This window comes from Neobacillus sp. SuZ13 (genome assembly GCF_030123365.1).
Classification (GTDB): Bacteria; Bacillota; Bacilli; order Bacillales; family Cytobacillaceae; genus Neobacillus.
Map to the genome: position 1 here is coordinate 991,887 of NZ_CP126107.1, position 57,671 is coordinate 1,049,557.

A 57,671-nucleotide genomic window follows, 5' to 3' on the forward strand; every position below is an offset into this window, starting at 1 on the left:
AAGAATTTCTAAATGAAATTGGTGAAAGCTTTAATCGTATGTATGGAGAAGAACGCCTCGTGCTTGATTGTGATTTTAAGTTAATTGACGATTGGCACCGCGACACCGACCGGATGACAAGTCGCTTTCAGTTGGAAACTGTTAATATCCTTCTGCGCAGAACCCCTTCACAATTTTTACTAAAAAGCGCTGGGAAGTTGTTTGGGGCAATATCCCAAAATAAAGCGATGCTTTTTAATAAGTATAAAGCATTTGTGGAAAATGAGGATTATTCAGAAGCGATCTCTGTAGTGAATCAACAGTTTTTCCAGCAATTTGAACTGTTTGAAAAGTCGCTTGAGCGGGATGTAACCCTGTTTTTCAAGAGTCCATTGCAGCTGTTAAATCTTTCTGCGGAAGAGGCGCAAGCTGGAATACAGGCGAACCAAGAAATGCTTACGAATATGAATACCAATCCAGAGATGTTCCGGGATCCATTAACACTGTTTGAGGTTAGATTGCGTCAGTTTGAGTGGATGACCGTGGCTGGTAAGGGAATGCAGACCATTTATTAATAAGGTTGAAGAAGGAAGATGTCCAAGGGCATCTTCCTTTATTTATTTGACTGAGTTAAAGATTAATGTTGATTTTGGCACTCTGTTGTTCTTCGTTACAGGCACGAAGACTCCTGCGGGAGTACGGGGCCGAGGAGGCTCCCCGGCACGCCCGCGGAAAGCGAAGTGTCTGGAACGGAAATCAACAGACAAGTTTAACACAGCCATTTATTTAGAAAAAAATGTCGTATGAAAATCGGTTGCCCGAATGCCCATAAGATGGTAGCCTATTGGTAATCTGCGTTAAAGGAGGGAAAACAAGTGATTAAGGTAACGGGTACACAAACAGAAGCAAAGGTATTTTCAAACTATCCTCAAGAAACAGCCCTTGAGCAAATCCAAGAACTTTGTAATCAAGCATTTTTAAAGGATACAAAGATTAGTATCATGCCAGATTATCATGCGGGAAAAGGCTGTGTAATTGGTACGACCATTCAGTTAAAGGATAAGGTTGTCCCGAATCTAGTTGGTGTGGATGTCGGATGCGGCGTGCTAACCGTCAAGCTTCAGGATAAAAAGGTTGATTTTAATCAATTAGATCAAGTAATCCGTACGTATGTCCCGAGTGGGCAGGAAGTGCATAGTGATGAGACAGTCAGATTTATTAACACGAGTTTTCCCGCTATTCAAGAATTCCAAGCAGAGCATATCTTAAGTGAAAATCGAAGCCGTTATAGCTTAGGGACACTAGGGGGCGGCAATCATTTTATAGAAGTTTCTGTTGATGCCGATGGTTACCACTATTTAACGATTCATACTGGAAGCCGATATGTAGGAGCGAAGATTGCCACCTACTATCAAAAGGTAGCTATCTCAAAACTTCACAAGCAGGATTTATCGGTAGTGATTGACCAATTAAAGGCGGAAGGACGCCAAAAAGAGATCCAAGCCATGATCCAGAGTTATAAAGAAAAGAATCCAGTTATTCCTAATGATCTAGCGTATTTGGAAGGTGAGGATTTTCATAATTATATGCATGATATGAAACTTGCACAGGCATTTGCAAAGGCAAACCGGGAAGAGATTGCTAGAGCGATTACGGCAAACATGGGATTTGAAGAGCAGGACCGCTTCGATACGGTGCACAATTATATTGATACCGAGAACTTAATTTTACGAAAAGGGGCAGTTTCTGCACAAAAAGGGGAGCGTCTTATCATTCCAATTAATATGAGAGACGGGTCGATTTTGGCAGTCGGTAAAGGGAACGATGACTGGAATCGCTCGGCCCCCCATGGAGCAGGCCGTGTTCTGAGCAGGACGAAAGCGATAAAAACTCTTAATATGGATGATTTTCATAAAACCATGGAAGGCGTCTGGACGACGTCTGTTTCAGAAGAAACCTTAGATGAGGCGCCAATGGCCTATAAGTCGAAGAATGAAATTTTAGAAAAGGTTGAAGAAACCGTTGATATTACTGGGTTTATTAAACCCGTATATAACTTTAAAGCCAGTGAAAAGTACACACCTGGAAAATATAAAAAATAATTAAACAAGAAAGGGTGCCTCAAGGTTGAGGCACCCCTTCTTGTTTAAATGGATAATGCAGGCTAAAAATCATTACATGTTAATAACCTTTCGAAAAATCTACCAGATTAATTGGTGGAACATTACCAGAAATATAAGCTTTTAGGTTAGGAATTAGAATATTTTCAACTACCCGCTGATTATAATGTTCCGTTGAGCCAGATGTGTGAGGAGTGACGATCACATTTTCCATCTCCCATAATAGGCTTTCATTACTTAACGGTTCCTTCTCAAACACATCAAGGCCAGCTCCAGATATCGTTCCTTCTGTTAGAGCCTGGATAAGGTCAGCTTCCACTACAATCTCACCCCGGCCAATATTAATAAAAAATGCAGAAGCCTTCATTTGTTTAAATTGTTCCGTACCAAACATTTGATAAGTATCCTTTGTGAGCGGTGATGTAACCACCACATAATCACAGGCAGGAAGCAATTCGCCTAATTGACTTGGAGTATACATTTCATCAACATTGTGAGCAGGCATTCCCGAGTGCCTGACACCAAGAACTTTCATGCCAAAGGCTTTCGCTATTTTAGCTGTTTCTCCCCCAATCGTTCCTACTCCAATGATCCCGATTGTTTTTCCATGGATTTCTTGTCCCATATGGGCATGATGCCAAGTTTTTTTCTGTTGATTCTTGACGTATGTATGGATTTTGCGTGTTAACCCCAGCATCAATGCAAATATCGTCTCGGAGATGGGATAGGCGTGAACGCCATTGGCACTAGTTAAGAAAAAATCTCTAGAATTTAATTCTGCAAGAGGTAAAGAATCAACACCAGCACTCCATGTTTGCAGCCACTTAAGTTTGGATTGTGGGTCGAGACAGTATTCCTTTAACCCCTTACTCCAGCCAGCGATAATTTCCGCATCCTTTACATGCTCCTGCCAAATTTGCTTATCCTTGCCAACAATCAATTCCCAATCAGGAATGATATCTTTGATTTGTGAAATGTGATCTTGATCAATATTACGAGTGATAACCATTTTTTTCATCAATGAGGATTCCTCCGTTTAGACAATATTTCCTTAGTTAATGATAACGGAAATCAAAATAAATGATAAGATTTTTGTTGCAATGTTTTTCCAGAATGCTGATATTCTTTTTCCAATATCTGTGCTATTATTTAGTGATACGAAGTAAATTTAGATAAGTGAATTGACTTGTTAAACAATTTTTAACGAAGTGAAGGGAGGGGACGGTTTGAAAGAGCGATTGTGGACGAAGTCGTTTATCATGCTTATGGTGGGAAATCTTTTTGTATTTTTGTCATTTCAAATGCTCATTCCTACTCTGCCGCCATATATAAAATCAATTGGAGCTTCAGGACTGGAGATAGGCTTAGTGACAGGATTATTTTCGATTGGCGCGGTGATCAGCCGTCCATTTATCGGCTTTTTGCTTGAGTATAAGCCAAGAAAGTCACTTGTTATAATAGGAGCATTGATGCTCTTCCTAGTTACGATTCTTTATCCCATTTCGCAAATTGTCGTGATTTTTCTGTTATTCCGCTTCGCCCATGGTCTTGCATGGGGGTGGTCAACCACAGTGAATGGCACTGCAGCGGTAGATGCAATCCCTAATTCGCGGCTGGGGGAAGGGATGGGTTACTTCGGACTCTCCATGACCATCGCGTACATTGTTGCTCCTAGTCTAGGAATCTTCATTTACAATCTGACTACTTTTGCAAATCTTATTTTTATTTCGGCGATCTTAGGGGCTATTTCAATTATTCTGCTTACAGCAGTACGCTATCAAACTCCTCAAGCAGTGATCAATACACGTAAAGAAGATTTGAAGTTTTCTTATATAGGATCTTCGATTGAAAAATCAAGTTGGTTTCCAGCCTTTATCACCATTATTATCAATCTAGGATATGGCTCAGTTGTAACCTTTATTGTTATTTTTGGTGAAGAGCGCGGCATTGAACAAATCTTTTTGTTTTATATTTTCAACGCAATACTGGCAACATTGGGAAGACCTTTTGCCGGAAGATGGTTTGATGAAAAAGGTCCGATTGGTCTTGTTTTGTTCTGCACGTTCTCTACGTTTGTTGGGATGTGGGTCCTTTCTTTTGCCCATTCCAACTTGCTGATTGCCATTTCAGGTGCCTTATTTGGTTTAGGATTTGGCTGTTTGATACCTACACTGCAATCTTGGGCATTACTCATGACACCATCTCATCGGCGAGGTGTGGCGAACGGGATGATCTTCTCGTCCATTGATTTAGGCCTGGGTTTAAGCGGGATAATATTTGGTGTCGCCGCCCAATTTGTTAGCACGGCATCCATTTTCCGTATTGCAAGTCTTTTCCTCTTAGCGGCAATTATCATGGTTTTAATCATGGAAAGAAAAAAGCGATCTGGATTACGAGAAGACGTTGTGGCAAAGAAAAAGGTCAGAACCTCAGTTTAACTGAGGCCTGACCTTTTTTATCATTTATATATTCTCTCTTCTTTTACGGTTTTGCATTTTCATGACAATCAATCCGGCCAAAATTAAGCCAAGACCAGTAGCCATATATTGTACATTGGAGATGCCGTGTCCGGCAGCTGATTTCCAGATTCTGCAGCTGAGTTGTCAGTTGCAGGGCTGTCGGTATCCACTGGAGCGGGATCCGAATCGTTATCTGTATCCACTGGAGCAGGGGCAGGGGTGTTACCAGTATCTTCAGGTGTTGGATCTGGAGTGTTTCCTGTATCCCCAGGCGCAGGATCTGGGTCCGGATTATTACCAGGATCACCTGGTGTCGGATCAGGGGTGTTGCCAGGATCGCCTGTATTAGGTGTAGGATCATCAGCTTTTATGTTTTCAATCTTTATAGATTTAACCGCTCTGGCACCTTTGCTATCTCTGACATAAACCGTGTAGGTTCCATTCTCAGTTACTTCAAACTTGTTGTCAGTAATATTTGTCCCTACATCGACTGAGGCGAAATCCTCAATTGTTTTTTCACCTGCAAGCCATTGAATCGCATATGCCTTTTTTGCAGTAGTCGAAACAGTAATGGTCACAGGATCCTTTGTTTGTTCAGTGGTTGACGGGGTTAGATCAATCGTAATATCAGCTGGAGCTTGTGCAGCTAATAGAGTGGTTGAAAGGCTAGCTAACACTTGCTGACCTGTTTCATTTGGATGAACATCTTCGCCTGGGAAAATATATTCCGCCTGATGGTTTTTAAAGGCTGAATAGGCATCAGCTAATAGTGATTTGGATTGAGCAGCTGCCCCCAGGAATCCTTGCTTAACAGTTGGAAGGAAAAGCTCACCAATTGGATATAGGTTGGCTAATGTATCGGTAAATGGATTGTAAATGTTGTAAATAATAAGCTGAGCATCAGGATTTACCGTCTTAACTGTCCCGATAATCGTACTTAAGTTAGTAAATAGTTTACCAGAAATCTGCTGAATGACACCGTTAAAAAGGACAGGATCAATTGGTGTTGTTGGATTAGCCCTTAGTGCCTGGATATTTGGATCTTGTAAAAAATCATTACTGCCAATATCAAGAGTAATGACATCCGCATTTTTAATCACTTCGAGGTTTTCGGGTTTGTTCATTTCCGTTAACAATTGTGCAGAGGTCCAGCCTCCACCACTAATGTTTTTCGCAACTTCGTATTTCCCATTTCCAATCAAGTAGGGAAATGCCTTTAACGATTGATGAGAGTTGTCTCCTTCTAAATTCCAACCATATGTCCTTTTTTCGAATATTCAATATATATCATTCTACAAAATATGCAAATAGACCTATGAAATGAGATTCAGAGGATTCTTTCTATAAATAGTAGTAACATGTACAGGATTTGAACACTCTGCTGGCTTTTCTGTCCAAACAATAAACACTTTTGGGTTTAACTTCTGTGCATGTATCTAGAGACCTTTTTGGCACTATACTTGCAAGATAATAAAGTATCATTCTTGTTTAGGAGGTTAAAAGATGCAAATAAATACTTGTCGGGCAGTTGTAACAGGAGGCGCTTCAGGGCTAGGAGAAGCGACAGTTCGAAAGATTATTCAAAATGGTGGAAGGGCAGTTATTTTTGATCAATCTGAAGAAAAAGGTTTGCAGCTCCAAACAGAATTAGGGGAAGCCGTATTTTTTATAAAGGCTGATGTCACGAAAGAAGAGGACATTCAAGAGGGGGTTCATCAAGCAGCGGATTATATGGGCAGTATAAATACTGTTGTGAACTGTGCAGGAATTGGTATTGCCGAGAAGGTGATTGGCAGAAATGGTGCACATAATCTTTCACTTTTTTCAAAAGTCATTCATGTAAATTTAATTGGTTCGTTCAATGTGATTCGGATTGCTGCGGCAGTAATGACAGGCAATGAAGTGAATGAACAAGGTGAAAGAGGTGTGATTATTAATACTGCTTCAGTTGCCGCCTTTGACGGGCAAATTGGCCAGGCTGCTTACAGTGCTTCTAAAGGGGGAATTGTTGGAATGACCCTGCCAATCGCAAGAGAGCTGGCCCGCTACGGGATTCGCGTCATGACGATTGCACCTGGACTATTCCACACACCGATGTTTGATACACTCCCGCAAGAGGCAAAAGATTCGCTCGGAAAAATGGTTCCATTTCCATCAAGGCTCGGATATCCAAATGAATACGCGCAACTCGTTCAAAGTATCATCGAAAATCCGATGTTAAATGGAGAAACAATCCGGCTGGATGGGGCGATTAGAATGCAGCCGAAATAAACTTTGGAAACAAGGGGGAATTCCAATAGGAATCCCCCTTAATCCATCACCCTCCAAAGAATAGGTCGATGATATTTGAAGCAGTGGATGTTTTTTTATTATAAAACTCTGAGTATCCACAGTTCTTGCAGAAGACAACCGTAAACGTATTGTGTTGAAGATCAAACATCTTTGATAGACCTGTCCCTGTCATGGCTACATCTTTTGTTCCTGTATCTCTGCTGCCACATTTAATACAGCCTTTTTGGCTCATAATCTCACTCCTCGAATAAATTCCTCTTTTTTAATTACGACTAATGAGGCTAAAAGTTCCCATGAAAAATAGATATTATTAAAATATTCAAAAATATGCCTAGCTTTTGTTACAATAAAAATATGAAGAAAGGGGGACAACATGGTCCAATTTAACGAGTTGATTACGCCAGTCGACTGCATAGTTACTGAGGATACAACACTATCTGAGGCTGTCCGTTTAATGAATAACAAGAAGTGGAACTTGCTGCCAGTCATAGACACAAATGGAAAACTAGCGGGCGTTTTTACGCGAAGCGGGTTATGTCAAATGGTCCTGGAAGAGGAGCCGCTATCCACCCCTATCAAAACTTATATAAAAGAACAAGTTGAAACTCTTCCAATTGACACCCCCTATGAGAGTATCGAAAAAATTGTAAAAAAAAGCCAGGTAGGTACCGGTGTAGTTATCAATCATCAAAACCATGTGGTAGGAATCCTCACGAAAACAGATATGGTCATGTCCCTGCTGAAAACCTCACAAGAATTAAATAAAGTAAAAACCTTAAAAAGGACCTTAGAAACTGCTTTAGATCATGCTTACGACGGAATTGTCATGACGGATGAAAAGAAGAACATCCAGATGGTCAGCCCTCCTCTACTCGAATTATTTAATCTTAAACTTGAATCCGTTCTCTACAAACCAGTTGCCAAAGTATTGCCGGCACTTCATCTCGACAATGTCTATCAGACAGAAACAGCCGAGGTCAGTGGTTTTCTAGAGATTAATGGCATTAAATATATGGTCCACCGAATTCCAATCTTAGAGGATGGGAAAGTCATCGGAGCGATTGGAAAAATAGTGTTCAGACAATTAAACGAGGTCAGTGAATTATTTAAAAAGCTGCAGAAAGCCGAGAATAAGGCGAGCTTTTATCATCAGCAATTTCAAAAGTCGGAGTCTGCTAGATTTACTTGGGAGCACCTATTAACAGTTGATTCCTACATGGAAAAACTGAAGAAAAGTGCAGCCAAAGCAGCCAAGGGCCGGTCCACCATTCTTATTCGCGGAGAAAGCGGCACGGGTAAAGAGTTGTTTGCCCAGGCAATTCATAATAGTAGTGCAAGAAGTACAGGGAAGTTTATTGTCGTAAATTGTGCGGCGATTCCAGAGGATTTGTTAGAATCTGAGTTTTTTGGTTATGACGAAGGTGCATTTACGGGTGCAAGGCAAAAAGGCAAACTTGGAAAGTTTGATTTGGCTAATGGCGGAACCCTTTTCCTCGATGAAATTGGGGATATGTCCCTCTCATTACAGGCCAAACTGCTCCGTGTGCTTCAAGAGCGAGAATTCTATCGGGTTGGTGGAACGGTAAGAATTCAAGTAGATGTCCGAATCATTGCAGCCACCAATCGGAACTTGGAAGAAATGGTCAAAGAGGGCCTGTTTCGAGAGGATTTATATTATCGTCTTAATGTCATTTCATTGTACGTCCCACCGCTTCGCGATCGACTGTATGATACAGATCATTTAATTGAGCGGTTTATGATTGAATTGAATCAAATATTAGGAACCAGCATTACGGGAATGGATTACAGGGCAAGAGAAGCGATGCTAAGTTATTCTTGGCCTGGAAATGTTCGCGAACTGCGGAATGTGATGGAACGGGGTATGACCTTTGCAGAAAATGGGAAAATCATGCTTGAGGATCTCCCCGATTATTTAGTAAAGCAGGTTTCTAAGATCGAGGCTTCTCCAAATATATCATTAGTTGAAAATGCTGAACTAGAAGCGATTAAAAAGGCACTCGTCCAAGTCCAAGGAAATAAGGTTCAAGCCGCTAAATTACTAGGAATCAGCCGATCAGGTTTATATGAAAAAATCAAAAAATATAAACTGCCTACATAGGAGAAGGGTGTCCAGAAAATGGACACTATATTGTCCACTATGTTTGGATGTTACACATCTCGTCATTGAAACTTGCGTTTTTTCAGGACTGTAGAACTACAACATGATTTCTAGTATATTGGCATAAAAATTGCATAAATACTAGAGTAGTCTTTTTTTAAAAGGGGGATTCAATTATGAATATCGGAAGCTTACTAGCACAAACTGCCCGCAAGTTCCCTGAATTACTAGCGATCGAATGTGAGGGGCGAAGCTATACATATCGCCGATTTAATGAGGAAGTAAACCGACTTGCTAACGGTTTGTTGATGCAGGGCGTCAATAAAGGTGACAAGCTTGCATTGATGATGAAGAATTCGGATCACTTTGTCTTGACCTTCTTTGCTGTTGCAAAAATTGGTGCAGTTGCCGTCCCGATTAACTTCCGCCTCACTGCTTCAGAGGTTCACTACATTTTAGACCAATCCGATACGTCTTTGGTTGTGTGTGATAAGGAGTTCGAATCCATCATTGCCGCGGCTAAACAAGGCACGGATGTCCGGTTGGTAATTACAGTCGAGGAACCAGAAACCACGGGTTACTATTCTTATCAAGGAGTTTTATCAGAGAACAAGACTGAACCAGATGTGCTGGTTTCTGAGCAGGATGATTTAGAAATCCTGTATACTTCAGGGACAACAGGACGTCCGAAGGGTGCCTTGTTTGATCATAGTCAAATTTTTAAAGTAGGAATTGCTGTCGTTATTAACATGGGGATCCGGCAGCATGAACGCATTCTCCATCTCGCACCGCTGTTTCACTCGGCCCAATTAAACCTGTTTCTTATCTCAGGTGTAGCACTTGGTGCCACGCATATTATCCATCGCGATTTTCACCCAGTAAAAACACTCCAAGCGATTCAAGAACACAAAATCACCCACCTTTTTGCCGTTCCAGCTATGTATAATTTTCTTCTCCAGGTTCCTAATGCAGCAGATTATGATTTATCTTCTATACAGAGAGTCGGCTACGGGGCCGCGCCCATGGCACCAGAACTGGTCAAAAAAACCATTCAACTCTTTAAAACCGATCAATTTTATAACCTTTGCGGCTTGACAGAAGCTGGTCCAGGCGGAATTCTCCTTGACCCGGAAGGTCACAAACACCATCTTGGCAAAGGCGGGAAACCCATTTTCTTAACAGAAACAAGGGTTGTCAATGAAGAGGGTAAGGATGTATTACCTGGGGCCATTGGTGAATTTATTGTTCGCAGCGACATGGTGATGAAGGAATATTATAGAAAACCGGAAGAAACGAAGAGTACCTTGAAAAATGGCTGGCTCTATACAGGTGACTTAGCAACAATTGATGAAGAAGGGTATATCACGTTAGTGGATCGTAAAAAAGACATGATTATCTCCGGCGGTGAAAATGTATACTCTGTTGAAGTGGAATCGGTTCTATTTGAACATCCAGATGTCCTCGACGCAGCCATTATAGGTTTGCCTGATGAGGTTTGGGGAGAAGCGGTCTGTGCAATCATTGTACCGAAGGAAGGTACATTAATTGATGAGCAGGAATTAAAGAGTTTCTGCCGCCAAAAATTAGCAGGCTATAAGGTTCCTCGGCGAATTTTTATAGAAGAGCAGCTACCGCGGAACGCTTCAGGGAAAGTACTTAAATATCAACTGCGTGAGAGGATGAGAGGTATAAACATAATGAAAAACCATTAGTTATGGATTATATTTCCAATAATTGAATAAAAACATCTGAGATTTGTATAAAAAGCCCAAACTTATGTAAAAAAACACTGGATTTGTAAAAATAACGGCCAAATTTGTAATAAGGCCTTTACTGAACATTAAAATTGTAAGCGTTAACCCTAAGGAAAAGAGGTTTTTTAATGAAACACCCCTACTTAAATGAAGAACATGAAATTTTCCGCAAATCCTTGCGAAAGTTTTTGGACAAAGAAGCATATCCCTTTTATGAGAAGTGGGAAGAGGACCGGATGATTCCGCGCTCCTTCTGGAAGAAGATGGGCGAGCAGGGATTTCTTTGCCCTGATATCGATGAGAAGTATGGAGGCAGTGAGGTCGACTGGGGATTCGCGGTGGTCATTAATGAAGAGCTGGAACGAGTCGGCTCAGGGTTAGTTGGAATTGGCCTTCATAATGATATTGTCGTTCCTTACATCACTGCCTATGGGACAGAAGAACAAAAGCAGCGCTGGCTGCCAAAATGTGTGACAGGTGAAATCATTACCGCGATTGCGATGACGGAACCAGGTACAGGCTCTGACCTCGCAAACATTAAAACAACGGCAAAACTTGATGGTGACCATTATATTGTTAATGGCCAAAAGACGTTCATTACCAATGGAATTCAATCCGACCTCATTGTTGTCGCCGTTAAAACGGACTTAAATGCTGTGCCAAAGCATAAAGGAGTCAGCCTCCTCGTCATTGAGAGAGGGGCACCTGGATTTTCACGGGGGAGAAAGTTGAACAAAGTCGGTCTCCATTCCCAAGATACAGCGGAATTGATCTTCGAAGAGTGTCGTGTCCCGAAGGAGAACCTGCTCGGAGAGGAAGGCAAAGGCTTTCTTTATTTAATGGAAAAACTCCAACAGGAACGTCTGCTTGTTGCAATTGGGGCGCAAACTGCTTCGGAAGTGATGCTGAAAATGACGATCGACTATGTAAAAAGCAGAGAAGCGTTCGGAAGACCAGTCAGCCAGTTCCAAAATACCCAGTTTAAGATTGTAGAAATGGCTACAGAAATTGAAATGGGAAGAGCCTTTTTGGACCAATTAAATGCTGAACATATTGAAGGGAAAAACATAGTAACGAAGGTTTCAATGGCTAAATGGAAACTAACCGACATTGCTAAAACGGTTGCTGCAGAATGTATGCAACTCCATGGTGGCTATGGTTATATGGAAGAATACGAGATTGCGAGAAGATTCCGTGATATTCCTGTTTCCTCCATTTACGCCGGTACCAACGAAATAATGAAAACAATCATTGCGAAAAATCTAGGATTATAGAGAGGGAGATTAAGATGCGTGAAGTAGTAATTGTGGAAGGTGTACGTACACCAGTCGGAAGAAGAAATGGGGTGCTAAAAGATATCCGTCCGGATGATTTATCAGCGTTGACTTTAAAGGAACTAGTCAATCGAGCGGGGATCGATCCGGCGCTTGTGGACGATGTAATTTGGGGGTGCGTAACCCAAGCGGGTGAGCAAGCAGGCGATATTGCTAGAGTGGCTGCGCTCATCGCGGGTTTCCCAATTGAAGTCCCGGGGACAACCATAGACCGTCAATGCGGTTCAAGCCAACAAGCGGTCCATTTTGCTGCACAAGCAATCTTGGCCGGTGACATGGACGTGGTGATAGCTGGCGGTGTGGAAAGCATGTCGCGTGTTCCGATGGGATCCAACTACAAAGGGGCTGAGGAACCTTTTAGCCCTAATTTAAGGTCGAAGTATGAAATGATCCATCAGGGCTTATCAGCCGAGCGAATTGCAGAAAAATATGGTTTTACCCGTGAGGTACTTGATCAATTTTCACTTGAAAGCCATCAAAAGGCACTTAAGGCGCAAGAAGAGGGGTATTTTTCGAGAGAGATTTTCCCAATCGAGGTAAAACTTCCGGATGGAACAACCGCTGTTATCAAGGATGATTCTGGTCCGAGGAAAGGAACATCTTTAGAGGTATTGGCTGGTCTCCGTACCTCCTTTAAAGAGGATGGAGTGATTCATGCAGGTAACTCCAGCCAAATAAGTGACGGGGCAGCAGCGGTACTGCTCATGTCTCGTGAGAAAGCAGAAGAACTTGGTTTGAAACCGCGATTCCGTGTTCATACACGCGTGGTGGTCGGCTCAGATCCTACATTGATGCTGACAGGACCGATTCCAGCTACACAAAAGGCTTTAGAAAAGTCCGGTTTATCCATCGATGAAATAGATGTGTTTGAAGTTAATGAAGCTTTCGCCCCTGTCACACTTGCTTGGCTGAAAGAAACGGGGGCAGATCCTGTGAAATTAAATCCAAATGGCGGTGCGATTGCCCTCGGTCATCCGCTCGGCGGCAGCGGTGCTCGTCTAATGGTAACCATGATGCATGAATTGGAGCGAACTGGCGGGCGCTACGGATTGCAAACTATGTGTGAAGGTCATGGGATGGCAAATGCTACGATTATTGAGCGCTTGGCGTAAGAGCATATAGATTCGCCGATAGATTATGAAAATTCGCTGATTGGCCGGAGAAATTCGCTGATTGGCCGGAGGAATTCGCTGATTGGCCAGAGAAATTCGCTGATTGGCCAGTGAAATTCGCTGATTGACCGGAGAAATTCGCTGATTGGCCGGAGAAATTCGCTGATTGACCGGAGAAATTCGCTGATTGACCGGAGAAATTCGCTGATTGGCCAGAGAAATTCGCTGATTGACGATTGAAATTCGCTGATTGGCCAGGAAAATTCGCTGATTGACCAGAAGAAATAGCCGATAGACCAATATAAATTCGGTAACGGAGGCGTTCCAATGACGACAACGATTGGTAAAATCTTTGATTTGACGGTGAAAAAATATCCGAACAAACAAGCCATTTACGATGTCAGAAAAAATGTCCGCTATACGTATAAGGAATGGAGCGAGCAGGTAAATCGACTCGCAGATGCCCTCCTAAAAGAAGGGGTGCAAAAAGGCGACCGTGTCTCTACCTTCATGTTTAATACCGAAGAATTAGGGACTGCATTTTTTGCCTGTGCAAAAATCGGTGCTATCTTCAATCCAATTAATTTCCGCTTAACGTCAGAAGAAGTTGCCTATATTCTATCAGATGCTGCTCCAAAGGTCGTTCTTTTTGAAAAGGCCTTAGAGCCTGTCATCTCAGCGATTGTGAGTCGTTTCGAGAAAACCTCTTTTTGGTTTATCGATGAAGAAACGCCTGCGTATGCGTCAAGTTACCAGGAAAAGCTGGCCGCCTCTTCATCCGAAGACATTCATGCGGACGTGAAAGAAACCGATCTTTATGCCTTTATTTATACCAGCGGGACAACGGGAAGGCCAAAAGGAGTCATGCATACCCACCGCAATATGGTCGACCAAAGTGTATTCTGTATTGCATCATGCAAACTAAGAGCAGAAGATGTAGGTCTCGTCACAGCACCGATGTTCCATTGTGCTGAACTCCATTGCGCCTTTCTGCCAAGGATTCATGCAGGAGCAAGTAATGTCATTTTGCATCAATTCAATCCAAAAGCGATTCTCCAGTTAATTGAACAAGAAAAGATCTCAAAATTCTTTGCAGCGCCAACAATGTGGAATATGCTCCTTCAAGAGGACCTTAGCAAGTATGACTTGTCTAGTTTAAAGCTTGGTTTATACGGTGCGGCCCCAATGGCGCCAGCACTTGTTCATGCTCTCCATGACAAACTAGGAATCCAGCTGATTCAAGCCTATGGAATGACTGAAATGGGTCCAGCTATTACCTTCTTATCAGAGACGGATCAATTGAGGAAAGCAGGTTCTGCTGGTCAAGCAGCCCTTAGCCATGACATTCGGGTGGTTCGTACGAGAGAAGATGGCCCATCAGATCCTGATGATATTGTACCAGTCGGTGAGACCGGTGAGATTATTGTGCAAGGGCCATGTATGATGGCAGGTTATTTCAACCGAGAAGAAGCGACGGAAAAAGCCTTGTATAAGGGTTGGTACCATTCCGGAGATATCGGTTATCTTGATGATGAGGGATATCTGTATGTCAATGACCGTGTCGATGACATGATCATTAGCGGCGGTGAAAATATTTATCCAAGGGAAGTGGAAGATGTCTTACATGCCCACAATGGTGTCCTGGATGTGGCAATAGTTGGCCAGCCGAATGACCGCTGGGGAGAGACCGTTACGGCGTTTGTTGTCAAAAAAGATCCAAAGGTCACGGAGCAGGAACTGGATGAATTCTGCAAAAACTCAGACCAGCTCGCTAATTATAAACGTCCGCGACAGTATGTCTTCTGTGAGGCATTGCCGCGAAATGCCAGTGGTAAGATAATGAAATTTGTTTTAAGAAAACAATTGGAGGAGCTTTTTACTCCAGGCACTACAAATTCGTAAAAGAGGGTCCTAAATATGTTAAAAGGTATTAAAGTTATTGATTTTACGAACTACTTGCCAGGTCCTTTCGCCACATTACGTCTTGCTGAATTGGGGGCGGAAATCATAAAAGTTGAGCCGCCTGAAGGGGACCCTGCCCGGCATATGGGACTTTCCAAACAAGGGAATGGTCTGGTTTTTCTTGCTAACAACCGTCAGAAAAAAAGCATTATCCTTAACTTAAAGGAGAAGGATGGATACGATACCGCACTTAAATTAATTGCTCATGCAGATGTCGTCCTCGAAAGCTTTAGACCAGGGGTAATGGAAAAGCTTGGTTTAGGATATGAGGCGGTTCAAAAGGTAAAGCCAGATATTGTCTACTGCTCGATATCTGGCTATGGACAGAAAGGGCTGTTAAGTAAGCTTGGTAACCATGACCTCAATTATATGGCGTTAAGTGGAGTATTGGCCCAGTTCAAAACCAAAGCGGGCAAACCTGTCCATCCTTCGATTACTTTGGGAGATTATATAGGCGGATTTGCGGCCAATGAGCGAATCTTAGCCGGGCTTGTTTCGAGGACCTTAACAGGAAACGGAAGTTATCATTCTATTTCCATTACCGACCAGCTAGTATCATTATTAGGGAACCATGTCCTGGTTGAACAAGAAACCGGAGCAGGAAATGGCATTGATGTACTTAGCGGAAGCATTGTTTCTTATGCTTTATATGAAACAAGCGACGGGAGGTTTATGAGCTTTGGCGCGCTCGAACCAAAGTTTTGGGCAAATTTTTGCCAGGCTCATGGTCGTGAAGAATGGATTCAAGCCCATTATTCCACAACAACTGAATCTAACCCTGTTTATCTGGAACTCATGGCTCTTTTTAAAAGCAAAACTTTCTATGAGTGGATTGAATTTGCCCATAAGGTTGATTGTTGTATGGCCCCCGTACTTGAAATTGGGGAATTGGTCACTAATCCCTACTTTCGAGAAAAAGAGCTCGTCTTTGCTTCAACCTGGGGAGATTATCAGGTAAAAATGCACAGTGACCTAAAGCAGGAATCAATTGCCCCGCCACCCCAAAAAAACGAGCATAATGCAGAAATTTTAAATAACATCTTGATTTAAAAAGATAGACTGCCAAGGATACATTGGCAGTCTATTCTTGTTAACAATTGTAGCGCTTTTACGTTTAAATAATTTGCTTAAAGCTAAAATCACCAAAAGATTCGGAGCGAATCGTTTTTTCGTGGAAGGTTAAAAATGATGTAACCTGATTCGGAATCACGATACATTTCATTCCAGCTTCGATTGCAGCCATGGCTCCATTAAGGGAATCTTCAATTGCCAGGGCCTCATGCGGCTCCACTTGCATTTCCTCTAAAGCCTTTAGATATAGCGCAGGATCGGGTTTAACTTTAACTACGTCCTCTCTGGTTTTAACAACAGAGAAATATTCCCAAAGATTAAACTGCCTTAGGAATCCTTCTACCCATTCTCTCGAGGAACTAGAGGCGAGACCAATTCGGTAACCAAGCTCCTTTGCTTCCTCTAATTTTTCAACAACACCTTCACGCACTTCTAAAATTCCCCTTTTTTCTAAAAAACGTTCCCTCGCTAATTGATTTATTTCCTTCTCATCAATCTTCATCCCTGTCTGTGCTTCAATGTATTGAAAAAAAGCTTCATCTGTCGTTCCGATACTTTTCGCAAACTCCTCTAACGGCAAATCAATATTGAATATCTCTTTTAACAATTCCTCAAATACCTGAAACCAAATTGTCTCCGTATCAATAATTGTTCCATCAAAATCAAAAATCACAGCTTTAATGGCCATGGTCTCCTCCATTCTAGTGATTCACAAAGTTATTTAGTAGTTTGATTATAAATAAATTTCCTATTTTTGTCGCAAATTTAGCAAAGATTTACTTATTTTTATAGCATAAATGCTTTTTGAAAATCGAATGACTAGCAGTATAATAGAGTAAGATGAAAAAAATGAAAGGAGGAAAAAATGTTGTTTGAAAAAGCATTGCCATTACTAGAGTCACACTTCGGATATAGCTCCTTTAGGACCGGCCAAGAGCAGGCCATTCGCTCCGTGTTAACCGGCAAAAATACAATCACTGTCATGCCAACGGGTGGTGGGAAATCCATCTGTTATCAGATTCCTGCACTTGTCTTACCGGGTACCACGATTGTTATTTCCCCACTAATTTCATTAATGAAGGACCAGGTCGATGCCCTCATTCAAGTCGGTATTCCCGCTACATTTATTAATAGTTCGTTAAGTTACGGAGAAGCTAATAAGCGCATGCAAGAAGCCGTTTCAGGAAAATACAAGCTTTTATATCTTGCACCTGAACGATTGGAATCACAAGATTTCCTTGAAGACTTATACAGCATGGACATTCCGTTAGTTGCTGTGGACGAGGCACACTGTATCTCGCAATGGGGCCATGATTTTCGACCAAGCTACCGTCATATTCAAGAGTTAATTAATAGCCTTCCTCAAAGACCCATGGTATTAGCTCTTACTGCTACAGCAACACCAAAGGTTCGGGAAGATATTTGCGATTTATTAGGAATTGATGAAGAGAATACAATTATTACTGGATTTGAGCGGGAAAATTTATCCTTTACGGTCATCAAGGGTCAGGACCGGGACAAGTTTATTAAAGACTATCTAAAAAGGAATGATAAAGAAGCAGGCATTATCTATGCAGCAACCCGCAAGAATGTCGATCAACTCTATGAACGACTTATTAAAGCTAATATAAAGGCTGCACGCTATCATGCTGGGATGGGTGATGTGGAGCGGAACCGGGAGCAGGAACGATTTTTAGCAGATGATGCAACGGTAATGATTGCGACCTCAGCGTTTGGGATGGGGATAGATAAATCCAATATCCGCTATGTAATTCACTTCCAGCAGCCTAAAAATATGGAGAGTTATTATCAGGAAGCTGGACGTGCCGGCAGGGATGGTCTGAAGAGTGAGTGTATTCTGCTCCATTCCTCACAGGATGTCCAAATACAACGTTTTTTGATTGATCAGTCCAGCGATCGAAGCCGAATGACTCAGGAATTAGAAAAGCTCCAGCTAATGGTTGATTATTGCCATACAGAAAACTGCCTGCAGGAATTTATTTTAAAGTACTTTGGCGAAACGGAGACAGAGCCTTGCGGCAGATGCGGCAATTGCCTAGATACCAGGACGAGCATCGATGTAACGAAAGAAGCACAAATGGTGATGTCCTGCGTGATTCGAATGGGGCAGCGGTTCGGAAAAACGATTACGGCCCAAGTGTTAACAGGATCGAAGAATAAAAAAGTAACCGAAATGGGCTTTGACAGGCTCCCTACCTATGGAATTATGAAGGATAGAAGCTCAAAGGATGTCAGTGACTTCATTGAATTTTTGATATCACAGGAGTTAATAGCAATCGAACAAGGGCAATTTCCAACCCTGTTTGTCTCATCAAAAGGAAAGGATATCCTTTTAGGTAAGCAGCAGGTCCATCGACGTGAAACTGTACAGGTGAAGCAGGTTGCCAAGGATGACCCATTATTTGAAGTATTAAGAGAAGTACGAAAGCAAATTGCTGACTCAGAAAAAGTTCCGCCGTTTGTGATTTTTTCGGATGCTTCCCTAAAAGATATGTGTGCCAAACTGCCTAAGACAACGGAAGAATTTTTACAGGTGAGCGGCGTGGGGGAACTAAAGTTAAAAAAATATGGTCTAGAATTTATTCAAGCAATTAGGACATTCTGCGAAACCAATTCAGACTATAAGAGTGAGTTGGTACCTGTTGAGAAAGCCCCAAAGAAGCCTGCCAAGAAAACAGGGGTAACTGATTCACATTTGGAGACATTAAAATTGCATCAGGAAAATTTATCAATTGAGGAAATTGCCGAACAGCGGGATTTGGCGGTAAGCACGGTAGAAAATCACCTGCTTCAAAGTGCACAACATGGTTTAGAGGTTGATTTTACGAAGTATATTCCTGCTGAATATATGCCGCTTTTGGAAAATGCCTTAGCGGAAGCCGGCCGGGAGCGGTTAAAACCGATCAAGGACCTGCTTCCAGAGGAAGTAAGCTATTTTATGATTAAAGCCTATGTTTATTTTATTAGCAAAAAGAAATAAGAAAAGGCACACATCAGTGAATTTCACCTGATGTATGCCTTTTTTAAATCAATCTTAACATGTGCTTTAGAAGTAATACTTGAGATGAAAGATTATAATTGTTTTTATTTTTAGAATATTCATAATAGTTGTCGATTACCCTCTGATCTTGTTGATATTTCCCCGGGAATTTGTCGATATCGCACTTTATATTAAAAGAACAGGGCATATTGATGCTTAGCTGCCCTGTTCTTTGTCGTATTCATCTAAAAATGGCTTGTTTGCATAATAGTACATCATGGCCATAAATACAGCACCGCCAATCATATTTCCAATCGTGACAGGTACTAAATTGTGGATGACACCGCCCCAAGAAATGGACCCAGGATGATTTAAAACTAAGGCAATCGCAAACGTACACATATTAGCAATGCTGTGTTCATAGCCGGAGATAAAGAAACAAAAGACAAACAGCATCATGGTAAACATCTTCGGTCCATCCCCTTTCAAGCCCATTGGAAGAAAGAAGGCCATACAGACAAGCCAATTACAGAGAATTGCCCGGAAAAATAACTCTGTCGTTGGAACCTGCATTTTTATCTCGACAACATGGAGTAAAAAACCGTTAACCTCTGAACTTTCATAAAGTCCTGTCGTAAAAATAATAAAAGCAAACACGGCAGCTCCAAGAATATTTCCTCCATAACTGCAAACCCATAGCTTAAAGACATCTGTCCACATCATCTTCTTGCGAAGCGCGGCATAGGTGTAATAAAAGGTATTTCCGGTAAACAAATCACCACCGCCATAGGCGATTAAAATAATTGCTGCCCCGAAGGTAAGTGCCGCCATCGGATAGGCGAGTGGGTTATCCACTATATAGAAGAAGTTCCCTGTTTTAAAGGCTACGATGACACCAAAACCAATAAACATACTTGCAAGCATCGCACGTAAAATATAACGAAGTATGCTTTGCCGAAAGATTTTCATCTTTTTTAGGGCGAGTTTCTCTGCTTCTCCTAAAGGCTGCATTTCCATATTGATATTCCCACCAATCCGATTAATTAATATCCGTTTATTCTTTATCGAATAGGGAGCAGTTATGTATTAATAGGGAAATTTTTCATCAAACAAGCTTAGAATAATTATATTTTTTCATACATAAACTTTTGTAATGGTTGAAAATAGCCAAAACATCCGGAAATCAGCTATAATAGAGAGGTTTTTTGAAGACTGATTTTAAGGAGATATTATGTCGACATTGAAAAAAATTACCCCTTTATATGATCCATGGGAAGCCTATTTAGATATCGAGCAATATGGTAAGCCTCAGCTTACCAATATCGAATTTACCACCACAACCCTTTGTAATATGCGCTGTGAGCATTGTGCAGTAGGCTATACACTTCAGACAAAAGACCCGCAGGCGCTTCCTCTTGATCTATTAATTCAAAGGTTAGATGAAATCCCAACTTTACGCTCCCTCAGTATTACCGGAGGAGAACCGATGCTATCCTTATCCTCTGTTAAGAATTATGTTGTACCGATTTTAAAGTATGCTCGTGAGCGCGGTATTCGAACCCAAATTAATTCAAATTTGACTCTTGAACTGGATCGTTATGAATTAATCGTTCCTTATTTAGATGTTTTACATATTTCACATAACTGGGGGACAATCGACGATTTTGTTGAGGGTGGTTTTGCCCGAATGGAACGGAAGCCAGAATACGAACAACGGGAAAAATATTTTATTAGAATGATAGAAAATAGCAGAGAATTGGTAAAAGCAGGGGTGATGGTTTCTGCCGAAACAATGCTAAACAAGCGCACTCTACCGCATCTGGAGAAAATTCATCGTCAGATCGTCGATGAAATGCATTGTCAGCGTCATGAAATTCATCCTATGTACCCAAGTGACTTTGCCAGTAATCTTGAAACCTTATCACTAAGTGAAATTCGAGAAGCAATACATCACTTACTGGATGTAAGAGATGAGAGGGTCTGGATGCTATTTGGGACACTTCCATTTTATGCTTGCAGCGAAATTCAAGAGGATCAAGCTCTTTTACAACGTTTGTATAAAAGTAAAAATGTTACCGTCAGAAATGATCCTGATGGCCGTTCGCGATTGAATGTAAATATTTTTAACGGTGATATTATTGTGACTGATTTTGGAGATACACCACCACTAGGCAATATCCAAACTACCAACCTATTAAGTGCTTATCAAGCATGGCAGGCATCCTCTATAGCCAAGGATTTAAGTTGTCATTGCCCGGCAGTTAAATGTCTTGGTCCCAATATTTTAGTGAAGAATAGTTATTATCAAGAGGTAGACTTTATTAGTCAAGAAAATAAAATTATAAGAAATTAAAATGAAAAGGCCCTGGATAAGGGCCTTTTGTACATATAGTCATAGGATTAAATAGTGTGTTTAACTAGTTTTGGATGGCGGTGCATGGAAACAAACAGAATGATCCCACTTAGTATCAATAATGCACTGGTGCAGATAAAAACTGCTGAGAATCCAAAGTATCCAGAGATAAATCCACCCAGCATTGGTCCGATGATATTTCCTAGAAATCTTAAACTCGTATTGTAGCCGAGAACTTCGCCTTGCATGGTAAGCGGAGCTTCCTGTCGAATGTAGGCAACCCTAACAGGAATAATTCCACCAATCGTGACACCAAGAGCAATTCGGATGATAACAAGCTGCCAAAAATTAGTAACCGCAGCACCTGGCAGGTAGACGATCCCTGCTAGAAAAAGAAGAATGATTAGGATTTTAATATAGCCATACTTATCGGCAATCTTTCCCCAATTCCGTGACATTAATAAATTGCCAAGTCCGGCAGCAGAAAAGGCAATTCCTGAATAAAAGGCAACATTTGCCGGTCCATGCAGGTCGCTAACGAATAATGATAAAATTGGCTGGATGCTAAAATGGGCGACCTGTACAAGGGCAGAGATGAGCAATACGGTTAATAAAACCGGATTGCGAATAATATGATTAGCCACTTCTCTGCTTGAATAATGGGCTTTTGTTCCTTTTTTAGCTTCCATCATAAATTCCTTTGTGGTAATGACAAGCAGAGCAGAAATGAAAATGGAAATAGACGTCCATTTAAAGGTAGTAGAATAGCCAAGTGAATCTGCAAGTATTCCACCCAGCATCGGTCCTAATAAGGATCCTGTAATACTGCCTGTTTGTAAGGTTCCAAGCACTCGTCCAGCAATCTCCTGTGGTGTTTGCGTAGAAATAAAAGCCTGCGACATCGGAATAAAACCCGAAAAGAACCCCATGCAAAAACGGAGGAGGAGCAGCTGCCAAACAGAATGGACATACCCCATAAGAAAAATCGATAATCCCATTCCTAATCCGCAAATGATAAGAATTTTTTTTCGTCCATAGCGATCACCTATTCGACCCCAAATCGGCGAGAAGGCGAAGGCGGAAACAAACGTAATCGCGAAAGTGATCCCTGACCAATGTTGGACATATTTTTCCGAAAAGTCTCCAAATGTCTCAATGTACAACGAGATAAACGGCATAACCATCGTCATACTACCTGCAACAAAGAAGTTCGCAAACCACATGATGATTAAATTACGTTTTGCACGTTTCTCTTGAGTCATTATAAATAACACTTCTTTCTGAAATATATTTCGGTTTTCTAAATATTATCATACCGAAATTTCTGATAATGATAAAGGATTATCCTATCAATTAAGTTGGGAAAAATCATTGCTAATATTCAGTGACCTTGTTAGATAGAGAAAAATAACTTTATTAAAAATATTCAAAACACTATTGACAACTTGTTAATAGGAGACTAAAATCTAATTTATTACTTAACAGAATAATACGTTCTCTTATCAAGAGTGGCAGAGGGACTGGCCCGATGACGCCCAGCAACCGTTCCATTTGGAATTGGTGCTAAATCCTGCAAAACAATTTTTGTTTTGAAAGATAAGAGAGGAGTAGTCCTTTAATTTGTGATGAAACCTCTCTTTTTCTGGAGAGGTTTTTTATTTTTTTAAAAACCAACTTTTCCAATAGGAGTAGCGGAGTATTGATGAGGATCATAAAGGGGGAGCTTTAATAATGAAAAGAAATATCTTTAAAAGTACGCTCGTATCAGCATTGGCAGCCACACTTTTACTGACTGGCTGTGCGTCAGGGGAAGAAACAAAACAAGCTAGCGGTAAAAAGGTTACCCTTGAAGGTGTACCTGAAAAGTTTACGAATGGGGACCAACTGAAAATTAAGGTTATTCGTAAAATTGGTGGAGACGATCATACTGCTCAATTCTTAGCTGGTGCTAAAGAAGAGGGAGAAGCTCTTGGCTTTAAAGTGGACGTGTTTACAGCAAATGGTGACACGGCAAAGTTCCATGATGCCATTAATCAATCGTTAGACCAAGATTATGATGGATTTATCATTTCTCATGGTGATGATGAGGCGACTGTTAATGATGTAAAAAAGATTGTTGAAAAAGGAAAAAGTGTTGTTACATTTGATTCCAATCCGAATATAGCGAATGTCAAAGGAGTAACACTAACTTCCCAGGATGATGAAGCGTTAGCAACATTGGCCCTCGACCAACTTGTAAAGAATACAAATGGTAAAGCGAATATTGCCTATCTATGGGTTGACGGTTTCCCTGCAATGGTTAGACGTAATAAGGTTTATCAAGATGTGCTTTCAAAAAATCCTGGACTTAAAGAAGTGGAACGCTTTGGTGTAGCAGCTGCAGATACAAGTGTTCAAACGCAGAATGCTGTTGCAGCGATGTTAAATAAATATCCAAAAGGAAAACTGGATGCCATTTTTGCAACCTGGGATGCTTTTGCTATTGGTGCAGCGCGTGCGCTGAAAGAAGCAGGCCGTGAAGAAGTGAAAATCTATGGTATTGATGTTTCCAACGCGGATCTGCAAGAAATACAAAGAAAAGGCAGTGCATGGACAAATACAGCAGCGGTCGATCCTAAACTAATCGGTGCTGTTGATATGAGGATCCTTGCAAAGAAACTGGCAGGTGAAGAAACACCTCAGACCTTTGATTTAGAAGCATCACTTGTTTCACAAGATATTCTTCAAAAGTCTAAAGAACCAGTTAACATGGTAAACCTTGCAAAAATTATCCCAGGCTGGGGGCAATCGACTGCATTTGAAGAGGATTGGATCAAGACATTAAAGAACCATTATAAATAATAGTCGATTACAACTAGACACTCTCTTTTTCAATAGATTAAGAGAGTGTTTGCTTACGGAGGTGGAATTTAATGAGTGCAACATTGGAGATGAAGAACATCTCGATAGAATTTCCGGGAGTGAAAGCACTGAATCAAGTTGATTTTTCAATGAAAACTGGCGAAATTCAGGCCTTGATTGGGGCAAATGGCGCAGGGAAATCAACACTAATGAAGGTTCTCTCCGGTGCTTATGACCACTATACTGGTGAAATCTGGTTCGATGGGCAAAATCTGAAGATTCGTTCACCGAAAAATGCACAGGACGCAGGCATACAAATTGTTTATCAAGAGGTAGATACCGCACTCATTCCTTATTTAACGGTTGCAGAAAATATTTTGCTGCTCGATACCGTCCACAACATGGGGAAAAAGCAATGGATGAAATGGAAGAACCTCCATCAAAAAGCAGCGGAAATATTAGCAAATATGAATATTTCCCTTTCAACGAAGAAGCTTGTCAGTGAGTTAACATTAGCTGAAAAACAAATGATTTTAATCGCAAGGGCGGTTTCAAATCAATGTAAATTTCTCATCTTAGATGAGCCGACTGCTCCCTTGAGTCATACCGAAACGACTGAATTATTTAGGATTGTTCGTGATTTAAAAGAAAAAGATGTAGGTGTAATCTTTATTTCCCATCGCTTGCCAGAGATTTTTGAAATCTGTGATGAAGTGACCGTCATGAGGAACGGTGAATTTGTTGCAAAAAAGAAGATTGTGGATACCACTTCTGACAAAGTGGTTGAGTACATGTTGGGGAAAAAATTGGAAGAACAGTTCCCTGTTAAGAACAATCAAATTGGAAATACGGTCCTGGAAGTGAATGGTTTATCTGATCAAGGAAAAATAAAGGATTTACATATTCATGTAAAAGCAGGAGAAATCATTGGAATTGCTGGGCTGGTCGGTGCTGGAAAAACAGAATTGTGCAAAGCGTTATTTGGTTCCGAAAAACTAACGGCAGGAGAAGTCATTCTTAATGGGCGAATATTAAAATTAAAAAGCCCTTATGATGCAGTCAAGAAAGGAATTGCTCTAGTTCCAGAAGAACGGAGAAAAGAAGGAATTCTTGTACTGGAATCTGTTGAAACCAATTTAACGGCGGCGAATTTAGGGGATTTCACAAAGGTGTTTAGCTTTTTAAATCGTAAAAAGGAAAAAGAGACTGCTAAGCAATTGGTCCGCCGACTAGGTATTAAAACACCTTCAGAAGAAACAAAAGTTCAGAATCTCTCCGGAGGAAACCAGCAGAAGGTGGCAATTGGAAAATGGCTGGTAGCTGAGGCTGATGTGTATATTTTTGATGAACCCACTAAAGGTGTCGATGTGGGAGCAAAGAAGGATATCTTTGAGTTAATTAACGAGTTAGCCAACAGAGGCAAAGCGATTATTTATGCTTCTTCCGAACTTTCGGAGATTATTGGAATTACCGATCGAGTGTATGTTTTATATGATGGAAAGTCCGTTAAGGAAGTTGAAACAAATCTAACCAACGAAGAAGAATTATTATTTTATTCAACAGGGGGCAGATAGAATGGAAGTAAATATCGCAGCAAAGAAGCAGGAAGCCCCTGCCAAAAAAGTATTTGAGTTATTTCACTTTTTATATAAGTATGGAACGATTATTACGATTCTTGCACTTATTATTATCTTTTCAGTTGCCAATCCTACCTTTATTCAAGGCAGCAATATGATCAATATCTTACGTTCCATCTCGATTGTAACGATTATCGCCATCGGAATTACAATTTCTTTGTCAGTAGATGGTTTTGATTTATCGGTAGGGTCGGTCGCTTCCTTATCAAACGCTATTGTCATTTCGATGTTTGTTTGGTTTTCACAAAACACACTGGTAGCAATTATTTCTGCAATTGCGGCATCATTGGTTGTCGGTGCCTTAAACTCATTTATGATCGTGAAGTTAAGAATTCCAGACATGCTAATGACGCTGGCAACCATGTTCATCATTCAAGGGACTGCACTGACCTATACAAAAGGGGCAACCGTTTCACAAAATATGGTTATGCCTGATGGCTCGATGGCGACAGGCCTGATCAGTCCATTTTTTACAAAAATCGGTGAGGTTCCATGGATCATCATTATTATGGCAATCACAGTGATTCTCGTGCATATCTTTTTGAATTATACAAAACATGGTCGCTATATGTATGTGATTGGTGGAAATAAAGAAGCGGCCAGACTATCAGGGATTCCTGTCAATAAGTATAAAGTGGCTGCGTACCTACTTTCGGCATTGTTTGCTTCTATTGGCGGGATTGTACTGGCTTCAAGGGTGTTAACATCAGAAATTAACTCTGGTGCTCCTTACTTAATGGATTCAGTTGCCGCCGCATATATTGGCTTTTCTGTACTGGGAGCAGGGAAGGCCAATGCATTTGGAACATTTGTTGGAGCCGTCTTGATTGGGATTCTGCAAAACGGACTCGTGATGATGTCGGTACCGTATTATGCGATGGATATTGTTAAAGGAACGGTCTTGGCCTTTGCACTAGCGATTACGTATTATAAGCAAAAATAACTAATAGAGAATTTGAAGCCTATTCACCATTGTGGATAGGTCTTATTTTTTTTGAAGGAAGATGAAGACCAAATTCTTTAGAAAGACTAGAGGAAATTGTCATCATAAAGGCGATGAAGACCAAATCCTTTAGAAAGACTAGAGGAAATTGTCATCATAAAGGCGATGAAGACCAAATCCTTTAGAAAGGCTAGAGGAAATTGTCATCATAAAGGCGATGAAGACCAAATCCATTAGAAAGACTAGAGGAAATTGTCATCATAAAGGCGATGAAGACCAAATCCTTTAGAAAGACTAGAGGAAATTGTCATCATAAAGGCGATGAAGACCAAATCCCTTTTGAAGACTATAAGAAATTGTCATCATAAGGACAATGCAGACCAAATCTCTTTGAAAAACTAGCAAAAGTGATCATCATAATGAAAAGCGGGCCACCTTCCATGACGGAAGATGGTTTTCTGTCGAGAAATGTCGTTTCATTTTTCTGAAAATTTTATTGACTAGAGTTTAAAGTTATAGTAATTTATATATAACAACATATAACGTTATATAAAGTTGTATATTGTTTGAAGAGTTTATTGGTGTTCATTCACTAAAATAATTTATCAGGGAGGCAACAAAAATGACGACTGAATTAGTAGTTGACGTTAAAAATCAAGTGCAACAAGCTTTGGCAGAAGTAGAAAAAAGGGAGATTACAAACGTATTCTTTGTAGCATGCGGAGGTTCCTCTGCGATTATGTATCCAAGCAAGTACGTAATTGATCGCGAAGCTAAAGTTCTTGATGCACACCTCTATAGCGCAAATGAATTTATCCATCGCAATCATGCGAAACTTGGAAGCGGTTCCTTGGTTATCCTATGCTCTCATTCAGGTACCACACCAGAAACAGTAGAAGCAGCAAAATTTGCTAGGTCAAAAGGGGCATTGGCTGTTTCATTAACAAATGAGGAAGGCTCACCATTAGCACAAGCATCTGATGTTGTGTTGAAATATCAGTGGGGCGAAAAAGCAAGCGCTTTCACCACTAATTATTCAGTACTATATCAACTAGTATTTGGTGTACTAAAAGTGGTTGAAAATAATGAAAAAGCTAGTTTAGTAGAAGGAAGTCTTGAGAACTTACAAAATGTTTACGAAAAAGCAGCAGCACTCTATCAATCAAAAGCTGAAGCATTTGGACAACAATATAAAGATGAAAAGATTATATATACAATGGCAAGCGGAGCAAATTATGGCGTTGCCTATTCATATGCAATTTGTATCCTTATGGAAATGCAATGGGTCCACTCCCATGCCATTCACGCGGGAGAATACTTCCACGGACCATTTGAAATTATTGATGAAGAAACACCTTTCATTATCCTGCTTGGTTTAGATGAAACAAGACATTTAGAGGAAAGAGCACTAGAATTCTCTAAACGTTATGGTAAGAAATTGGTTGTCCTTGATGCAAAAGATTTTGATTTCACTGGGGTAGCAGAAGAAGTCCAAGGATATATTGCTCCGTTAGTCTTGAATTACGTATTAAGAAAATATGCGGATCAGTTGGCAGAGGCTCGTAATCATCCGCTATCAAAAAGAAGATATATGTGGACAGTTGAGTACTAAACCAAGATAAACATTGTGAATGTCCGCTGCTTTAATCATAGAGACGGATCTTCTGGAGGGGAAAATTAATGAAGAAGTTATTGATTTTAAGTATTATTTCTATCCTTTTTCTATCCTTTTTTGCTGGCTGTTCTAAGAGTTCTAGTTCAACTAAAGGAAAAGATGTTGTTGAACTTAAATTCTTCCACCGCTGGCCGAATCAACCTAAAAAGCAGTATTTTGAAAAAGCTGTAAAAGAGTTTGAGAAAGCTCATCCAAATATTAAAATTAAAACAGAGGCCGTTTTAAACGACTCTTATAAAGAAAAGATTCGCGTTGTATTAGGATCAAGCACCCCTCCAGATGTATTCTTTTCTTGGAGCGGGGAATTTGCTTATAACTTCGCACGTCAAGGACAAGCACTAGATTTAACAAATTATGTTAATGAAGATAAAGCGTGGTCGGATCAAATCATTGCCTCCCAGTTTAACTCGTTCACATTAGATAGTAAAATTTATGGGATTCCGTGGTCCACTGACGGCAAGGCATTCTTTTATAATAAGAAAATCTTCAAAGATTTAAATCTCGAGGTTCCAACAACATGGTCCCAGCTAATTGATGTCTCTAAAAAGGTAAAGGCTGCTGGATTGACTCCAATCACTTTTGGTAGTAAAGCACCTTGGACCATTTCCCATTATATTGGAACATTGAATCAATTGATGGTGCCGCAGGATGTTATTAATAAAGATTATGATCCAAAAAATCCTGAGGGTGACTTCTCACATCCAGGTTACGTTAAGGCTTTGGAAAAATTCATGGAACTTAAGCCATACTTCAATAAAGGAGTAAACTCTGTTGATCATGAATATTCACGTGAGTTATTTAACAGTGGTAAAGCAGCAATTGGTTTCTTCCAACTTGCAGAAATTGGGTTAATTGAACCATCGTTAAAAGAAGATTTAGGTGTATTTAATGTACCAGGTGTAGAGGGCGGAGAAGGAAATGCCAACTCCATCACAGCAGCACCAGAAGGAATTATGATTTCTTCTAAAACAAAGCATCCGAAAGAAGCCATGGAATTTGTTAAATTCTTAACTTCAAAGGAAAAAGGTACAGAACAATTAAAAGAAGTTAGTGAATACAGTGCAGTTAAAGGAACAACAACTGAAGCGAATGCATCTAAACTTCAACAAGATGCGATTAATTTAATTGTTAATGCTGAGCAAACGTACTTATGGTTTGATACGGCGGTAGATATTAAAATAGTAGATGCTTATTTAAATGGGACACAACTAATGTTAGACGGAAAGAAAAGTCCAGAAGATGTAATGAAAGATGTCAGAGCAGCAGTAAAAGAAGTGAAGGCGTCAGCAAATAAATAGGAAACCAGAAAGGTGGTTACTAGTTGACCACCTTTTTTCCAAAGAAGCGCCTGATAAAAAAAGGGGAGTTATTATGCAAAATACAAACAAGTGGTTACCATACTTTTATATTGCACCTTGCTTAATCTTTTTGGCCCTTTTTGTTTACTATCCGATTGTTGAAAACTTTTTTTATAGTTTCTATGATTTCTCTGCATTTTCAGCAGAAAAAACATTTGTTGGCTTCGAAAATTTCCTTAATCTTTTTAAAGATGAAGTTTTTTATATAGCTTTAAAAAATAATCTCTGGTATGCATTGATTTCTATAATATTTCAAGTGTTTGGCGGACTGATTCTAGCAGCAATCCTTGAAGATAAACTGATCCGGATCGTAAGTGGATTGTTCCGGACCGTATTTTTCCTTCCAGTTGTCATATCAATGACGGTTATCGCTTTACTGTTTACGTTTGTTTATAATCCGGATATCGGAATCTTAAATGGGCTATTAAATATGTTAGGTCTTGAAAATTTAACAAGAGCTTGGCTGGGAGAATCTGAAACGGCGATTTTCGCTGTGATCGCTGTGTCTCAATGGCAAAGTATTGGTTACATTATGATGTTATTTATTGTTGCCATCCAAAATATCCCTCAAGAATTGTATGAGGCCGCTGATATTGATGGAGCTGGTAAAATCAGAAAATTCTTTTCAATTACTGTTCCTCAAGTAAAAGAGATGTTCTTTGTTACTACACTAATTACGTTAACTGGTGCTTTCACGGTGTTTAATGAGCCATATATTTTGACAGGCGGCGGACCTGGTAATTCAAGTGAAGTTTTAGGAACATTACTCTATCATTCCGCTTTCGGTAAAGACCAAATGGGTTATGCATCGGCTGTGGCTACCGTGATTTTGATTATTACCTTAATTGTATCTTTGGTTCAGTTGAAAGTATTCAAAACAGGAAAGGATGTTTAGAGTGGAGACAAGCAAAGTAATGGACTACCATCATTCGATTCCAATTAAATCTAAATATAGGAAGCAAAAGAATGTTGTTAAAGGACTGCCAATCTTTACAATCCTGATTCTGTATTTTGTAGTTATAGCTTATCCACTTTTTTGGATGGTAATTAACTCATTTAAATCAACTTCAGAGATCTTCTCCAGCAGTTGGGCACTACCTAAGGAATGGATGTTTTCTAATTATACAGAGGCATGGAACACAGGGATATCTGGCTATTTCGTTAATAGTTTAATTGTTACAGCTACTACCTGCTTTCTAACAGTATTAATTAGTGCACTTGGTGCTTATAGTTTATCGAGGTTTGAATTTAAAGGGAAGAATATCCTGTTAGTGTTCTGTATGGGCGGAATGATGCTCTCCCCGCAAGTAAGTTTAGTACCTCTATACAAACTCATTCAATTATTAGGAATTCATGATACGTATTTTGCGATGATCTTTCCCTATGTAGCCTATCGCATTCCAATTACGATCCTTTTGATCCGTGCTGCTTTTCTTGAGGTACCTAAAGAGCTGGAAGAATCCGCCTTTTTGGATGGCTGTAATACATGGTCCATTTTTACAAAAATCTTTGTGCCGTTAAATAAACCGATTCTACTTACTGCGGTTGTACTAACTGCTTATTACACATGGAACGAGTTTATGTTCGCATTAATCTTTGTGGATTCTGATGCGCTGAAAACCATTCCTGCAGGATTGATGCAATTCCGAGATGCGCTTCAAACCAATTGGGGAGTTCTGATGGCAGGCTTAATGATCTCTGCTTTGCCAATTATTCTCCTATTTATGTTCATGCAAAAATATTTTATTCGTGGCTTATCATCAGGTAGTGTGAAAGGATAAATAAGGAGGAGTGGAATTTTATGAGAATTATTGGAATAGGGGATAGTGTTGTTGATATTTACCAGGATCGAAACGAAATGTTTCCAGGTGGAAATGCTTTAAATGTTGCCGTTTTATCCAAACAAAGTGGAGCGGAGGCAGCTGCTTTTATTGGAATTGTTGGAACGGATGTGGAAGGCGACCATATCTTAGATTCCTTGAGAAAGAACTTAATAGAAACTAGTCAAGTGAGGAGAGCGGTTGGTGAAAGTGGGAAGGCCTATGTTGACCTAAATGTGGATGGAGACCGAATCTTTGTCAAATCCAATAAAGGTGGTGTACAAGCTAAACTCAAGCTGAATTTAGCGGCGGATGACTATGAATATATTAAATCGTTTGATTTAGTACATACAAGTATATATAGTCATTTAGATGAAGAATTGCCTCTTCTTAAACAGTATTTACCTATTTCTTATGATTTCTCTAACCATTTTACAAATGAATTATTAGAAAAGGTTTGCCCGCATATCCAATTTGCATTTATTTCAGGAAGTGATTTTACAGAAGTTGAACTTGAAGAGTTATTTGTTAAAATACATGGACTTGGAACCCCGTTTATCATTATTACTAGAGGTTCAAAAGGTGTAGTTATGTCCCATAATAATAAACGTTACCAACAGGGGATTGAAGAAGCAAATGTCATTGACACTTTAGGGGCAGGGGACTCGTTCATCGCTGGGTTTTTAACTAATTACTTTAATGGGGTGTCCATTGAAGGATCCTTAAAGGAAGCTGCACATATTGCTGCTAGAACATGTGAAGTAAATGGAGCATTTGGCCATGGAAAACAGTTAACTTTTTAGGCTGAAAAAGGAATGCTTGGGCTTTGATTATAGCCCAAGCATTCCTTTTATTTTTAATGATAAGAAAGTATAAGTTTTTGAACTTAGATTACTGTCTAGCGCAAGCGGCCCTAGCGGCTAGTGTCCTTCGCTCTCCGCCCTACGATAAGTCAACATCGAATCTCACCTCCGGCTCTTCGTGTTGTCTAGCTACAGCGCCTAGGGGCTCGGGGTCATAAGCCAATCCGTCAAGAAGGTTAAAGAGCAACCTTCTCGCCGGCTCGTCTTATGCCTGTCACCCCTGGGCAAGGCGCTTCCGCTTTTCTTATTAGGTAGTGATTGTGAGTGCAATCATTTTTGTAGGAGTCTTGAAATTTGAAATATGAATCGGGACTCCTTTTTCATCGAAAATGGTTTTATCAATATTGAATAATGTTTCCCCGATTTCACAATCCAAATATTCTGCCTCCAATACAGAAGCTGGTATGACCGTAATAATTTTTTTGCTGGAACCAGATTTTATATTGATATGGTAAATACTTTTCAACACTTCATAGGTGGATTCATGTTCGGTGAAGTGTGTCATTAAGTTGGGAAAGCGTTCTAACGAATAATGAGCTATATCAAGTACAAATGGCTGTTGATCAATTGACATGATTCTGACCAACTTTAAGACAGGTGAATCTATGCCAATTTGCAGTGCTTCGGCAATTTCCGAAGTTGCTTTCATCTCTTCACAAGCAAGAATTCGCTTGGATGGATTTTTTCCAATTTGCTTACTGAAATCTGTAAATCCATCAATAGAAACCAATTCCCGTGTGATTTTGGTTCTTGTTACAAAAGTTCCCTTGCCTTGCTTTCGCTCTAAAAAACCTTCATCAGCTAAATCTTGAATCGCTCTTCTTACGGTAATTCGGCTGACACCATATAAATCGCATAATTCGGATTCATTAGGCAGTCGATCCCCAGATTTATATTCCCCTTGTTCAATGGCTTCCTTCAAAATTTGTTTTAACTGGTCATATAAAGGTGTTGAACTAGAGTTGTTTAATTTCATTTGTTAAAATTCCTTTCAGGACAATAAGTCATTATATAATATTGTATAATGAATAAACATTTAGTGTATAGTGGGTAATTGCAACATTTATCCAATTAATAATATTATGGATATACTGCTTTATCGCGAAGAGATTTGACACAGTTAACTTTGATTAAACGATTATTTTCATTTAAACTAAGTAACAAATGTAGAAGTGTGTGTGGTGGAATAAATGGGAAATCAGGTAGAACAAACATATGAAATTATGGAGGTCTGTTTACTGGCGGGGAAAATCATGCTCCAAAGCGGGGCCGAGACTTATCGTGTCGAGGATACAATGATGAGAATGGCGGCTGCCTTTGGTATTGAACATACGCATAGTTATGTAACCCCAACGGGAATCATTTTTTCAGCAGAGGGGTCAGAACCGACGAAGACCAAGCTGATTCGAATCTCAGAGCGGTCAACAGACTTGAAAAAAGTTTCCATGGTAAATAGCATATCAAGAAGAATTAGCAGTGGTGAAATAAATTTGAAAGAAGCTTGGGAGCATTTAAAGGAAGTTGATTCTCTCAATGTAACCTTTCCATTTATGATCCAAGTGGCTGCCGCCTCATTAGCAAGCGGTTGTTTTATGATCATGTTTGAAGGCGGGTGGAATGATTTTATTCCGTCGATGATTTCAGGAGGAATAGGTTACCTAAGTTTCGTCTATTTTCATCGATTTGTCCCGATCAAGTTCTTCTCGGAGTTTTTAGCATCGTTTGTGATTGGCTTACTTTCTTTTTTGTTTGTCCAACTGGGAGTTGGTCAACAATTAGATAAAATCATCATTGGCTCTGTGATGTCATTAGTTCCAGGTCTACTAGTTACCAATGCCATTCGAGACTTAATGGCGGGTCATCTAGTTTCGGGATTATCTAAAGGTGCTGAGGCATTTCTGACCGCGTTTGCGATTGGAGCAGGGATTGCCGTCGTATTATCTTTTTTGTGAAGTGAGGTGGATTTACCATGGCTGTTCTTGCACAAGCAATTACCAGTTTTATTGCAACAAGCGCCTTTGGGATTCTTTTTAATGCTCCGAAGGAATCACTAATCAAGTGCGGGCTGATTGGAATGGGTGGTTGGTTAATTTATTTCCTCATGGAAGACTACACGGATAACGCCATTTTAGCAACATTGGCCGCGACTATTTTTATAGCAGTACTCAGTCAGGAGCTAGCAAAGTTCTATAAAACACCAGTGATCATTTTTAGTGTAGCAGGAATTATTCCGCTCGTACCAGGTGGTCTGGCCTATGATGCGATGCGAAATTTTGTGGAGAACGATTATTATTCAGCAATTACTTTGGCTGCAAAAGTTTTCATGCTGGCGGGTTCAATTGCCTTCGGACTAGTTTTCTCTGAGGTAATTAATCAAATAACGAAAAAATTTAGACAATATAAGATGAAGGCCTAATAAAATTCCCTTTTAGTAAAACACTAAAGGGGAGTTTAAGTTAAGATTAAATTAAGATTCAATTGCTATCATAAATTGTAAAATATTTTCCTTTCTTGCTTCGAACTATTTTAGTAGGTAATATAGTAGTATATTACTAGAATCTCCAGCAAAGACTAATACAAGGAATGGTACATTCATTTATGAAAAAAATATTAACTGCTATGATCGTTGTTTTTATAATAGTTATCAGTGGTATAACGATTTTTAAGGTAAAGTTTGACCGTCCAGCAACAGCACTAGTTACTGAGGCCGCATCATTAAAAACACGGACACTAGCACTCTTTGCGAAAGAAGCTCCAAAAGTGCCTGATAGTATCAAACTAGATGTGCCGTTAATCAATCAAATGGACCCACCAAAACTCTATAATGGCTGTGAAATCACCAGCCTGGCGATGATTCTTAACTATCACGGAATTGAAGTGACCAAAAATGAGTTAGCTAACAAAGTGAAAACTGTCCCATTAACGTATAGTAACGGGAAAAAGGGAAATCCTAATGCAGGGTTTGTCGGCGATATGGCGAATGGTCCAGGACTAGGGGTTTATAATGGTCCCGTATTTGAACTCGCGCAAAAATACGTCGGTGATCGGGCAGTTAATTTAACTAATCATTCATTTGATGAAGTTTTAGAAGAAGTAGGTCAAGGATTACCAGTCTGGATTATCACAACATCAAGCTTCGCGCCTGTATCTGTTTTTCAGAAATGGGATACTCCGCAGGGGAAAATCGATATTACCTTTAGTGAGCATAGTGTTGTAATTACGGGCTACGATGAAAAGTATATTTATATTAACAATCCTTATGGAGAAAAAAATCAGAAATTAAATCGTGCTAGTTTTATTAAAGCATGGGAGCAAATGGGTAAACAAGCAATTGTTATTAAGAAGTAAGAAAAAAGGCCTGATGTTTAATCAGGCCTTTCATTCTGGAGATTTTGTGGTCTCTAAAATGGGCGAAGGCAGAGGAATGAATATTCCCCTGCCTTCTTTGTTGAATTCATTAAAGAATTCTTATCGTAACTTGTGATTGGTTGCACTTCTTGTTGTCAACATCGCAAGTAAAAACTTATATAATAATCATTGTTTGTAAAAACAAGTTTGCCGCGGTTATTTTTCCACCTGAAGGTTTTATACCTAAACGACGTAAGCCCTACCTCTCTTACATCCTAACGGCTCCGAAGCCGATCCAGTGTGAATAAGTTTTTTATTTTAAAACATAAGCAGAATGCCAGAATGAATTCTTACTTTGCGTTATCTAATAAATTACAAGTTACATAAATGTGAAGCACAAAAGTTAATATTACAGTAATTTTGAGTTGGTGTCAACTGTTTTTTTGTTTAAAGGAATATCAAGCGAAATAGTAGAAATAGTAGAAATAGTATTCTATAACAATGGGAACGGGGGGTAGCGATGATATTTTTTCGAAGATTGTTTCTTACGGCAGCTAAATATCGGTACCGGACGGTGTTGTTAGTAACAACGTTTTATATTTTTATAAATGCCGTAGTTATGAAGGTACTGGAACCAAAAACATTTGAAAGCATCTTCCATGCCGTTTGGTGGATTCTAACGACAATGACCACAGTTGGCTATGGAGATGTGTATCCTACCACACAATTAGGCAGAATTTGGGCAATGGTGATTGTCTATACAGCGGGAATTGGACTTTTTGGTGTGGTTATCGGGATGATCGTCGATGCTGTGACACAGTACAAACGGATGAAGGAGGAAGGAAGAATGACTTTTAGGGGAGAAAATCATTATGTCGTGGTCGGCTGGACCGCCAAAAGTAAAAATACGATCAAGGAGCTTTTTATTGATGATAACAAAACGGAAGTCGTGTTAATTGATGAATTAGAGAAAACACCCTATGAACATGAAAGGTTTCTGTATATTCAGGGGAGTCCAACGGATGAAGATACCTTAAAAAGGGCGAAAATTGAAAGTTCAAAAGCGGTACTGCTTTTTGCTCCAGATGGCATTAATCATGCGGATTTAGCAGATGGAAAAACACTTTTAACCGCCTCTTCCATTGAGCGTTACGATGAAGGGACGGAAAAAAATATTTATACGATTGCAGAGATACTAAATGAAAAGCATGTCGGCAACTTCAAACATGTCAAAATTGATGAATTTATTCTTTCCCATGAATCGGTATCTAACCTGATGGCAAAATCTGCGCAGACCAAAGGGGCAAGCCATTTGTTTACACAATTATTAAGTCGTAAGGATGGGGATGGGGGAAGTGATTTATGGGAAGTAGAAGTAAAATCCGACTGGAAGACATACGGAGATGCATATGAGTCCCTCAAGAAAAAGGGAGCCCAGCTGATTGCCGATCGTAGTGATTTAAATATTTTAAAAAAATGGAGTGAACCCCTACCTAAAGAGGCGCGGTTGTTTGTAATCTGCGATAAGAATACATATCATTCACTTTAAAATAAAAAAACGCATCCTTTGACTGACCTATTGTCTCAAATCAATAGGTCAGTTCACCTCGCGATGCGTTTTTTTAATAGGTTAGACATCCAGCAATAACGATACCGATCGAAACAGAGAGTAACATGAGAAAAAGCCCAACAGCCTGGTTATCTTCCTCGATGCTTTGACTGACGTTAAATCGAGGTGTCAGCCATTCAGCCAGATAAAAGACTACAATCTGAGCCACAATTCCGATTCCTCCCCATACCGCCATATCCATAAGTGAAATGGAATTAGCAGCAGTTGAGTACAAGACAATGGCAAGCCCGAGAAGTCTTCCGCCCAGGACATAACTTGCTGCCTTATTTCCTTTTGCCATCAAGGAAAACTCCTTGACCTTAGTGGTTACTTCCATAAGAATAAGTCCTACGATTAAAAGCCCAATTGAAATGGCTAAATATAATAAGAAATTTGTCATTTACATTCCCCCTGTTTTTGAATACCTACTGGTAAAAAATAAGATTCGTTCCCTGTAATTTTTCCGCCAGCACGAATGCCAATACTACTTGCTTTACCTGCAATAAGAAATGATCCGAATACTAATGAAAGTTCTTCGCTTCCCTTTTCTGTTTCCAGTGAAACAGTAGGGAGAGCGGCATATTGTTGAAAGACTGAAACTTCCTCCCTATAGGTTTGGAAGGTATTTTGAGCAGTTACATTTGCATGTTGATCCCAAATCGTTACCGTGTCTCCCTCTCTTCCGAACGTTGGTTTTTGAACATAGGTGCTCTTCCCGAAAAATTCATCTGCTTCAAAATACGTAGGAAGCATATACTCTTTAATCCATGCCTGCTCTTCTGTTGTAAAGTATGCCCCCTGTTCCGCTAACCCCCAAATTAGGCATTGGATTGACTTTGGCTGCAGCAAAAAGGCGGAGACAGGATTTAACAAGGACAGTTTCTCTGACTTAACCAGGTGTAATAATTCGATTCCAACCAAATCTCCTGTTATTGGGTCCCGGTCGTTAACCAGATGTTCAAGTGGATAGGTTTGGCGATACAATACATCAATTGGATAATCTTCCTCATCAACAAGGATCCCGTCTTTCATTCGAAGTGCGGACAATGGTAAGGTCCGATTGTGAACCTGACACAACTTGCTTAAATATTGAACGGTATTCCAGTCCTCTATATGGTCAGAATGGGCTGTGAACACAACGTTGGGATCCCGTTTTCCTTTCGCTGCTTCGAGAACTGCACGTGTAATTCCAGATGAAAGCAGTCGTTCCCCCCCACTATTTGGATCCAGGTAATCCAATTCCTTACAAACCTGCCCGTTCATATGAAAACATTCCACAATAAATGTCGGTGTATCACTGTTGAACTCCAGCAATTTGAAACCATTATCGGTCAATACAAAATCGAACCTGCCAATAATCGTTTCAGGGTAGAGATTTTTCAATCTCAAAAATGGGAGGCTCGCCGGTGGAAACCCAAATTCAAGGAGTTGTTCATCTGTAAGACTCCGTAAAAGACGAGCTGTTTTGAAAAAAACGATACCCATTTGCTCCGTGGCTTCCTGTAATTGCTTATAGGTTTGTTCAGAAATAGGATAAACGTGATATAGGCTGTACTCGCCTTCGTATAAATCAGACCAAAAGGTTGGGAATTGTGCATAAAACCTTCTTCTCTTCGGTGTATACTGCGACATATTTATCCTCCAAATCCACCCTTAGAGCCACTTCCGAAACCGCCTTTAAAGCTCGATGATGATTTGTAGGACTTATAAGCCGAGGACTTCAAGAGTGATGATTTATTGCGATAATAACTTCCTCCATAAAAATAATGACCATAATGGGACGAATGGGTATCATCACATTCCCAAACCCCTTGATCATCGTCCCAGTCCCAGTCTCGGCAGGTGCTGTCGTCTGGCTTGGGCGGGCGATCGCTTGAACAGCCAGAAAGGGTGCCGGCTAGAAGGGAAGTGATAACACCAGTCACTAACCATTGGGTTTTCTTCACCATTTCACGCTCCTTTTTTCAATTGATATTCTAATTATAAAAGCAAACCTTAGGAAAACAATGGTAAAATGAAAAGAAAATGAAAGAGTGATGAAATTTGAGGTTGGAGTATCGAAAGGATGACGAGTATCAAAATTTTCCTGCCCTTTGGAATTATCAACACTTGACGGTGAGCGAGGTTGTAGCAAGAATGTCGTGTGAATATTTCGTAAAAGAGGGAGAAACGTTTGTGGTAACGGCGACTGCCATCGATCCTGATGGAACGAATGTCCTTTATGTAAAAAAAGAAAATTCATATACAGATGTCACGGAGCAAAATTATTCACATATAGGTTTTGAGGTGAGAGAGCTTCAAAGAAACGGGTCCGTTCTTATCGAGCAAAAGGAAGTGTGGAATCATGAAGAAGTGCTGACACTTCTTCACTCCGATTTTATTTACATCCAAAGGGATGGAAGATGGTTGGAATTCACCCTAGATTCAAGAGAGATTGATGAAGATCGAAAATGTTATATTTATTATGGTAGTTTTACAGGAAAAACACGGTAGAGACGGTTGGTTTATTTTTTTGGTATAGTAGTAGGGAAGTATAGAAGAAAGGTGAGGTACCATGATCGAATTATTGCCTCTCATGCTTGAACGTGTTGGTATTCTTATCATTGTAGCGTTTCTTCTCTCACGGATGAAATCATTCCGTCAAATTATCAATAATGAACACGGAATTACTGCTAAAGCAGCGATGATTGCAATCTTCGGTGCCTTCGGAGTCATCAGCAACTACACGGGAGTAGAGATTGGACATGGGACAATTACTTCCCAGGACTGGCTGACAAATATGGACAATGAAAGTGCCATTGCTAATACTAGGATTATGGGAGTAACAATTGGTGGTTTACTTGGCGGTCCTATTGTTGGTATGGGGGTCGGTTTAATTGCTGGCATCCATCGCTTGACCTTAGGTGGGTTTACAGCTGAGGCATGTGCCTTATCTACGCTGATGGCGGGGGTTGTCACAGGTTTTTTAAGCAAAAGGTTTAAGATACAAGAAGGAAATTCGCCATGGAAGGCCGTAATCATGGGAATATTCATGGAATGTGCACAGATGGGGATTATTCTTTTGATAGCACGACCATATAACGAGGCTATGAATCTAGTTGAGGTCATTGCCCTCCCAATGATTGCTATAAATGGCTTGGGAACTCTGCTTTTTGTGTTAATTATCCAGGAGATTCTGCAAGAGCAAGAGCGAATGAGAGCACTTCAAACACATAAAGCTTTGTATATTGCCAATCAAACACTGCCCTTCTTCAGACAGGGGTTAAATGTGGATTCGTGTACAAAAGCAGCCGAGATTATTCTTAATTGGACGAATGCCGATGCCATTTCAATTACAGATCAGACCCATGTCCTTGCCCATGTTGGTACAGGCTCAGATCATCATATTCCTTCAGGAAACATGGCAACGGAATTAACTAAAACGGTGCTGGAACAAGGGAGAATCACAATTGCAAAGTCTGCACACGAAATTCAATGTTTTGATCCACAATGCCCTTTGCAGGCAGCGATTGTATTACCACTAAAGATTCATGCTAAAACGGTAGGGACATTAAAGTTGTATTTCACTGATTCTAGTAAACTTGACAGGGTTGAACAAGAGTTGGCAGAAGGTTTGAGCAACCTATTTTCAGTCCAATTAGAAATGGCTGAGCTGGAAATACAGAGAAGATTATTAAAAGATGCGGAGATCAAGGCTTTGCAAGCACAAGTCCATCCACATTTCTTATTTAACGCCATTAATACCATTTCAAGCCTAATTCGAACAGATGCGGATAAAGCCAGGGGTTTGTTAATCAAACTTAGTACTTTTTTTCGAAGTAATCTTCAGGGGGCTAGGCAAATGCTCATCCCGCTTGAAAAAGAACTTGAACATGTTGAGGCTTACCTAACCATTGAACAAGCACGCTTTCCAGACCGCTATCATGTGGAAATGGATATTGCACCAGCGTTAAAAAGGGTGCTCGTTCCACCATTTACCCTGCAGCCATTAGTTGAAAATGCGATCCGTTATGCATTTCCAAAAGCAAAGAGTGGGACAGTATTAGTCCGTGCCTTTCAGGAAGGGGAGAACATGGTCCTTCTTACTGAAGATAATGGAAAAGGAATCTCAGCAGAGCTGCTTGGTACCCTGGGTAACCAAACCGTAGATTCTTCTGCTGGAACAGGAACAGCACTCTGGAATATCAAAAAGCGAATCGAAGAAATTTATGGTCAAACTGCTTCATTTCAAATAGAAAGCAACTTGAATAAAGGAACGAAAGTATCAATTACACTACCGTTAACACAACAACAAAAAGTGGGGTGAGGATGTTGTTAAAGGCCTTTGTTGTGGATGATGAACCGTTAGCAAGAGATGAATTGGCCTATCTTCTCAAACGAAGCAAACAGATTGAGATCGTAGGGGAATCGGATTGTGTTGAAAGCGCGTTAGAAAAGATAAGTAACCTCGACCTAGATGTGATTTTTTTAGATATCCAGCTCGCTGATGAAAGTGGTATCGAAATTGCGGCACATATAAATAGACTTGATCATCCTCCATTCATTGTCTTTGCGACGGCATTTGACGAATATGCCCTCCAAGCTTTTGAATTAAATGCTGTTGACTATATCTTAAAACCTTTTGAAGAAAAGAGAGTCTTACAAACGATTGAGAAGTTGTATAAGCTAATAGAAAATCACAAACAAGCAATTCCTTTATTAAATCAGAGACATAAATTTGGAAACGAAAGGCCAGAAAAGCTCGCTATCACAATTGATGAAAAAATTGTAATCGTAAACATTAGTGACATACACTATATTGGTACAAATGAGGGGAAAACAGTCATTGCAATCGAGAATACAAAGTACTCTGTCAGTGATTCGCTTGTCACTTTCGAAAGAAAGTTGCAGCATTCACCCATCATTCGTGTCCACCGCGCCTATTTAGTTAATGTCGATGCGATTGTCGAGATTGAGCCATGGTTTAATTCTACCTACAACTTAATTATGAAGGATGGAGAAAAGGTTCCTGTAAGCAGAACCTATACAAAAGAGTTAAAGCAGCTTCTTGGTTTTTAAGAAGCTGTTTTTGCATTTCATTCTATTATTCTTGTTTTTCATCCTTTAAAACTTGCATTTTAGGATGAAAACCTTATGTTAACGCTTTCTTTCGGTATGATAGTGATAAGAGAAAAAGGATGTAGGAGGATGAAATTAAATGAATGCGGTTTCAATTGTAATCGGCTCAATTTGTATTTTAATGATTGCTTATCGCTTATACGGAACATTCATGGCAGCGAAGGTATTAAAATTAGATGATTCAAAGCCGACACCGGCACATGAATTAAATGATGGTAAGGACTATGTTCCAACCAATAAATGGGTAACATTTGGTCATCACTTTGCCGCCATCGCTGCAGCAGGACCACTTGTCGGTCCCATCCTTGCAGCACAATTTGGATACTTGCCTGGTTTATTATGGCTCTTAATTGGGGCAGTGATTGGCGGAGCAGTCCATGATGCAGTTGTCCTATTTGCATCAATGCGGAAAAAAGGAAAATCCTTATCAGAAGTTGCGAAAGACGAGCTAGGGCCTGTTGCGGGTTTTTGTACGGGTCTTGCAATGCTTTTCATTATTACCATCACGATGGCGGGTCTTTCTATGGTTGTTCTTCATGCACTTGAACACAATCCATGGGGAACTTTCTCAGTGGGAATTACAATTCCAATTGCGATGTTGGTAGGAATTGCTTATAAAAAAACTGGCAACTTAAAATTAACATCCACAGTCGGATTTATTCTCGTAATGGTTGGCGTATTTGTTGGTCCGTCCATTCAAGGTACGGTATTAGGTGATTGGCTGACATTAGATACAAAAACATTAGCTATTATTCTACCGATTTATGCGTTTTTTGCAGCGGCATTACCAGTATGGCTATTACTAGCACCACGTGATTACTTAAGCAGCTTTATGAAAATTGGTGTATTTATTGCCCTCATCATCGGGGTATTTATTATTAATCCCGCAATTGAGATGCCTGCTTTCACAAAATTTACATCAGGCGGAGGCCCAGTTCTGGGTGGACCTGTTTGGCCGTTTATCTCAATCACAATTGCTTGTGGTGCGATCTCTGGTTTCCATGCTTTCGTAGGTTCGGGAACTACACCAAAAATGCTTGATCGTTGGTCTGATATTAAGGTTGTTGGTTTTGGCGCGATGCTAGTAGAGTGTGTGGTTGGTATTATGGCATTGATTGCGGCAACAGCCCTTCAGCCGGCAGATTACTTTGCCATTAACTCTACACCTGAAGTTTTTAAGACACTTGGTATGCAGGTACAGGAACTGCCGAAACTTGCTGATGAAATTGGGATTAATCTTGAGGGCAGGACAGGTGGTGCCGTAACATTAGCGGTAGGTATGACCTATATCTTCACTGGCATTCCATGGTTTGCAAAACTATCATCATACTTCTTCCAGTTTGTTATTATGTTCGAAGCGGTATTTATTCTAACTGCCATCGACTCAGGAACTCGTGTTGCTCGTTATTTAATCCAAGACTTTTTCGGGGAATTCTATAAGCCACTGAAGAAGACAGATTGGATTCCGGGATCTATTTTTGCAAGTGCATTAGCATGTTTTATGTGGGGATACCTGCTCTTCTCTGGGGATATTGGTTCTGTTTGGGCATTGTTTGGTGTTTCCAATCAACTAATGGCATCGATTGGACTAATTGTTGGTGCGACAGTGATTCTGAGTATGGCAGACAAACGCCGTTACATGCTAACCTGTTTGATACCGCTAGCTTATCTCTTTGTTACTGTAAACTATGCAGGATATTGGATGGTGAAAAACGTTTATCTCAATCAGGCAGCTGCTGGTTATAGTGTCTTGAATGGGGTATTGTCTATCATTATGTTATTATTAGGTATGATTATTATGATTACAGCTATTAAGAAATGGATTAGTATGTGGAATTCACCTCGAGTCAAGCTGGAAAGTAAGATTGCTTAAACAAAATGAAACCGATGATTTCGAAATCATCGGTTTTTTGTGCTTAATTAAAACGAAACAAATTGAACATAAAATATAACTATTATATTTATATAGTCAGTATCTTTCCTGGGTATTAAAAACGGAAAAAGTAAACGCTATATTTTCCATGGGATTATTTTCAAACATTTATATTTTTCAAAATATATTGCTTTTTTAAGAAAATGAATATATTATTTCGATATACAATTTTATGCGGAGCGTTTTTTCAGAACATTCCGACATAAATAATGGAGGTTTAGCCGATGAATTTATTTAGGAAAAAGTCAATTCAGGCCCTCGTTCAAGAAGCAGGACAAAAAGATGTAGTCTTAAAGAAAGATTTAGGTGCATTTGATTTATCCATGCTCGGAATTGGGGCTATTATAGGAACAGGAATTTTTGTAGTTACAGGGGTTGCTGCAGCTGAACATGCAGGACCTGCACTTATTTTATCCTTTATTTTATCAGGATTAGCCTGTGTATTTGCCGCCCTTTGCTATGCAGAATTTGCGTCTGCTGTTCCAGTATCAGGAAGTGCGTATACGTACAGTTACGCAACTTTTGGCGAGATTATTGCGTGGATCTTAGGCTGGGATTTAATTTTAGAATACGGATTGGCCTCATCTGCTGTTGCAAGCGGATGGTCAGGGTATTTCCAAGGACTTCTCGCGGGTTTTGGTATTCATTTTCCTAAAGCTCTAACAAGTGCGTATGATCCAGCAAACGGCACATTTATTGATGTTCCTGCCATCCTTATCGTACTAATCATTACGTTGCTATTAACTCAGGGTGTAAAGAAATCCGCTCGCTTTAATACAATTATGGTAATTATTAAATTAGCCGTGGTTGTAGCATTTATCGCTGTAGGTGCTTGGTATGTCAAGCCTTCTAACTGGACACCGTTTATGCCATTTGGTTTCTCAGGTGTGACAGCTGGTGCAGCAACAGTATTCTTTGCTTATATCGGATTTGATGCTGTATCAACTGCAGCAGAAGAAGTAAAAAATCCGCAAAAGAATATGCCAATTGGGATTATTGCATCTTTACTAGTTTGTACCGTGTTATATATTATCGTATCCGCCATTTTAACGGGTATTGTTCCTTACCAAGAGTTAGGCGTGAAAAACCCTGTCGCATTTGCTCTTAATTACATTCATCAGGATTGGTTAGCAGGGTTAATCTCCCTTGGTGCGATTGTAGGGATTACCACCGTATTATTAGTAATTCTTTATGGACAATCTCGTTTATTTTACGCAATCAGCCGTGATGGATTATTGCCAAAAGTTTTTTCAAAGGTTGATAAGAAAAAGCAGACACCATTAGTGAATTCATGGATTACTTGTTTACTAGTTTCGATTTTTGCAGGATTAGTCCCATTAAATAAACTGGCCGAACTAACAAATATCGGAACATTATTCGCCTTCATGACAGTGGCAGTAGGAATTATATATCTTCGTAAAAATAATCAAGCACCTAAAACTGGATTTAAGGTTCCGTTTGTACCATATATTCCGATTCTAGCCTTTGTATTCTGTGGATACTTAGCGCTTCAGTTACCAAAAACAACGTGGATTAGTTTTGGAGTGTGGCTAGTGATTGGATTATTCGTTTATTTTGGATATGGACGTAAACATTCAACCTTGAATAAGACCGTTAGCCAAGTGAAAAAAGCTAGCTGATTGGGAAATAAAAAAATAGGGCGAGCTTACCTCAGGTAAGCTCGTTTTTTTGTGCTTGATGTATCGAAATATGTCGGAATTCATCGGTTTTACCAAAATGATGTCTTTTAAGCGAAAGAAAGATGATAAAATAAGAGCATGATTTTTATAACAACTTTTCACGTGAACATATATAAGGAGAAACTACATGAAAGAAGGCTTCCAGACTACTAAGCTCATTTTTGAAGAAAAGAAGGCAAGTATTCTATTTTTATGGTTGTTTAATTTATTGTATTATTCGTTTGATATTTTTTATTATTGGATAAGGCCGAAAATAAATAAGCAAGTAAGTATTTTTGATACAGATGAAGTTGGTTTGGGTGTATGGTTATACATTTTAATTTTCTGTATGCTGCCACTTTCTATCTATTTTATTAAAAAGGGGAATCCTTACGTAGTAAAATACATCTATATTATAGGATATATTGGAATTGATATGGTTGATAGCTTAATGACCTATTTAGGATCAACAGCCTCATTCGGTTCGGGGAATATTGTTGAGGTATTATTTCTTCTATTCTGCCCAATTTTTGTAAATAAAAATTATTTCTGGGTTGTTTCACTTGGGATGATTGGGAAAGAAATTTTGTTGGGAGTAATTCTGCGGGATTTAAACGTTTTAGTTCCAACTGTTATATATATTATCTTATCTTTGATCGCCTATATTTTATTAGTTCGGTTTCATTCATATATTCAAACCTTGACGAAAGTCTATGAAGAACTACGACATAAAGAAAAATTGGCTGTAGTTGGTCAAATGGCTGCAGCTATAGGTCATGAAATTCGAAATCCCTTATCTTCATTACGGGGGTTTACACAATTGCAGCAAGAACGATACCCAAACACCAATGATTATTATCCAATTATGATTCAGGAAATTGACCGGATCAATACAATTGTTAATGACCTGATGTATCTTGGTAAACCAAGAGTAATTAATTTTGAAAAAGCAAGTATTGAAGAAGTAGTTGCCTATACATTATCGATTACGCAACAGCAAGCGGAAAGACAAGGAGTCACTGTAGAGACAATTATGGCAGGGCCATTACCACCTATCGAATGTGATGAAAAGCAACTAAAGCAAGTGTTTATCAATTTGATAAAAAATGCAATTGAAGCCATGCCAGATGGCGGCAGGATAGAAATCCGTGTTCAAGTTATAGAAAAACAGAAAATGGTTGTTTCTATTCAAGATGAGGGTAGTGGAATTAAAGATGAGAACATCTTAAATCTTGGTGAACCATTTTTCACGACAAAAGCAGATGGAACTGGTTTAGGTTTAATGGTTACAAATCAAATCATTAAGGATCACAATGGTGAACTGAATATAGATAGTAAGATCAATAAAGGGACTCGAGTAATTGTATCTTTGCCGATCCTACAAATAGTTAAATAGTTCTACAATTATACAAAATTCCTCAAAATAACATGTTACAAGGGTATTACTAATGATATATAATGTAGAGGAATAAGGGATATTAATAGTTTTTGTTATTTTATTGCTTATATAGTCAGTAAGATCTACAAACTACGATTGTCTGACCCGAATTTAAAAATATAGAAGAAAAACGGGAAGGATCATGTGTGAGATACACTTGGAGGATTTTATGATACCACATGAAGAAAAACGGATAATGAAATGGTTTCTTTCATTGTTCTATCTCATTTTCATAGGTTATGACTATTTTTATTATTACATTTTTAAAGTTATAAATAATAAAAAGGGTGGCCTACCAAGCAACTTTTGGTATATAACCTATTTTGTATTAATTATATTGATTCCCATTTCTTACTATTTATATAAAGTAAATAAAGGATATTGGGTAAAGTATGTATTTAGCATTACCTACCTTCTTACTGTTTTTGTTGTTGATATTTTAACTTTTTATGGCGAAAAGAAACCATACACTAGTGGAAATATTGTCGAATTGTTTTTAATATTAACATTACCCCTTTTCTTAAATACTAGATATTTTTGGATAGTCAGTCTGGGTACTATTTTAAAGTACATTCTGATTGGAATAATATTAAAGGACGGATATGTTGCTTTGCCAGGGATATTAGTAGCTGTCTTAACGATTTTGTCCTTCTTTTTATTAGTTCGCTTTCAGGGATATTTCAAAACGATTAGTACTGCCCACGATAAACAGTTAGAAGGAATTGTCAAAGGGGTCATTGCGACACTAGAACTAAAAGATCCTTATACAAGGGGGCATAGCGAACGTGTTGCCCGTTATGCATCAATTTTAGCAAAGGAAATTGGTAAGTTTTCAAACGAGGAACAAAAATCATTTTATTATGCCTGTTTATTGCATGATATTGGGAAAGTGCATATTCCTGATTCCATATTAATGAAGCCTGGGAAATTAACAGAAGAAGAATTTGAAATTATTAAGTCACATCCAAGTGTCGGTGCTGAAGCAGTGCAGAATGTCCACGGAATAAAGGACAGTCTATCTGTCATCCGGTCACATCACGAGCGCTGGGATGGAAAGGGCTATCCTGATCAATTAGCCGGAGAAGAAATTCCTTTACTAGCAAGAGTTACATCAATTGCAGATGCATTTGATGCTATGACATCTTCCAGATCGTACAGAGCAGCAATGCCATTGGAGGAGGCATATAAGCGTATTCTTGAAGGAAAGGGTTCACAGTTTGATCCATCGTTGGTAGAGAATTTTATCAAAGTGTTTCCTGCATGGGTCAACTTTCATCAAAAATATCCATGGAACAAAGAAAAAGCTTTACTGAAGGAGGTGGAAGGATGAAAATCCGTAAACTGAAGAAAGTAAAAACTACATGTTGGTGGTGCGGCTTTTTTGGATTAGGAGGATAAGATGCTGGCGGAAGCTAAGCTTCTTTTTTTTAAACTATATAAAAGATAGGGTGTTGTTATGAGGCTTACACTCGATTCGTGTCTATTGTTGGAACAAGTTTACATTCATAAAGATAGTAAAAATTATATAGTTGAAGATAAGGTTTCAGGTGAGTTCTATGAAATGCCTGAGGTATGTATTGATGCAATCAATCAGATGAACGACGGAGTTACATTAGGTCAAATCGAAAGGCGTCTTAAAGAAAAGTACCCAAAAGAAGACGTGGACTTGATCAAATTTGCCAACCAACTTCTTGATCTGAATTTAATTGATGAAATTGATGGTGTTAAGCTTAAAAAGCAGCATCAAGAAAAGGGGCATCTTGGTTTTTTGAGGATTTCCCCTAAGATAGGAAAATTCTTTTTTAATCGGGTGTCTTACCCTTTGTATGTAATTTTATTTGTCATAAATCTTATCCTTTTCATCAAAAATCCGTCTTTATTTCCCCAGCGGGAGGATATATTTGTTTTTGAAACTATGGTAGTTAATGTTTTTTTATGGTTGTCATTTACATTTTTTCTTGTGCTTATTCATGAGTTTGGTCATGTGTTGGCGATGAGAGCTCAGAATCTCCCGACAAAAGTGGAGGTAGGTCATCGTTTGTTTTTTGTTGTCCTAGAAACAGATATGTCACCGGTATGGAAAATAGCACCAAAAGAGCGAAATATTCTTTTTTTGGCTGGCCTTTGTTTTGACACAGTCATCCTCTTTATTTCCCTAATATACCTTCTAATTTTTCCAAAGGGTCCAGAACTAGCCAGTGGTTTAATGAGCCTTGCCGTTTTTGATATCGTAATGAGGACTATTTTCCAATGCTGTATATACATGAAAACGGATCTATATTATGTCTTTGAAAATATAACTGGCTGTTACAATTTGATGGAAAATGCACTCCAGACCATAAAAAAGAGGGTTTCTATTTTTAAAATGAAATTACTTGAAGAAGTGGTCTTTGCGGGTGAACAAACTACAATAATCATTTATTCCATCTTTACCATGCTTGGGATTGCAGCAACCATAGCTGTATTTTCCATTTATTATATCCCTGAAGTGATCGATGCAGGGAACTACCTACTCCCAGGATATACAAAGGGACCAACAAGTCTTGCTTTCTGGGATGCAATCGTCTTCTCGCTCCAAGTTTCCATCTACTTGCTGCTACTTTTGTACTCTTGGCGAAAAAAATACATTCAAAAATAAGCTCCATAAACAAAATGTGACAGACATTTGTCTAAAATAACATTTCTAGGGGTTTTTTCCCCCCATAATGGGGGAACTCCCTGATATTTATAACACTGCCGTTTTTCTTACAATGAGAGTATGAAAAAACGGTAGTGTTATTTTTATTTAGGAGGAACTCCAATGGAAGCCAATATTTCAATGACTAAAAAACAAGAGCGATCGGTCAATGATGCGTTTGCATCCCACTTTGCTAAATCAATGTTTCTGACGGTTGTTGGACTTGCGATTTTAACGTTTATCGGTACAAGAATGTTTACACATGTTGACTTAAATCTTTATGGATATATGGTAGGAACCATTGTATTTATCGGAGGATTTTTCTACCGCTTTATTGCATGGGGAGAAAGACCGCCTACCAAAATTTTTATCAAAAAAGGCTTAAAGTTATTATTTCGAAAAAGTACACCTAAAACGGCTGTAAATCATTTAGCCATATACGATTTTATTCGTAATCGGGGGATGTACCGCTGGGTGCAGCACATTTTAATCGGTTGGGGCTGTGTCCTTGCGTGCTTGGTAACCTTCCCGCTCGTGTTCAGTTGGATGTATTTTACGATGGAAGACAATGGCTACTATACAATCGTGTTATTTGGAATGAATGTAATGAACGTGAAAGCAGATGGAATCATCGCTTGGTTATCCTATAACGCACTTAATATTGCAGCGATTATGGTTACAGCTGGAGTATGTATGGCTCTAAACCGCCGCTTAAAAAACATGCAAGCCAGAGCAGAACAAAAGTTTATGTACGATTTCTTACCGCTGTATCTATTATTGTTTATTTCCGTTACTGGACTTTTATTAACGGTCCAAAACGTATTCCTACATGGTTGGATGCAGCCGCAAATGTCACTGATTCATCAATTTTCAGTTATTGTGACACTCATTTACTTGCCATTCGGAAAGCTTGCCCATATTCCATTCCGTCCGATGAGTGTATTTGCAAGAAATTACCGTGAGCATTATGGAGAACAGCATATGAAGGAATGTAAAGTATGCGGCGATCATTTTGTATCAGTGGAACAATCGAATGATGTCATTCAAGTTTTATGTGTCAATGAAATGGAATTTAATATGCAGGATGGTTTTAATCTTGCAGAACTATGTCTGCCTTGTCGCAGAAAATATAGAATCTCAAGATTCTCAGGCTTCGCAACACATCAAGTTAAGGTCAAGGAGGCAAACCAGAATGCAAAGGGATAAATTTTTTAAAGAAATAGAAAATCTTCGTCATCCAAATGAAACACTTGTAAAAACTCATTGCAGTTACTGTGGGATGCAATGTGGAATGAACCTGCGTGTAAATACAAAAACAAATAAAATCATCGGGGTGGAACCACGGTATGACTGGCCGGTAAACGTCGGAAAAATGTGCCCTAAAGGGGTTACAGCTTACCAGCAAACCAACCATGATGATCGAATTTTAAAACCATTAATTCGCGATGATGCATCACTTAAGGGTACAAAAGAAGGCTTTCGTGAAGCCAGTTGGGATGAAGCCTACAGCTTAATTGCTAAAAAGTTTGCAGAGCTTCAAAATAATTACGGAAAAGATACATTGTCAGTATTCAGTGGTGTGTCGATGACAAATGAAAAGTGTTATTTGACAGGGAAATTCGCCAGGGTTGGCCTGCAAACACGCTACATTGATTATAACGGCCGCTTCTGTATGTCAAGTGCAGCTGGTGGATTTCTTCGTTCTTTTGGTGTTGACCGCGGTTCCACATTACCGTGGACAGATCTCCATGAAACAGATTGCTTGTTCATTGCAGGAAGTAATACGGCTGAGTGTCACCCAACTTCAATGTTCAGAGTATGGGCTGTCCAAGAGAGAGGAGGTTACTTAATTGTAGCTGACCCTCGTGAAACCCCGATTGCAAGAAGAGCGGATGTTCACTTGGATTTACGTCCTGGGACAGACCTTGCCTTAGCAAATGGTATTCTAAACTTACTTATTCAAAACGGTTATGCAGATGAAGAATTCGTTAATAATCATACGAATGGCTTTGAAGAAACAAAAGAATTGGTGAAAGAATTTACACCAGAATATACAAGTGAACTTACTGGAGTAGCTCCAGAAAAAATTATCCGTGCCGCTGAAATTTACGGAAAAGCACCAAATGCCATTGTCATGTTTGCGCGTGGTATTGAACAGCAGCATAAAGGTGTTGATAATGTATCAGCCTACACGAATATGGCATTAGTTACAGGGAAAATTGGCCGCCCTAAAGCGGGAGTAGCAACATTTACAGGGCAGGGTAATGGTCAAGGAGGACGGGAGCATGGTCAAAAATCTGATTTGCTTCCAGGTTATCGTAAAATTACCAATCCGAAGCATGTAGAAGAAGTATGTAAGGTATGGGGTATTACACCTGAAGAAATGCCGCAGCCTGGTGTTTCTGCCTATGAAATGTTCGAACTAATGGAGGAAAAGACAATCAGAGGTTTGTATTTACTCTGCTCAAACCCAGCAGTATCTGCACCAAACTTAAACTTTGTCCGCAAAGCTTTAAAAGGCTTAGACTTTATGGTTTGTGCAGACTTCTATCTTTCCGAATCTGCAGAATTTGCAGATGTCATCCTTCCAACCGTTACATGGTCAGAGGATGAAGGAACGGTAACCAATTTAGAAGGCCGGATTATTAAAATCAATAAAGCGCAAGAACCAGTTGGTGAATCAAAGCCAGATTGGCAGATTCAAGCAGAGTTAGCAGAGTACCTTGGCAGAGGCAAGTATTTCTCCCACTTGAAAACGGCGAGAGATGTGGCTGATGAATTCCGTCTAGCATCTAAGGGCGGTTATGCCGACTATTACGGAGCAACTTGGGATAAAATCGACAAGCAAGATGGTGTGTTTTGGCCATGTAAGGATGAAAATGATCCAGGAACACCTCACATGTTCTTAGATAAAAAATTCTACCATCCAGATGGAAAAGCAAAAATTTGTGCCTTGCCATACCGTCCGCCAGCTGAAGAGCCGTGCACGGAGTATCCATTACGCTTAACAACCGGACGTGTCGTCTACCATTATCTTTCTGGAAATCAAACTCGCCGCATTCAGTTTTTACGGGATATGTGCCCAGAGCCTTATGTGGAAGTACATCCAGAAACAGCTGCAAAATATAGCATTGAACATGAAGAATTTGTCCGCCTCTTTACACGTAGAGGAGAGGCTGAATATAAAGTCAAAATCACAGAAGCGATTCGAAAAGATACCGTATTTGTTCCGTACCATTTTGGCCACGAGAAATCTATTAATCTATTAACCATTCCAGCGCTTGACCCTATGTCACGGATGCCAGAATTTAAAGCGTGTGCCGCTCAGATTGAAAAACTAGAAATGAAGAAGGTGCAGTAAATGAAAAAGAGGCTATATCTTGAACTTGAAAACTGTATAGGGTGCCGTTCATGTTTGGCGGCTTGTACACAGTGTGGCGGTCATGAAGAACGTAACCGTAACTATGTTTACGATGTGAACCCGCTTGTTAACCGTCAAACCATGCCTCTTATGTGCCTGCACTGTGTAAATCCGGCATGTGCTAGAAGTTGTCCAGCTCAAGCTATTCAAATCCACGAAACAGGTGCCGTGCTATCGGCTCTTGTGGAAAAGTGTATTGGCTGCCAAAACTGTACAATTGCGTGTCCATATGGAATACCAAAGTTTGATACAGAGCAAAATTTAATGTACAAATGTGATCTTTGTATCGACCGGACAAAGGACGGCATTCCGCCAATGTGTGCGAGCGTATGCCCATCGAATACATTACAATGGCTGACAGATGAAGAGATAGAAGCAAAACAAAAGCAATTTAACCTAGATAACGGAAAATGGGTTACAAGTATGCCTTATTTAGAAGGCGAAACAAATGTAAAAGTGAACCTGCCTGGTATTCTGCAGGGCGTCACGAAACTGTTTTAGGAGGGATGAACATGACAGAAAAAAATAATAAAATCCCGTTCAATGAAGATAATTATACCCATAATATTAACCGCAACAATGAAAGAAAACTTGACCGGCGCGGCTTTATGAAAACATTAGTTGGAGCAGCAGGAGTATTTGCTGTTTCATCTCTTCCTTGGGGAGCATTAGCTGCAAAAGAATTAACTGGATTGGGAGATAAAAAATATCCAATGCAAAAAATTACTAATGTTAATTCTTTGCCTGTAGGGGATGCAGTTGACTTTGCCTTTCCTGGTGAACATGACAGTGCAATCCTAATCCGATTATCTGAAAATAAATATGTAGCCTACCAAAATGCATGTACCCACTTAAGATGTCCTGTATTTTGGAAAAAAGATGAAGGAGAAATGCTTTGTCCTTGCCATCACGGAAAATTTGATGTGGAAACGGGTGCGCCAATCGCAGGGCCGCCGCGACGTCCGCTTCCTGAAATATATGTAAAAGTAGAAAACGGTGCAGTTTATGCCGTGGGGGTGAAACGTTATGAAGCGTAGTTACCTGCCTGTCGCCCTTCTTTTAGCAGTTTTGATGTTAAACATTATCTTTACTCAATATATGGTTCATCAATATTTTTATGAAAATTATACCAATACGATCGCAGCCGCCGTGATTAATGTTATTTTATTTCCTATCGCATTCCTTATTTATAAAAAAGGTGTGAATGTCAATGACTAGTGAGACGTATATTGATTTTTGTTTTGTCCGTCCGTTAGCAGGAGATTTTACAGTTGAAATCGACACGTTGTTAAAGAATACGTTTGCCAAAAAACGTCTAAATTGGTTTCTTGAAGAAAAAAACCTTGATGGGGCTGAGATGGTTATTGCAGAAATAAAAGGAATGAGTGACTGGGGTTCTGAAGATGAAACGATTCAATTTATCGAAGAACATGCTGGTGAGAAGTTTTGGGAGTATCTGCAAGGATATAAGATGTTCATCTATCCTGTGAAGAGAGGATGTAACAGCTGTGGAACTCATTAAGTTAGAAGATGTAAGCCAGTTTGTTGGAGTACCAGTTGAGGTTGCCATTCAAGATGCTGAGGGTAGCGACCAAGCACCTTCAGTAAAGAAAGTAATAAAAAAAGTACAGTTTTGTCCAGATGAGACACACATTCGTTTTTATTTTGATGATTTTTATTTTCTTGCCGTACCGATTACTTCACAAGTAAAAGAGTCAGAAAGGCAATGGAGGGCTTTTGATTCAGAAAGCGGATTAACATATACTATAAAAAAGGTCCAGGTTTTCTAAGAAGAACCTGCCTTTTTTATATTAAAGGCCGTGTTAAAGGTTAATGTTGATTTTGACACCCTGTTGATTGGAGCGGAAATCAACAGACTAGTTTAACACAGCCATATTAAAAAATAACACTTTGGAGGGGCAATATGGATGAATTAAGTTCAAAACAGCAGATTTGCTCTTATATAATTCATTCCCAAGAAGAAGAGATCAAACGGATTGCCCTAGAACTTCATGAAGGTGTCGGACAAAATCTATATAGTATATTAACTGGCTTACAGTTTATTGATTCAGGCGCCAAAGAACCACACATGAAACATTATGTTCGCGAAATGTCGCAGTTGATTGAAAAGACCATTCAAGAAATTAGGCACCTATCTGTTGAATTACATCCGCCTACACTAACAACCCTTGGTTTACTTCCAGCCATGAGGAGTTATATTAACTTATATACATCAACGTTTGGGATCCTAGTAGATTTAGAAACAACGGGTGAAGAAAAATGGATACCTGAAAAAAATAGTATTACCGTATTTCGTGTCTGCCAGGAGGCACTTGCCAATATTGCCAAGTATGCGGATACTTCCAACATAACCGTTCATTTTATTTGGATGGAGGAAGAATTGACCATTACCATTTATGATTTTGGCAAAGGATTTCAACAAGAGGAATACAATGACCTTAATCCATTATCAGGGCTTGCTGCAATGAAAGAACGAATGCTTCTGACTGGCGGTCAATGCAAGATTTCCTCTAAAATAGGGGAAGGAACGTCCATAGAAATATCTCTTCCGTTAAACCGGGATTAAAGGAGAGTTAAGAGTGATAAAAATCCTTTTGGTTGATGACCATGCTGTGGTTAGAATGGGGCTTAAAATGCTGTTAAACACAAATCCAGAAATGGAGGTAATTGGTGAAGCATCGGAAGGAAATGAAGGAATTAAACAAGCGTTAAAGTTAAAACCTGATGTTGTGGTCATGGATCTAAGCATGCCACATGGAAAAGACGGATTATCCGCTACAATGGAATTGAAGAAGTTAATGCCTCAAGTGAATATATTAATCCTAACGATGCATGATGATGAGGAGTACCTTTTTCGTGCCATTCAAGGGGGAGCATCTGGCTGTATCTTAAAAAGTGCTCCACATGCTGAATTAATGTCAGCCATCGAATCAGTTGCTGTCGGAGATGCCTATTTACATCCCTCTGCACAGAAGCGATTGATGGAAGAATATTTAAGCAGCGTAAAACAAGATGGGAATGATACGTACAATCTTTTATCTGATCGGGAAAAAGAAGTGCTAACACTTATTGCTAAAGGTTATTCCAATAAGGAAATCGCAGAACAACTAGTGCTTAGTGTTAAAACCGTCGAAACCCATAAAGGTAAGTTGATGGAGAAACTACAGATGAAAACCAGACCTGAATTGGTGGAATATGCCGTAAGAAAAGGGTTATTGGGTTATGGTATTTAAGGAGAAATTCTTGAATGAAAGAGATTAAGGAATGTCCTGCAGTAATGGAGGTTTGCGACAGTCTGTTGACTGTGGTTGATTGCGAATTTGTTGCTCTGGCGCTGCAAAATGAAGTGGGTCCAGATGTTAAGTGGCATTATGCTGCTGGCAATTTAAATGAAAAGTACAAAAGAATAACTGTCCGTTTCGGAAAAGGCATCGCAGGAAAAATAATCTCAAGCGGAAGTCCGATGATGCTTACAGATTTTCCAAACGGAATTATCGGAAAAGTTACGGACCATCCAATTATGCTTGCTGAAAAACTTGTTTCGACTTATGCTGTCCCTTTATTTTTTCATAGTGTCCCTAAAGGGGTATTACTTATTGGTAATCGGAAAATCAAGACGTACACAGAAACTGATCGGCAGTATGTAAAGAAAGCCGCTCAAGACTTAGAAAAAATATTGACGGAACAGATACTTCGATAGATGCAGGGAGGAGCAAATGGACAAGGAAATGGAC

The 57,671-nt window shown here is 39.6% G+C and carries 54 protein-coding genes and 1 riboswitch (2 of these 55 cut by a window edge); of the genes, 43 read left to right on the forward strand and 11 right to left on the reverse strand.

The features are described 5' to 3' along the window. Together QNH17_RS04730 and QNH17_RS04735 are read left to right on the forward strand one after the other, a co-directional pair. Positions 1 to 554 carry the end of a dynamin family protein gene (locus QNH17_RS04730; protein ID WP_283877649.1) on the forward strand. The gene continues 2,200 nt to the left of window position 1, outside the view, so 554 of the gene's 2,754 nt are visible here — the last part of the coding sequence; its start codon lies beyond the left edge, outside the window; its stop codon occupies positions 552 to 554. Positions 555 to 854: 300 nt separating this feature from the next. Next, positions 855 to 2,081, forward strand: a complete 1,227-nt coding sequence (locus QNH17_RS04735) for an RtcB family protein (RefSeq protein WP_283877650.1) — start codon at positions 855 to 857, stop codon at positions 2,079 to 2,081. A gap of 79 nt (positions 2,082 to 2,160) precedes the next feature. Here the strand turns inward: QNH17_RS04735 and QNH17_RS04740 are convergent, their stop codons facing one another. Continuing rightward, positions 2,161 to 3,117, reverse strand: coding sequence for a D-2-hydroxyacid dehydrogenase (locus QNH17_RS04740; protein WP_283879430.1), 957 nt, complete (start codon positions 3,115 to 3,117; stop codon positions 2,161 to 2,163). 208 nt (positions 3,118 to 3,325) lie between these two features. Between QNH17_RS04740 and QNH17_RS04745 the strand changes: the two genes are divergently transcribed. Continuing rightward, complete coding sequence (locus tag QNH17_RS04745; RefSeq protein ID WP_283877651.1) at positions 3,326 to 4,537, forward strand: MFS transporter; 1,212 nt, start codon at positions 3,326 to 3,328, stop codon at positions 4,535 to 4,537. 83 nt (positions 4,538 to 4,620) lie between these two features. On the opposite strand, the gene QNH17_RS04750 is transcribed toward QNH17_RS04745, so the two are convergent. Next, positions 4,621 to 5,835: a GDSL-type esterase/lipase family protein gene (locus QNH17_RS04750; RefSeq protein WP_283879431.1), complete on the reverse strand. Its 1,215-nt coding sequence runs from the start codon at positions 5,833 to 5,835 to the stop codon at positions 4,621 to 4,623. A 226-nt stretch (positions 5,836 to 6,061) separates the two neighbouring features. On the opposite strand from QNH17_RS04750, the gene QNH17_RS04755 reads away from it, so the two are divergent. Next, the gene (locus tag QNH17_RS04755; RefSeq protein ID WP_283877652.1) at positions 6,062 to 6,829 is read left to right on the forward strand and encodes a 3-hydroxyacyl-CoA dehydrogenase; all 768 of its coding nucleotides are present in this window, start codon (positions 6,062 to 6,064) and stop codon (positions 6,827 to 6,829) included. 46 nt (positions 6,830 to 6,875) lie between these two features. Here QNH17_RS04755 and QNH17_RS04760 read toward each other — a convergent pair whose 3' ends face one another. Beyond that, a complete protein-coding gene (locus QNH17_RS04760; protein WP_144552693.1) occupies positions 6,876 to 7,082 on the reverse strand; it encodes a zinc ribbon domain-containing protein in 207 nt (68 codons plus the stop codon). A gap of 141 nt (positions 7,083 to 7,223) precedes the next feature. Here QNH17_RS04760 and QNH17_RS04765 point away from each other — a divergent pair, with 141 nt between their 5' ends. The 4 genes from QNH17_RS04765 (at position 7,224) to QNH17_RS04780 (ending at position 13,169) form a co-directional block, all read left to right on the forward strand. Continuing rightward, positions 7,224 to 8,969: a sigma-54-dependent Fis family transcriptional regulator gene (locus QNH17_RS04765; protein WP_283877653.1), complete on the forward strand. Its 1,746-nt coding sequence runs from the start codon at positions 7,224 to 7,226 to the stop codon at positions 8,967 to 8,969. A gap of 176 nt (positions 8,970 to 9,145) precedes the next feature. Then, positions 9,146 to 10,681, forward strand: coding sequence for a class I adenylate-forming enzyme family protein (locus QNH17_RS04770; RefSeq protein WP_283877654.1), 1,536 nt, complete (start codon positions 9,146 to 9,148; stop codon positions 10,679 to 10,681). A gap of 170 nt (positions 10,682 to 10,851) precedes the next feature. Then, positions 10,852 to 11,997, forward strand: a complete 1,146-nt coding sequence (locus tag QNH17_RS04775) for an acyl-CoA dehydrogenase family protein (protein ID WP_283877655.1) — start codon at positions 10,852 to 10,854, stop codon at positions 11,995 to 11,997. 14 nt (positions 11,998 to 12,011) lie between these two features. Continuing rightward, positions 12,012 to 13,169 (forward strand): thiolase family protein, encoded by a 1,158-nt coding sequence (locus QNH17_RS04780; protein ID WP_283877656.1) that lies wholly within the window; start codon positions 12,012 to 12,014, stop codon positions 13,167 to 13,169. Here QNH17_RS04780 and QNH17_RS04785 read toward each other — a convergent pair. Continuing rightward, the gene (locus tag QNH17_RS04785) at positions 13,150 to 13,506 is read right to left on the reverse strand and encodes a hypothetical protein (protein WP_283877657.1); all 357 of its coding nucleotides are present in this window, start codon (positions 13,504 to 13,506) and stop codon (positions 13,150 to 13,152) included. The genes QNH17_RS04780 and QNH17_RS04785 overlap by 20 nt on opposite strands. Here QNH17_RS04785 and QNH17_RS04790 point away from each other — a divergent pair. Next, positions 13,497 to 15,071: a fatty acid--CoA ligase gene (locus tag QNH17_RS04790; RefSeq protein ID WP_283877658.1), complete on the forward strand. Its 1,575-nt coding sequence runs from the start codon at positions 13,497 to 13,499 to the stop codon at positions 15,069 to 15,071. The genes QNH17_RS04785 and QNH17_RS04790 overlap by 10 nt on opposite strands. A gap of 15 nt (positions 15,072 to 15,086) precedes the next feature. Then, a complete protein-coding gene (locus tag QNH17_RS04795; protein ID WP_283877659.1) occupies positions 15,087 to 16,181 on the forward strand; it encodes a CaiB/BaiF CoA transferase family protein in 1,095 nt (364 codons plus the stop codon). A 64-nt stretch (positions 16,182 to 16,245) separates the two neighbouring features. On the opposite strand, the gene QNH17_RS04800 is transcribed toward QNH17_RS04795, so the two are convergent. Further along, entirely contained in the window at positions 16,246 to 16,890 is a 645-nt protein-coding gene (locus QNH17_RS04800) for an HAD family hydrolase (protein ID WP_283877660.1), read from the reverse strand. A 180-nt stretch (positions 16,891 to 17,070) separates the two neighbouring features. Here QNH17_RS04800 and recQ point away from each other — a divergent pair, with 180 nt between their 5' ends. Next, positions 17,071 to 19,203, forward strand: coding sequence for a DNA helicase RecQ (gene recQ, locus QNH17_RS04805; RefSeq protein WP_283879432.1), 2,133 nt, complete (start codon positions 17,071 to 17,073; stop codon positions 19,201 to 19,203). 216 nt (positions 19,204 to 19,419) lie between these two features. Here the strand turns inward: recQ and QNH17_RS04810 are convergent, their stop codons facing one another. After that, entirely contained in the window at positions 19,420 to 20,220 is an 801-nt protein-coding gene (locus tag QNH17_RS04810; protein WP_283877661.1) for a formate/nitrite transporter family protein, read from the reverse strand. Between the two features lie 214 nt (positions 20,221 to 20,434). Between QNH17_RS04810 and yfkAB the strand changes: the two genes are divergently transcribed. Beyond that, on the forward strand, positions 20,435 to 21,556 hold the full coding sequence (yfkAB, locus tag QNH17_RS04815; protein WP_283877662.1) for a radical SAM/CxCxxxxC motif protein YfkAB: 1,122 nt from the start codon (positions 20,435 to 20,437) through the stop codon (positions 21,554 to 21,556). A gap of 47 nt (positions 21,557 to 21,603) precedes the next feature. Here yfkAB and QNH17_RS04820 read toward each other — a convergent pair whose 3' ends face one another. Beyond that, positions 21,604 to 22,818 (reverse strand): MFS transporter, encoded by a 1,215-nt coding sequence (locus QNH17_RS04820; protein ID WP_098575759.1) that lies wholly within the window; start codon positions 22,816 to 22,818, stop codon positions 21,604 to 21,606. Positions 22,819 to 23,052: 234 nt separating this feature from the next. Next, a riboswitch (SAM riboswitch) is annotated at positions 23,053 to 23,159 on the forward strand. Between the two features lie 128 nt (positions 23,160 to 23,287). On the opposite strand from QNH17_RS04820, the gene QNH17_RS04825 reads away from it, so the two are divergent. The 8 genes from QNH17_RS04825 to QNH17_RS04860 all read left to right on the forward strand — a co-directional run bounded on the left by QNH17_RS04825 (position 23,288) and on the right by QNH17_RS04860 (position 32,633). Beyond that, the gene (locus QNH17_RS04825) at positions 23,288 to 24,397 is read left to right on the forward strand and encodes a sugar ABC transporter substrate-binding protein (protein ID WP_283877663.1); all 1,110 of its coding nucleotides are present in this window, start codon (positions 23,288 to 23,290) and stop codon (positions 24,395 to 24,397) included. A gap of 71 nt (positions 24,398 to 24,468) precedes the next feature. Next, a complete protein-coding gene (locus QNH17_RS04830) occupies positions 24,469 to 25,971 on the forward strand; it encodes a sugar ABC transporter ATP-binding protein (protein WP_283877664.1) in 1,503 nt (500 codons plus the stop codon). 1 nt (position 25,972) lies between these two features. Then, complete coding sequence (locus QNH17_RS04835; protein ID WP_283877665.1) at positions 25,973 to 26,977, forward strand: ABC transporter permease; 1,005 nt, start codon at positions 25,973 to 25,975, stop codon at positions 26,975 to 26,977. A 622-nt stretch (positions 26,978 to 27,599) separates the two neighbouring features. Beyond that, entirely contained in the window at positions 27,600 to 28,589 is a 990-nt protein-coding gene (locus tag QNH17_RS04840; RefSeq protein WP_283877666.1) for an SIS domain-containing protein, read from the forward strand. Positions 28,590 to 28,657: 68 nt separating this feature from the next. Continuing rightward, positions 28,658 to 29,950, forward strand: coding sequence for an ABC transporter substrate-binding protein (locus QNH17_RS04845; protein ID WP_283877667.1), 1,293 nt, complete (start codon positions 28,658 to 28,660; stop codon positions 29,948 to 29,950). A gap of 73 nt (positions 29,951 to 30,023) precedes the next feature. Beyond that, the gene (locus QNH17_RS04850; RefSeq protein WP_283877668.1) at positions 30,024 to 30,905 is read left to right on the forward strand and encodes a carbohydrate ABC transporter permease; all 882 of its coding nucleotides are present in this window, start codon (positions 30,024 to 30,026) and stop codon (positions 30,903 to 30,905) included. Further along, positions 30,898 to 31,791, forward strand: coding sequence for a carbohydrate ABC transporter permease (locus QNH17_RS04855; protein WP_481858573.1), 894 nt, complete (start codon positions 30,898 to 30,900; stop codon positions 31,789 to 31,791). Before QNH17_RS04850 ends, QNH17_RS04855 begins: the two co-directional genes overlap by 8 nt. Positions 31,792 to 31,811: 20 nt before the next feature. Next, complete coding sequence (locus tag QNH17_RS04860; protein WP_283877670.1) at positions 31,812 to 32,633, forward strand: PfkB family carbohydrate kinase; 822 nt, start codon at positions 31,812 to 31,814, stop codon at positions 32,631 to 32,633. A gap of 307 nt (positions 32,634 to 32,940) precedes the next feature. On the opposite strand, the gene QNH17_RS04865 is transcribed toward QNH17_RS04860, so the two are convergent. Then, positions 32,941 to 33,669 carry a UTRA domain-containing protein gene (locus QNH17_RS04865; RefSeq protein ID WP_283877671.1) on the reverse strand — a complete coding sequence of 243 codons (729 nt, stop codon included), beginning with the start codon at positions 33,667 to 33,669 and terminating at the stop codon, positions 32,941 to 32,943. Positions 33,670 to 33,883: 214 nt separating this feature from the next. On the opposite strand from QNH17_RS04865, the gene QNH17_RS04870 reads away from it, so the two are divergent. The 4 genes from QNH17_RS04870 (at position 33,884) to QNH17_RS04885 (ending at position 37,590) form a co-directional block, all read left to right on the forward strand. After that, positions 33,884 to 34,645, forward strand: a complete 762-nt coding sequence (locus tag QNH17_RS04870) for a threonine/serine exporter family protein (protein WP_283877672.1) — start codon at positions 33,884 to 33,886, stop codon at positions 34,643 to 34,645. A 17-nt stretch (positions 34,646 to 34,662) separates the two neighbouring features. Then, positions 34,663 to 35,109, forward strand: coding sequence for a threonine/serine exporter family protein (locus tag QNH17_RS04875; RefSeq protein WP_283877673.1), 447 nt, complete (start codon positions 34,663 to 34,665; stop codon positions 35,107 to 35,109). A gap of 182 nt (positions 35,110 to 35,291) precedes the next feature. Beyond that, a complete protein-coding gene (locus QNH17_RS04880; protein WP_283877674.1) occupies positions 35,292 to 36,041 on the forward strand; it encodes a C39 family peptidase in 750 nt (249 codons plus the stop codon). Positions 36,042 to 36,561: 520 nt separating this feature from the next. Beyond that, entirely contained in the window at positions 36,562 to 37,590 is a 1,029-nt protein-coding gene (locus tag QNH17_RS04885) for a potassium channel family protein (protein WP_283877675.1), read from the forward strand. Positions 37,591 to 37,663: 73 nt separating this feature from the next. Here the strand turns inward: QNH17_RS04885 and QNH17_RS04890 are convergent, their stop codons facing one another. The 3 genes from QNH17_RS04890 to QNH17_RS04900 are packed head-to-tail and all read right to left on the reverse strand — an operon-like array spanning position 37,664 to position 39,599. Then, positions 37,664 to 38,050, reverse strand: a complete 387-nt coding sequence (locus tag QNH17_RS04890) for a DUF350 domain-containing protein (protein ID WP_283877676.1) — start codon at positions 38,048 to 38,050, stop codon at positions 37,664 to 37,666. Further along, entirely contained in the window at positions 38,047 to 39,282 is a 1,236-nt protein-coding gene (locus QNH17_RS04895) for a glutathionylspermidine synthase family protein (protein ID WP_283877677.1), read from the reverse strand. Before QNH17_RS04895 ends, QNH17_RS04890 begins: the two co-directional genes overlap by 4 nt. A gap of 2 nt (positions 39,283 to 39,284) precedes the next feature. Then, the gene (locus QNH17_RS04900; RefSeq protein ID WP_481858574.1) at positions 39,285 to 39,599 is read right to left on the reverse strand and encodes a hypothetical protein; all 315 of its coding nucleotides are present in this window, start codon (positions 39,597 to 39,599) and stop codon (positions 39,285 to 39,287) included. Positions 39,600 to 39,693: 94 nt separating this feature from the next. Between QNH17_RS04900 and QNH17_RS04905 the strand changes: the two genes are divergently transcribed. The 19 genes from QNH17_RS04905 to QNH17_RS04995 all read left to right on the forward strand — a co-directional run. After that, entirely contained in the window at positions 39,694 to 40,143 is a 450-nt protein-coding gene (locus tag QNH17_RS04905) for a hypothetical protein (RefSeq protein ID WP_283877678.1), read from the forward strand. A gap of 61 nt (positions 40,144 to 40,204) precedes the next feature. Next, the gene (locus QNH17_RS04910; protein WP_283877679.1) at positions 40,205 to 41,956 is read left to right on the forward strand and encodes a sensor histidine kinase; all 1,752 of its coding nucleotides are present in this window, start codon (positions 40,205 to 40,207) and stop codon (positions 41,954 to 41,956) included. 5 nt (positions 41,957 to 41,961) lie between these two features. Continuing rightward, positions 41,962 to 42,708 (forward strand): LytR/AlgR family response regulator transcription factor, encoded by a 747-nt coding sequence (locus QNH17_RS04915; RefSeq protein ID WP_283877680.1) that lies wholly within the window; start codon positions 41,962 to 41,964, stop codon positions 42,706 to 42,708. Positions 42,709 to 42,847: 139 nt separating this feature from the next. Then, positions 42,848 to 44,641, forward strand: coding sequence for a carbon starvation protein CstA (cstA, locus tag QNH17_RS04920; protein ID WP_283877681.1), 1,794 nt, complete (start codon positions 42,848 to 42,850; stop codon positions 44,639 to 44,641). A 284-nt stretch (positions 44,642 to 44,925) separates the two neighbouring features. Next, the gene (gene bcaP, locus QNH17_RS04925; protein WP_283877682.1) at positions 44,926 to 46,341 is read left to right on the forward strand and encodes a branched-chain amino acid transporter BcaP; all 1,416 of its coding nucleotides are present in this window, start codon (positions 44,926 to 44,928) and stop codon (positions 46,339 to 46,341) included. A 187-nt stretch (positions 46,342 to 46,528) separates the two neighbouring features. After that, complete coding sequence (locus QNH17_RS04930) at positions 46,529 to 47,776, forward strand: ATP-binding protein (RefSeq protein ID WP_283877683.1); 1,248 nt, start codon at positions 46,529 to 46,531, stop codon at positions 47,774 to 47,776. Positions 47,777 to 47,987: 211 nt separating this feature from the next. Beyond that, positions 47,988 to 49,148, forward strand: a complete 1,161-nt coding sequence (locus QNH17_RS04935) for an HD-GYP domain-containing protein (protein ID WP_283877684.1) — start codon at positions 47,988 to 47,990, stop codon at positions 49,146 to 49,148. A 126-nt stretch (positions 49,149 to 49,274) separates the two neighbouring features. Beyond that, positions 49,275 to 50,456 carry a hypothetical protein gene (locus QNH17_RS04940; RefSeq protein ID WP_283877685.1) on the forward strand — a complete coding sequence of 394 codons (1,182 nt, stop codon included), beginning with the start codon at positions 49,275 to 49,277 and terminating at the stop codon, positions 50,454 to 50,456. A gap of 162 nt (positions 50,457 to 50,618) precedes the next feature. Next, the gene (locus QNH17_RS04945) at positions 50,619 to 51,701 is read left to right on the forward strand and encodes a hypothetical protein (protein WP_283877686.1); all 1,083 of its coding nucleotides are present in this window, start codon (positions 50,619 to 50,621) and stop codon (positions 51,699 to 51,701) included. Further along, the gene (locus tag QNH17_RS04950) at positions 51,688 to 53,856 is read left to right on the forward strand and encodes a molybdopterin oxidoreductase family protein (protein ID WP_283877687.1); all 2,169 of its coding nucleotides are present in this window, start codon (positions 51,688 to 51,690) and stop codon (positions 53,854 to 53,856) included. Before QNH17_RS04945 ends, QNH17_RS04950 begins: the two co-directional genes overlap by 14 nt. Beyond that, on the forward strand, positions 53,857 to 54,417 hold the full coding sequence (locus QNH17_RS04955; RefSeq protein ID WP_007086371.1) for a 4Fe-4S dicluster domain-containing protein: 561 nt from the start codon (positions 53,857 to 53,859) through the stop codon (positions 54,415 to 54,417). It abuts the gene before it with no gap. An 11-nt stretch (positions 54,418 to 54,428) separates the two neighbouring features. Then, complete coding sequence (locus tag QNH17_RS04960; RefSeq protein ID WP_283877688.1) at positions 54,429 to 54,953, forward strand: Rieske 2Fe-2S domain-containing protein; 525 nt, start codon at positions 54,429 to 54,431, stop codon at positions 54,951 to 54,953. Then, entirely contained in the window at positions 54,943 to 55,134 is a 192-nt protein-coding gene (locus tag QNH17_RS04965) for a hypothetical protein (protein WP_283877689.1), read from the forward strand. The genes QNH17_RS04960 and QNH17_RS04965 overlap by 11 nt, the downstream gene beginning before the upstream one ends. Next, positions 55,127 to 55,438, forward strand: coding sequence for a hypothetical protein (locus QNH17_RS04970; RefSeq protein ID WP_283877690.1), 312 nt, complete (start codon positions 55,127 to 55,129; stop codon positions 55,436 to 55,438). Before QNH17_RS04965 ends, QNH17_RS04970 begins: the two co-directional genes overlap by 8 nt. Beyond that, positions 55,425 to 55,706: a hypothetical protein gene (locus tag QNH17_RS04975; RefSeq protein WP_283877691.1), complete on the forward strand. Its 282-nt coding sequence runs from the start codon at positions 55,425 to 55,427 to the stop codon at positions 55,704 to 55,706. The genes QNH17_RS04970 and QNH17_RS04975 overlap by 14 nt, the downstream gene beginning before the upstream one ends. A 134-nt stretch (positions 55,707 to 55,840) precedes the next feature. Then, positions 55,841 to 56,503, forward strand: a complete 663-nt coding sequence (locus tag QNH17_RS04980) for a sensor histidine kinase (protein WP_283877692.1) — start codon at positions 55,841 to 55,843, stop codon at positions 56,501 to 56,503. Between the two features lie 13 nt (positions 56,504 to 56,516). Next, positions 56,517 to 57,170, forward strand: coding sequence for a response regulator (locus QNH17_RS04985; RefSeq protein ID WP_098575731.1), 654 nt, complete (start codon positions 56,517 to 56,519; stop codon positions 57,168 to 57,170). Between the two features lie 14 nt (positions 57,171 to 57,184). Further along, positions 57,185 to 57,637, forward strand: a complete 453-nt coding sequence (locus QNH17_RS04990; protein WP_283877694.1) for a GAF domain-containing protein — start codon at positions 57,185 to 57,187, stop codon at positions 57,635 to 57,637. A 16-nt stretch (positions 57,638 to 57,653) separates the two neighbouring features. Then, positions 57,654 to 57,671, forward strand: partial view of a PAS domain-containing sensor histidine kinase gene (locus QNH17_RS04995; protein ID WP_283877695.1) — the 5' end (the start) only. The gene runs 1,041 nt beyond the window's last position; only the first 18 of its 1,059 coding nucleotides appear in the window; it begins with the start codon at positions 57,654 to 57,656; its stop codon lies off the right edge, out of view.

Bases quoted from the DNA above. Each gene is read 5' to 3' on its own strand.
- QNH17_RS04840 (WP_283877666.1), top strand. From the start codon at position 27,600: ATGACGACTGAATTAGTAGTTGACGTTAAAAATCAAGTGCAACAAGCT.
- cstA (WP_283877681.1), top strand. From the start codon at position 42,848: ATGAATGCGGTTTCAATTGTAATCGGCTCAATTTGTATTTTAATGATT.
- QNH17_RS04960 (WP_283877688.1), top strand. From the start codon at position 54,429: ATGACAGAAAAAAATAATAAAATCCCGTTCAATGAAGATAATTATACC.
- QNH17_RS04820 (WP_098575759.1), bottom strand. From the start codon at position 22,818: ATGACTCAAGAGAAACGTGCAAAACGTAATTTAATCATCATGTGGTTT.
- QNH17_RS04760 (WP_144552693.1), bottom strand. From the start codon at position 7,082: ATGAGCCAAAAAGGCTGTATTAAATGTGGCAGCAGAGATACAGGAACA.
- QNH17_RS04950 (WP_283877687.1), top strand. From the start codon at position 51,688: ATGCAAAGGGATAAATTTTTTAAAGAAATAGAAAATCTTCGTCATCCA.
- QNH17_RS04795 (WP_283877659.1), top strand. From the start codon at position 15,087: ATGTTAAAAGGTATTAAAGTTATTGATTTTACGAACTACTTGCCAGGT.
- QNH17_RS04775 (WP_283877655.1), top strand. From the start codon at position 10,852: ATGAAACACCCCTACTTAAATGAAGAACATGAAATTTTCCGCAAATCC.
- QNH17_RS04955 (WP_007086371.1), top strand. From the start codon at position 53,857: ATGAAAAAGAGGCTATATCTTGAACTTGAAAACTGTATAGGGTGCCGT.
- QNH17_RS04895 (WP_283877677.1), bottom strand. From the start codon at position 39,282: ATGTCGCAGTATACACCGAAGAGAAGAAGGTTTTATGCACAATTCCCA.
- QNH17_RS04830 (WP_283877664.1), top strand. From the start codon at position 24,469: ATGAGTGCAACATTGGAGATGAAGAACATCTCGATAGAATTTCCGGGA.
- QNH17_RS04835 (WP_283877665.1), top strand. From the start codon at position 25,973: ATGGAAGTAAATATCGCAGCAAAGAAGCAGGAAGCCCCTGCCAAAAAA.
- QNH17_RS04945 (WP_283877686.1), top strand. From the start codon at position 50,619: ATGGAAGCCAATATTTCAATGACTAAAAAACAAGAGCGATCGGTCAAT.
- QNH17_RS04935 (WP_283877684.1), top strand. From the start codon at position 47,988: ATGATACCACATGAAGAAAAACGGATAATGAAATGGTTTCTTTCATTG.
- QNH17_RS04825 (WP_283877663.1), top strand. From the start codon at position 23,288: ATGAAAAGAAATATCTTTAAAAGTACGCTCGTATCAGCATTGGCAGCC.
- QNH17_RS04845 (WP_283877667.1), top strand. From the start codon at position 28,658: ATGAAGAAGTTATTGATTTTAAGTATTATTTCTATCCTTTTTCTATCC.
- QNH17_RS04980 (WP_283877692.1), top strand. From the start codon at position 55,841: ATGGATGAATTAAGTTCAAAACAGCAGATTTGCTCTTATATAATTCAT.
- QNH17_RS04770 (WP_283877654.1), top strand. From the start codon at position 9,146: ATGAATATCGGAAGCTTACTAGCACAAACTGCCCGCAAGTTCCCTGAA.
- QNH17_RS04910 (WP_283877679.1), top strand. From the start codon at position 40,205: ATGATCGAATTATTGCCTCTCATGCTTGAACGTGTTGGTATTCTTATC.
- QNH17_RS04990 (WP_283877694.1), top strand. From the start codon at position 57,185: ATGAAAGAGATTAAGGAATGTCCTGCAGTAATGGAGGTTTGCGACAGT.
- QNH17_RS04880 (WP_283877674.1), top strand. From the start codon at position 35,292: ATGAAAAAAATATTAACTGCTATGATCGTTGTTTTTATAATAGTTATC.
- QNH17_RS04780 (WP_283877656.1), top strand. From the start codon at position 12,012: ATGCGTGAAGTAGTAATTGTGGAAGGTGTACGTACACCAGTCGGAAGA.
- QNH17_RS04790 (WP_283877658.1), top strand. From the start codon at position 13,497: ATGACGACAACGATTGGTAAAATCTTTGATTTGACGGTGAAAAAATAT.
- QNH17_RS04855 (WP_481858573.1), top strand. From the start codon at position 30,898: ATGTTTAGAGTGGAGACAAGCAAAGTAATGGACTACCATCATTCGATT.
- QNH17_RS04870 (WP_283877672.1), top strand. From the start codon at position 33,884: ATGGGAAATCAGGTAGAACAAACATATGAAATTATGGAGGTCTGTTTA.
- bcaP (WP_283877682.1), top strand. From the start codon at position 44,926: ATGAATTTATTTAGGAAAAAGTCAATTCAGGCCCTCGTTCAAGAAGCA.
- QNH17_RS04965 (WP_283877689.1), top strand. From the start codon at position 54,943: ATGAAGCGTAGTTACCTGCCTGTCGCCCTTCTTTTAGCAGTTTTGATG.
- QNH17_RS04885 (WP_283877675.1), top strand. From the start codon at position 36,562: ATGATATTTTTTCGAAGATTGTTTCTTACGGCAGCTAAATATCGGTAC.
- QNH17_RS04765 (WP_283877653.1), top strand. From the start codon at position 7,224: ATGGTCCAATTTAACGAGTTGATTACGCCAGTCGACTGCATAGTTACT.
- QNH17_RS04890 (WP_283877676.1), bottom strand. From the start codon at position 38,050: ATGACAAATTTCTTATTATATTTAGCCATTTCAATTGGGCTTTTAATC.
- QNH17_RS04800 (WP_283877660.1), bottom strand. From the start codon at position 16,890: ATGGCCATTAAAGCTGTGATTTTTGATTTTGATGGAACAATTATTGAT.
- QNH17_RS04850 (WP_283877668.1), top strand. From the start codon at position 30,024: ATGCAAAATACAAACAAGTGGTTACCATACTTTTATATTGCACCTTGC.
- QNH17_RS04810 (WP_283877661.1), bottom strand. From the start codon at position 20,220: ATGGAAATGCAGCCTTTAGGAGAAGCAGAGAAACTCGCCCTAAAAAAG.
- QNH17_RS04970 (WP_283877690.1), top strand. From the start codon at position 55,127: ATGACTAGTGAGACGTATATTGATTTTTGTTTTGTCCGTCCGTTAGCA.
- QNH17_RS04940 (WP_283877685.1), top strand. From the start codon at position 49,275: ATGAGGCTTACACTCGATTCGTGTCTATTGTTGGAACAAGTTTACATT.
- QNH17_RS04865 (WP_283877671.1), bottom strand. From the start codon at position 33,669: ATGAAATTAAACAACTCTAGTTCAACACCTTTATATGACCAGTTAAAA.
- QNH17_RS04755 (WP_283877652.1), top strand. From the start codon at position 6,062: ATGCAAATAAATACTTGTCGGGCAGTTGTAACAGGAGGCGCTTCAGGG.
- QNH17_RS04740 (WP_283879430.1), bottom strand. From the start codon at position 3,117: ATGAAAAAAATGGTTATCACTCGTAATATTGATCAAGATCACATTTCA.
- QNH17_RS04900 (WP_481858574.1), bottom strand. From the start codon at position 39,599: ATGGTGAAGAAAACCCAATGGTTAGTGACTGGTGTTATCACTTCCCTT.
- yfkAB (WP_283877662.1), top strand. From the start codon at position 20,435: ATGTCGACATTGAAAAAAATTACCCCTTTATATGATCCATGGGAAGCC.
- QNH17_RS04860 (WP_283877670.1), top strand. From the start codon at position 31,812: ATGAGAATTATTGGAATAGGGGATAGTGTTGTTGATATTTACCAGGAT.
- QNH17_RS04875 (WP_283877673.1), top strand. From the start codon at position 34,663: ATGGCTGTTCTTGCACAAGCAATTACCAGTTTTATTGCAACAAGCGCC.
- QNH17_RS04930 (WP_283877683.1), top strand. From the start codon at position 46,529: ATGAAAGAAGGCTTCCAGACTACTAAGCTCATTTTTGAAGAAAAGAAG.